Origin of the sequence: uncultured Microbulbifer sp. (assembly GCF_947498635.1) — a bacterium.
In the GTDB taxonomy this organism is placed as follows: Bacteria; Pseudomonadota; Gammaproteobacteria; order Pseudomonadales; family Cellvibrionaceae; genus Microbulbifer; species Microbulbifer echini.
Map to the genome: position 1 here is coordinate 112,253 of NZ_CANMKV010000004.1, position 43,758 is coordinate 156,010.

Annotated in this window: 38 protein-coding genes (1 of these 38 running past the window's edge); 26 read left to right on the plus strand and 12 right to left on the minus strand. The window is 51.4% G+C overall.

The genetic code is table 11. The annotated features are described in order from the left end of the window. Positions 1-162, minus strand: partial view of a pseudouridine synthase gene (locus tag Q1A69_RS03405; RefSeq protein WP_299581134.1) — the 5' portion only. Its footprint begins 459 nt before the window's first position; the window shows 162 of its 621 coding nt (coding positions 1-162); its start codon is at positions 160-162; its stop codon lies beyond the left edge, outside the window. 149 nt (positions 163-311) lie between these two features. On the opposite strand from Q1A69_RS03405, the gene icd reads away from it, so the two are divergent. Next, a complete protein-coding gene (gene icd / locus Q1A69_RS03410) occupies positions 312-1,562 on the plus strand; it encodes an NADP-dependent isocitrate dehydrogenase (protein WP_299581137.1) in 1,251 nt (416 codons plus the stop codon). Positions 1,563-1,675: 113 nt separating this feature from the next. Here the strand turns inward: icd and cspD are convergent, their stop codons facing one another. Beyond that, positions 1,676-1,984, minus strand: coding sequence for a cold shock domain-containing protein CspD (gene cspD, locus Q1A69_RS03415; RefSeq protein ID WP_299581140.1), 309 nt, complete (start codon positions 1,982-1,984; stop codon positions 1,676-1,678). 280 nt (positions 1,985-2,264) lie between these two features. On the opposite strand from cspD, the gene clpS reads away from it, so the two are divergent. Both clpS and clpA read left to right on the plus strand, forming a co-directional pair. Continuing rightward, positions 2,265-2,645, plus strand: coding sequence for an ATP-dependent Clp protease adapter ClpS (gene clpS, locus Q1A69_RS03420; protein WP_299581143.1), 381 nt, complete (start codon positions 2,265-2,267; stop codon positions 2,643-2,645). A gap of 134 nt (positions 2,646-2,779) precedes the next feature. Then, positions 2,780-5,059, plus strand: coding sequence for an ATP-dependent Clp protease ATP-binding subunit ClpA (gene clpA, locus Q1A69_RS03425; RefSeq protein ID WP_299581147.1), 2,280 nt, complete (start codon positions 2,780-2,782; stop codon positions 5,057-5,059). A gap of 92 nt (positions 5,060-5,151) precedes the next feature. Here the strand turns inward: clpA and infA are convergent, their stop codons facing one another. The 4 genes from infA to trxB form a co-directional block, all read right to left on the minus strand. Beyond that, positions 5,152-5,370, minus strand: coding sequence for a translation initiation factor IF-1 (infA, locus tag Q1A69_RS03430; RefSeq protein WP_252465869.1), 219 nt, complete (start codon positions 5,368-5,370; stop codon positions 5,152-5,154). A 126-nt stretch (positions 5,371-5,496) separates the two neighbouring features. Continuing rightward, positions 5,497-6,216, minus strand: a complete 720-nt coding sequence (locus Q1A69_RS03435) for an arginyltransferase (protein WP_299581150.1) — start codon at positions 6,214-6,216, stop codon at positions 5,497-5,499. Next, positions 6,209-6,928 (minus strand): leucyl/phenylalanyl-tRNA--protein transferase, encoded by a 720-nt coding sequence (aat, locus tag Q1A69_RS03440; protein ID WP_299581153.1) that lies wholly within the window; start codon positions 6,926-6,928, stop codon positions 6,209-6,211. The genes Q1A69_RS03435 and aat overlap by 8 nt, the downstream gene beginning before the upstream one ends. A 67-nt stretch (positions 6,929-6,995) precedes the next feature. Next, positions 6,996-7,940 carry a thioredoxin-disulfide reductase gene (trxB, locus tag Q1A69_RS03445; protein WP_299581156.1) on the minus strand — a complete coding sequence of 315 codons (945 nt, stop codon included), beginning with the start codon at positions 7,938-7,940 and terminating at the stop codon, positions 6,996-6,998. 446 nt (positions 7,941-8,386) lie between these two features. On the opposite strand from trxB, the gene Q1A69_RS03450 reads away from it, so the two are divergent. From Q1A69_RS03450 to Q1A69_RS03485, 8 genes are all read left to right on the plus strand, one after another. Next, on the plus strand, positions 8,387-9,403 hold the full coding sequence (locus Q1A69_RS03450; RefSeq protein WP_299581159.1) for a methyltransferase domain-containing protein: 1,017 nt from the start codon (positions 8,387-8,389) through the stop codon (positions 9,401-9,403). A 132-nt stretch (positions 9,404-9,535) separates the two neighbouring features. Beyond that, positions 9,536-11,878 (plus strand): DNA translocase FtsK, encoded by a 2,343-nt coding sequence (locus Q1A69_RS03455; RefSeq protein ID WP_299581162.1) that lies wholly within the window; start codon positions 9,536-9,538, stop codon positions 11,876-11,878. Positions 11,879-11,954: 76 nt separating this feature from the next. Further along, complete coding sequence (lolA, locus tag Q1A69_RS03460) at positions 11,955-12,566, plus strand: outer membrane lipoprotein chaperone LolA (RefSeq protein ID WP_299581165.1); 612 nt, start codon at positions 11,955-11,957, stop codon at positions 12,564-12,566. After that, positions 12,559-13,902: a replication-associated recombination protein A gene (locus tag Q1A69_RS03465; protein ID WP_299581168.1), complete on the plus strand. Its 1,344-nt coding sequence runs from the start codon at positions 12,559-12,561 to the stop codon at positions 13,900-13,902. The genes lolA and Q1A69_RS03465 overlap by 8 nt, the downstream gene beginning before the upstream one ends. An 18-nt stretch (positions 13,903-13,920) precedes the next feature. Beyond that, a complete protein-coding gene (crcB, locus tag Q1A69_RS03470; protein ID WP_299581170.1) occupies positions 13,921-14,295 on the plus strand; it encodes a fluoride efflux transporter CrcB in 375 nt (124 codons plus the stop codon). 52 nt (positions 14,296-14,347) lie between these two features. After that, a complete protein-coding gene (gene serS / locus Q1A69_RS03475; protein ID WP_299581172.1) occupies positions 14,348-15,631 on the plus strand; it encodes a serine--tRNA ligase in 1,284 nt (427 codons plus the stop codon). 89 nt (positions 15,632-15,720) lie between these two features. Continuing rightward, the gene (gene cysG / locus Q1A69_RS03480) at positions 15,721-17,106 is read left to right on the plus strand and encodes a siroheme synthase CysG (RefSeq protein WP_299581174.1); all 1,386 of its coding nucleotides are present in this window, start codon (positions 15,721-15,723) and stop codon (positions 17,104-17,106) included. 102 nt (positions 17,107-17,208) lie between these two features. Beyond that, on the plus strand, positions 17,209-17,472 hold the full coding sequence (locus tag Q1A69_RS03485) for a hypothetical protein (RefSeq protein WP_299581177.1): 264 nt from the start codon (positions 17,209-17,211) through the stop codon (positions 17,470-17,472). 74 nt (positions 17,473-17,546) lie between these two features. Here Q1A69_RS03485 and Q1A69_RS03490 read toward each other — a convergent pair whose 3' ends face one another. After that, positions 17,547-19,904: a penicillin acylase family protein gene (locus Q1A69_RS03490; protein WP_299581179.1), complete on the minus strand. Its 2,358-nt coding sequence runs from the start codon at positions 19,902-19,904 to the stop codon at positions 17,547-17,549. Positions 19,905-20,198: 294 nt separating this feature from the next. On the opposite strand from Q1A69_RS03490, the gene Q1A69_RS03495 reads away from it, so the two are divergent. The 4 genes from Q1A69_RS03495 to Q1A69_RS03510 all read left to right on the plus strand — a co-directional run bounded on the left by Q1A69_RS03495 (position 20,199) and on the right by Q1A69_RS03510 (position 25,707). After that, positions 20,199-22,751: a TonB-dependent receptor gene (locus Q1A69_RS03495; protein ID WP_299581181.1), complete on the plus strand. Its 2,553-nt coding sequence runs from the start codon at positions 20,199-20,201 to the stop codon at positions 22,749-22,751. A gap of 188 nt (positions 22,752-22,939) precedes the next feature. Then, complete coding sequence (gene egtB / locus Q1A69_RS03500) at positions 22,940-24,223, plus strand: ergothioneine biosynthesis protein EgtB (protein ID WP_299581183.1); 1,284 nt, start codon at positions 22,940-22,942, stop codon at positions 24,221-24,223. Between the two features lies 1 nt (position 24,224). Continuing rightward, positions 24,225-25,193: an L-histidine N(alpha)-methyltransferase gene (egtD, locus tag Q1A69_RS03505; RefSeq protein WP_299581186.1), complete on the plus strand. Its 969-nt coding sequence runs from the start codon at positions 24,225-24,227 to the stop codon at positions 25,191-25,193. A gap of 184 nt (positions 25,194-25,377) precedes the next feature. After that, entirely contained in the window at positions 25,378-25,707 is a 330-nt protein-coding gene (locus tag Q1A69_RS03510; protein ID WP_299581189.1) for a DUF411 domain-containing protein, read from the plus strand. Between the two features lie 46 nt (positions 25,708-25,753). Here Q1A69_RS03510 and Q1A69_RS03515 read toward each other — a convergent pair whose 3' ends face one another. Further along, positions 25,754-26,995, minus strand: a complete 1,242-nt coding sequence (locus Q1A69_RS03515) for an SLC13 family permease (RefSeq protein WP_299581192.1) — start codon at positions 26,993-26,995, stop codon at positions 25,754-25,756. Between the two features lie 107 nt (positions 26,996-27,102). On the opposite strand from Q1A69_RS03515, the gene Q1A69_RS03520 reads away from it, so the two are divergent. Continuing rightward, entirely contained in the window at positions 27,103-28,326 is a 1,224-nt protein-coding gene (locus Q1A69_RS03520; protein ID WP_299581195.1) for an MFS transporter, read from the plus strand. Between the two features lie 236 nt (positions 28,327-28,562). Then, entirely contained in the window at positions 28,563-29,549 is a 987-nt protein-coding gene (locus Q1A69_RS03525) for a hydrolase (RefSeq protein WP_299581198.1), read from the plus strand. Between the two features lie 63 nt (positions 29,550-29,612). Here the strand turns inward: Q1A69_RS03525 and Q1A69_RS03530 are convergent, their stop codons facing one another. Further along, positions 29,613-30,659, minus strand: coding sequence for a methyltransferase domain-containing protein (locus Q1A69_RS03530; protein ID WP_299581201.1), 1,047 nt, complete (start codon positions 30,657-30,659; stop codon positions 29,613-29,615). Positions 30,660-30,908: 249 nt separating this feature from the next. Between Q1A69_RS03530 and Q1A69_RS03535 the strand changes: the two genes are divergently transcribed. Then, positions 30,909-31,529, plus strand: a complete 621-nt coding sequence (locus tag Q1A69_RS03535) for an RNA polymerase factor sigma-70 (protein ID WP_299581204.1) — start codon at positions 30,909-30,911, stop codon at positions 31,527-31,529. A gap of 4 nt (positions 31,530-31,533) precedes the next feature. Beyond that, on the plus strand, positions 31,534-31,728 hold the full coding sequence (locus tag Q1A69_RS03540; protein WP_299581207.1) for a zf-HC2 domain-containing protein: 195 nt from the start codon (positions 31,534-31,536) through the stop codon (positions 31,726-31,728). Between the two features lie 57 nt (positions 31,729-31,785). Here the strand turns inward: Q1A69_RS03540 and Q1A69_RS03545 are convergent, their stop codons facing one another. Then, positions 31,786-32,292, minus strand: a complete 507-nt coding sequence (locus tag Q1A69_RS03545; protein WP_299581210.1) for a hypothetical protein — start codon at positions 32,290-32,292, stop codon at positions 31,786-31,788. Next, positions 32,289-33,206 carry a DUF2092 domain-containing protein gene (locus Q1A69_RS03550; RefSeq protein WP_299581213.1) on the minus strand — a complete coding sequence of 306 codons (918 nt, stop codon included), beginning with the start codon at positions 33,204-33,206 and terminating at the stop codon, positions 32,289-32,291. The genes Q1A69_RS03545 and Q1A69_RS03550 overlap by 4 nt, the downstream gene beginning before the upstream one ends. Positions 33,207-33,447: 241 nt before the next feature. On the opposite strand from Q1A69_RS03550, the gene Q1A69_RS03555 reads away from it, so the two are divergent. From Q1A69_RS03555 to Q1A69_RS03580, 7 genes are all read left to right on the plus strand, one after another. Beyond that, positions 33,448-33,861 (plus strand): hypothetical protein, encoded by a 414-nt coding sequence (locus Q1A69_RS03555; protein WP_299581216.1) that lies wholly within the window; start codon positions 33,448-33,450, stop codon positions 33,859-33,861. A gap of 69 nt (positions 33,862-33,930) precedes the next feature. Continuing rightward, positions 33,931-35,262 (plus strand): TolC family protein, encoded by a 1,332-nt coding sequence (locus Q1A69_RS03560; protein WP_299581219.1) that lies wholly within the window; start codon positions 33,931-33,933, stop codon positions 35,260-35,262. Positions 35,263-35,276: 14 nt separating this feature from the next. Beyond that, a complete protein-coding gene (locus tag Q1A69_RS03565; protein WP_299581222.1) occupies positions 35,277-36,530 on the plus strand; it encodes an efflux RND transporter periplasmic adaptor subunit in 1,254 nt (417 codons plus the stop codon). Between the two features lie 17 nt (positions 36,531-36,547). Continuing rightward, entirely contained in the window at positions 36,548-39,694 is a 3,147-nt protein-coding gene (locus Q1A69_RS03570) for a CusA/CzcA family heavy metal efflux RND transporter (RefSeq protein ID WP_299581224.1), read from the plus strand. Positions 39,695-40,246: 552 nt separating this feature from the next. Continuing rightward, positions 40,247-40,537 carry a hypothetical protein gene (locus Q1A69_RS03575; protein ID WP_299581226.1) on the plus strand — a complete coding sequence of 97 codons (291 nt, stop codon included), beginning with the start codon at positions 40,247-40,249 and terminating at the stop codon, positions 40,535-40,537. Continuing rightward, a complete protein-coding gene (locus tag Q1A69_RS20315) occupies positions 40,428-40,700 on the plus strand; it encodes a T6SS effector amidase Tae4 family protein (RefSeq protein ID WP_366525543.1) in 273 nt (90 codons plus the stop codon). Before Q1A69_RS03575 ends, Q1A69_RS20315 begins: the two co-directional genes overlap by 110 nt. After that, entirely contained in the window at positions 40,700-41,056 is a 357-nt protein-coding gene (locus Q1A69_RS03580) for a hypothetical protein (protein ID WP_299581229.1), read from the plus strand. Before Q1A69_RS20315 ends, Q1A69_RS03580 begins: the two co-directional genes overlap by 1 nt. A gap of 392 nt (positions 41,057-41,448) precedes the next feature. On the opposite strand, the gene Q1A69_RS03585 is transcribed toward Q1A69_RS03580, so the two are convergent. Further along, positions 41,449-42,756, minus strand: coding sequence for a hypothetical protein (locus Q1A69_RS03585; protein WP_299581231.1), 1,308 nt, complete (start codon positions 42,754-42,756; stop codon positions 41,449-41,451). Positions 42,757-43,758 lie beyond the last annotated feature (1,002 nt).

Here is a 43,758-nt window from a genome sequence, read left to right on the forward strand (position 1 = left end):
ATCATCGGTCAGTAACAGCAGGCCTTCAGAATCATAGTCGAGTCGGCCGGCGGCATAGAAGCCTTTGTGAGGGATATAGTCCGCCAGTGTGGCGCGCCCCTGGCCGTCTGTGAATTGGCTTAACACGCCAAAAGGTTTGTTGAGGAGAATAATCTTAGTCATAAGAAAAATTGAGTATTGTAATCCAACTACAAAAATTAGCCGATGCTGCTATAATCCCGCCGATTTTTATCCCCGCCCAATGGTCCCGGGGGAGCGGTGCAAGCAACGCTGGACCTAAAAAGTCATAGAATTTTGGGAGTTTACGCAATATGGGTCACATCCAAGTGCCGGCAGACGGCGAAAAAGTTACAGTCAATTCCGACGGTTCGCTGAATGTTCCGAATCGCCCGGTAATTCCGTTCATCGAGGGCGACGGCATCGGTGTGGACATCACCCCGGTAATGCGCAAAGTAATCGATGCGGCTGTTGAGAAGGCTTCTGCCGGCGACAAGAAAATCGAGTGGATGGAAATCTACTGCGGTGAAAAAGCAGCAGAAACCTATGCTGGCGACTGGTTCCCGGCTGAAACCCTTGAAGCGATCAAAGATTACGTTGTTAGCATCAAAGGCCCTCTGACAACTCCAGTTGGCGGCGGCTTCCGTTCCCTGAACGTAGCGCTGCGCCAAGAGCTGGACTTGTACGTGTGTCAGCGTCCGGTCCGCTGGTTTAGTGGTGTACCTTCTCCGGTTAAAGAGCCGAACAAGGTGGACATGGTGATTTTCCGTGAAAACTCCGAAGATATCTATGCCGGTATCGAGTGGAAAGCGGACAGCGATGAAGCGAAAAAAGTCATCAAGTTCCTGCAGGACGAGATGGATGTTAAGAAAATCCGTTTCCCAGAGCACTGTGGCATCGGTATTAAGCCGGTTTCTTCTGAAGGCACCAAGCGTCTCGTGCGCAAGGCTATTCAGTACGCTGTTGACCAGGATCGCGATTCCGTAACCCTGGTACACAAAGGCAACATCATGAAGTTCACCGAAGGTGCCTTCGCCGATTGGGGTTATGAGCTGGCTCGCGATGAGTTCGGTGCTCAACCTCTGGACGGTGGCCCCTGGCACAGCTTCAAGAACCCGAAGACTGGTAAAGAGATCGTTATTAAGGATGTAATTGCAGACGCTATGCTGCAGCAGGTCATTCTGCGTCCGGCAGAGTACGATGTCATTGCTACCCTAAACCTGAATGGCGACTACCTGTCTGATGCACTGGCTGCGCAGGTCGGTGGTATCGGTATCGCTCCGGGTGCGAACCTGTCTGACGACGTTGCTCTGTTCGAAGCGACTCACGGTACTGCGCCCAAGTATGCTGGTCAGGACAAGGTAAACCCTGGTTCTCTGATCCTGTCCGCCGAGATGATGTTGCGTCACCTGGGCTGGAACGAAGCTGCGGACCTGGTTATCAAAGGTGTAGAGGGTGCTATTGAAGCCAAGACGGTGACTTACGATTTTGAGCGTCTGATGGATGGTGCTGAATTGAAGTCCTGCTCTGCGTTTGGTGACGAAGTTATCAAGCACATGGCCTAAGTGGCAAATACAGGGCCGGGTCGTACGATCTGGCTCTGACCCAAAAAAGCCCTTTGCTTTGCAGCGAAGGGCTTTTTTGTTGGTGCGCTGAGATCATTTGGCTGCGCAGAGCGTTAGTCGAGTACTTCGGCCTCTTTTTCTCTGATGTTCTCAGCGTGGGCGAGGTCGGTATCAATGCTGGTATCGGCACTGTGAGCGCCAGTTTCAGCCTCTGCGGACACTGCGGCGGAAATATTTGCAGCGTGATAGCCCTTGTCACCCCTGACGATGTCAAAGGTTACTTGCTGACCGGCTTTCAGGGTTCGGTAGCCTTCCATCTGAATTGCGGAATAGTGCGCGAACAGATCCTCCCCTCCTTCATCTGCAAGAATAAACCCATATCCCTTAGCGTTGTTGAACCACTTTACGGTACCAGTAGGCATAACGAATTCCCTCTAATTGCCTGAGTGGCCGTCCGGCCACCTTACAGAGTTTTTATATTTATTTGACCTGCGGATTAGTCGACTGCAATCCTATCTGCGACTAACGGCTGTGCGCGAGCAGGCACTACCTCTTGTAGTCAACTGGTATGGGAATGTCAAGGAGCCGCTCTCGACGCTGTGATGTCCCTGTGTCGTTGGTCAAATAAGGTTACAATGGCAGGTCGTTGATGGTTGCGAGTGTCGCACTTTCTGAGCTCGATAGAACACATTGATAATTGTTATGAGTATTTTGCAGGTCATTAAACTAGGCTCCGGTAACTCTGGAGAGGACTACTACGATCATGAGGGTGCAGATGGCGAGCTCGCGCTAGAAGAGGCGCCGCCAAAGCTGAAGCGCCCCCCTATGTATAAAGTCATCATGCTGAATGATGATTACACCCCCATGGACTTTGTTGTGGAGACTCTGGAGTTATTTTTTGGGGTTAACCGGGAGCGCGCCACACAGTTGATGATGCAAGTACACATGCGGGGAAAAGCAGTGTGCGGTGTCTATACTCGGGATATAGCGGAGACAAAGGCTGCACAGGTCAATCAGTTCGCTCAGGAGAATGAACATCCACTGCTGTGTGAAATTGAGGCGGACGAGAGTAAAGACGATTGATTTTTAATAGAACCGCTTTATTAGAAGGGCCCCGTCACCTGAAGGGAGTCAGCCAGGAGATAGACGCCGGCAAAGGGTGCGCGCCTACCAGCGGAGTCGGCGGGAAATATTGGCGATTAGGGTTTGAGGTTTAAATGCTCAGCAAGGACTTAGAGGTAACGCTCAATCTGGCGTTCAAAGGTGCGCGAGCGAAACGGCACGAATTCATGACTGTGGAGCACCTGCTACTAGCGCTCCTGGATAATGAGTCAGCCGCTGACGTGTTGCATGCCTGTGGAGCCGACCTGAGTGCATTGCGCCGCGAACTATTGGAGTTTGTGGATTCCACCACGCCATTGATCCCGGAGGCCGACACCGATCGCGAGACCCAGCCCACACTCGGTTTTCAGAGGGTCCTTCAAAGGGCCGTTTTCCATGTTCAGTCCTCGGGCAAAAAAGAAGTGACCGGGGCCAATGTGCTGGTGGCTATTTTCTGTGAACAGGAAAGCCAGGCAGTTTACTATCTGAAGCAACAGAGTGTTGCGCGTATTGATGTAGTCAATTACATCACCCATGGGATTTCCCGTGTCGGATCCAGTGGCAACAATCATCATCACGGCTCTGACACCGCAGCAGAGCAAGTGGAAGAGGAGATTACGACCGGTACTGAGCCCGGAGGTTCGGACCCCTTAGAGAGCTACGCCACCAACCTGAATCAGGAGGCGATCCTCGGTCGTATCGATCCTCTAGTCGGACGTGGCCCAGAAGTAGAGCGAGTCACTCAGGTACTTGCGCGACGCCGTAAGAACAATCCTTTGCTGGTTGGTGAGTCCGGTGTTGGCAAAACTGCGATCGCTGAAGGGTTGGCCAGGCGTATAGTGGATGAAGATATCCCCGAGCCGCTGAAAGATAGCACTATATACTCCCTTGACCTCGGCTCTCTTCTCGCTGGAACCAAGTACCGCGGCGATTTTGAAAAGCGCTTTAAGGCCCTGTTGGCAGAGCTAAAAAAGCGTGAGCACGCGGTTCTGTTTATTGATGAAATTCATACGATTATTGGAGCCGGCGCAGCATCTGGTGGCGTTATGGACGCCTCCAACCTGCTCAAGCCGCTACTTTCCAGCGGCCAGCTTCGCTGCATTGGCTCCACCACTTTTACTGAGTATCGTGGCATTTTTGAGAAAGATCGCGCGCTTTCTCGTCGTTTTCAAAAAATTGATGTCAGTGAGCCCTCCGTAGAGGAGACCGTGCAGATACTGCAGGGCCTCAGGAGTTGTTTCGAAGATCACCACAAGGTTCGCTTCACAGACGCGGCCCTTGACGCAGCAGCTCAGCTTTCCAGTCGTCATATCACCGAACGTTTCCTGCCGGATAAGGCGATCGATGTGATTGATGAGGCGGGAGCCTACCAGTCTCTGCTGCCACTTGGAGAGCGTACAGAGGTGATTGGTATCGGTGAAATTGAGGCTGTGATTGCCAAGATGGCCCGAATTCCCGCCAAGAGTGTCTCCGCATCGGATAAAGAGCAGCTGGCGAGACTCGATGACAATCTCAAGATGGTTGTATTCGGCCAAGACAGAGCCATTGAGGCCCTGAGTACGGCAATTAAGCTCAGCCGTGCTGGGCTCGGTGCGGAAGAGAAGCCCATTGGCTCCTTCTTGTTCTCTGGCCCAACTGGTGTCGGCAAGACCGAGCTGTGCCGCCAGCTGGCCAAGGTCATGGGCATCGAGCTGATCCGCTTCGATATGTCCGAGTACATGGAACGACATACAGTTTCCCGGCTGATCGGTGCACCTCCGGGTTATGTTGGCTTTGATCAGGGCGGGCTTTTAACCGATGCGGTGACCAAGCATCCGCACAGTGTGGTATTACTCGATGAGATCGAGAAGGCCCACCCGGAAGTCTTTAATCTGCTTTTGCAGGTGATGGATCACGGAACCCTGACAGACAATAACGGGCGCAAGGCGGATTTCCGCAATGTGATCCTGATTATGACTACGAATGCCGGGGCTGAGCTGATGAGTCGTCGATCGATCGGCTTCTCCAGTCAGGATCACTCTTCCGATGGTATGGAGGAGATTAAAAAGATGTTTACCCCGGAGTTCCGCAACCGTCTCGACAGCATTATCCAGTTCGGCTCCCTACCGTTGGATGTGGTTAAGACTGTGGTCGATAAGTTTATCGTTGAGCTGCAGGCACAGCTGGACGATTCCCGTGTGACTCTGATCGTGGATGATGAGGCGCGCGAGTGGCTGGCGGTTCGTGGTTACGATGAGAAGATGGGGGCCCGTCCCATGTCTCGCTTGATTCGGGATAAGCTGCGCAAACCTCTAGCGGAGTCTGTTCTGTTTGGGGAGCTGGCAGAGGAGGGTGGTCGTGTCGTGGTGGTGATAGAGAATGATGAGCTGTCGATACAAACGGCGGTGCCCGCCTGAGCAGGTACGAAAGCCCACCAAAAAAGCCACCTTACGGTGGCTTTTTTGTATCCCGGCAAATTACCCCTGAAGGTATCTGCCTGGCGAGCTAATTAGCGAGCGCGGTAAGTAATGCGGCCTTTGCTCAGGTCGTAGGGGGTAAGTTCCACCTTGACCTTGTCGCCAGTGAGAATGCGAATGTAGTTTTTGCGCATTTTTCCTGAGATGTGCGCAATGACCACGTGTCCGTTTTCCAATTTTACTCGGAAAGTGGTGTTTGGCAGGGTGTCGACCACCTCACCTTCCATTTCAATATAATCGTCTTTTGCCATGCGGCAGCAACCTTCAAATAACTTGATCAGACCTTTACCCCGGAGGCAATCTTGCCTAGCCGCGGCTCGACGGGCGAGCATTTTGCACGAAAAGACTGAATAGAGCAAAGGGCGCGTGCGTTGGGGTTACAGAGACTTCAGACTCCAGCGGTTTTCTGTAAGCATTTCGATCGGCCGGAACTGACTTTTGTAAGCCATTTTATGGCACTGCTCGATCCAATAACCCAAATAGAGGTTCGGCAGGCCGAGCCGTCGGGCCCACTCAATCTGGTAGAGAATGCAGTAACTACCGAGGCTGCGCTTGTCCTCATCGGGGGCGAAGAAAGTATAGATGGCCGATAGACCCGCTGTGAGCAGGTCAGTGACCGCTACAGCGATTAACCGCCCGCGCGCGCGCAACTCAATATAGCGCGTCGCTCCCCAGGCTGGGCTCAGGAAGCTGCGGTATTGTTCACGACTTGGGGGGTACATTTCCCCATCGGCGTGGCGCTGCTCAATGTAGCGTGCGTAGAGCTCGTAATGCTCATCGGTATCTATGGACTCAATATGAAATATATCCAGGTCTTTGTTGCGCTTCCAGCAGCGGCGTTGGTTACGATCGGGCACGAATAGGCCCACTGGCACACGTGCGGGCACACAGGCTCTACATGAGGCGCACTGTGGGCGATACAGGTAGGCGCCACTGCGACGGAAGCCGAGCTCTGACAACCGGTTGTACAGGCGCTGATCTACCTCTGTCTGTGGGTCCACAAACACGGTAGTGGCCTCCCGGTCCGGCAGGTAACCGCAGGGGTGGGGCAGGGTTGCCAATAGACGGACTGAGTCGAGCTGAGAATATTTACCCATAAGTCCACAAAAGCTTCCAGGGCTGTGGAAAGGCGGGCTGTGCCAGGCCGCTTTCCAGTAAGTGTTCGAAATCCTTACGACACATTTCAATGGCTCCCAGGCTGCTCAGGTGCGGATTGCTCACCTGGCAGTCGATCAGTGTGCACCCCCACAATTCTAATTGGCGAACGAGGTGGACAAAAGCGACTTTGGAAGCATCTGTTTCTCGATGAAACATTGATTCACCAAAAAATACCTGACCGATAGAAATGCCATAAAGCCCGCCAACCAGTTTTTCATCCCGCCAAACCTCGACGGAGTGGGCATGGCCCAGGTGGTACATATCGATATAGGCTTCGGCCATTTCTTCCGTGATCCAGGTACCATCCTCCTCGGCTCTTGGCGCGCGGCAGCCTTCCACGACCCGTTCGAATGCTTGGTCAAATGTGGCGGTAAAAGTACCCCGGCGCAGTGCTTTACGCAGACTGCGGCCAATACGAAAGTCTTGGGGAATCACGACACAGCGAGGCGAGGGGCTCCACCATAGGATTGGCTGATCCTCTGAGTACCAGGGAAATATCCCGCGGCGGTATGCGGCCAGTAACCACTCTGGGGTGAGGTCGCCGCCGGCTGCCAAGAGTCCATTGGGGTCCTCAAGGGCTGATTGTGTGGATGGGAAATCGATTTGGGTGTGGTCGAGCCACATCAGGCGGCTTTGGTTATTCCGTGCCACGAACTGATACCTGTCCTGGAAGGCTGGGGAGGTCGGGTGGCCTTAAGGCCACCCGGAGGACTAGCGATTACTGGGCGTCGAGGAAGCGCTCAGCATCCAGGGCGGCCATACAACCGGTGCCAGCGGAAGTGACGGCTTGGCGGTAGATATGGTCGGAAACATCGCCCGCGGCAAAAACACCGGGAATTGAGGTCTGAGTGGCATTACCTTCGAGACCACTTTGAACGAGAATGTACCCTCCGTTCATTTCCAGCTGCCCCTCGAAGATACCGGTATTCGGCTTGTGACCGATTGCAATGAATACACCGGAAACGTCCAGTTCCTTGGTGGAATCATCCTGGGTGCTGCGAAGGCGCAGGCCGGTTACGCCATTATCATCCCCGAGAACCTCATCCAGGGCGTGGTGCCAGCAAACATTGATATTGCCGTTTTCCACTTTATCCATCAGGCGATCCTGCAGAATTTTCTCTGCGCGAAGCTCATCACGACGATGGATAAGGGTGACTTCACTGGCGATATTGGAGAGGTAAAGTGCCTCTTCAACCGCGGTGTTGCCGCCGCCAACAACAGCGACTTTCTGGTCGCGGTAGAAAAAGCCGTCACACGTCGCACAGGCACTGACACCGCGGCCCTGGAAGGCCTCTTCAGAGGGTAGGCCAAGGTATTGGGCAGAGGCGCCGGTGGCGATAATCAGCGCATCACAGGTGTAGGTTTCATTGCCTTTCAGGGTGAACGGGCGGTTTTTCAGATCAACAGATTCGATGTGATCAAAAATAATTTGAGTGTCGAAGCGTTCGGCGTGCTGTTGCATTTGAACCATCAGGTCGGGACCCTGCAAATCCGCAATACCACCTGGCCAGTTTTCTACTTCGGTCGTGGTGGTCAGCTGCCCACCTTGTTGCATACCGGTGATGACTACCGGATTCAAGTTGGCGCGGGCGGCATAGATCGCCGCTGTGTAGCCAGCGGGGCCAGAACCGAGAATGATCAGTCGATGATGGTTGTTGCTCATGAAGCTCTCTTTAAACCTGTCTGTGTACAAAGTTTATCCAGTGGACTGTGTGTCCACCTAGCCGGCCATTTTTTGATCAGCCAAAGCTATTAGATTGGGCGATATAATAGGCGATTGTGACAGCTCGACGAAATAGTTTGCCTCAATTTGTGCCATTGGAAAGTGCTATTTCGGTTGATGTGGGTCCTCTAAAGCCCATCCTTCAAATCGAATCCACATGCGAAAGGACATTAAATTCTGGTCTTAATTCCTTGTTTTTTTAGTGAAAAATACCTGGAGAAAATGTTGTTAGTTAATGTGAAGTGGGGGGCGGGGTAGTTATAAAGTAACTGTACTTAGTCAAAAGAGGGCTCGGAGGAAGTATTTCCACCCTTCAGGTAGACAATCAGATGCTGGGTGGACAACTACGGCCAATGGGCAAAGCCATGCGGCAAGGTAGAAAGATTGTGCCCTTAAATCTGGACTGTGATTTGGTCGGGCATCCCACGTTTACATTTAGCCTGAGTAAAGAGGCGCAGGTATTTGCTTCCGAAATCCTGGATGATACGTTTTCCTTGAAGTTATCCATTGATCTAGGACCGGAGGGCGGCCATTTGGCCAGTTTGCACGGTCCACCCGATCTGGTTGAGTTGTTCTCAACCCTTCAGTTGCAGGTCAGGTGCGATATTGTGGCAGATGGGTACAATGTGCTCGACCAAGACGCTTTAGATACTCCTGAGGTTTCATCGGAATCGAGAGGCAAGTTGCTTGAAGCGCTTGACCTTTGTGATGGCGATAGAGTGTTGGATTTGATGTGTGGGAGCGGCACAACCAGCCAGGTACTCCTGGAATATGCTGAGGAGAGCGCGATCGGGATCTCTCTCAGCATGTGCGATACCCACTATTCTCAGCTGCGCCGAATAGATCCAAAAGTGCGTGAGGGAGCTGTCGATATTACGCTGGGGGATGCCAGGGCACTGCCTTATGAGACGGAATCTTTTGATGTGGTGCTACTCAAAATGGGATTGCATGAAGTCCCCCAATTAGATCAACCACTGGTAATGAGGGAAGTTTTTCGCATCTTGAAAAAGGGTGGGCGCTTTATTATTTGGCAATTGCTGCCAACCACCGGTGTTTGGCAGGATGTTTTTACAGATATTGTACGAAAAACCAGCATGTTGGCTCGCTGTGAATCCCAAGCCTTCAATCGCTACTTCCCTAGAGATGATCAATTAACCTGGCTTTTTAAAAATGCGGGATTCGCGGAATACGAGCAAATTTTTAAAGTTGATTTTTCCTATAGTACCCGGGCTAGACTGGATGCTGAATTGGCGGGAGATTCCAGCAAGCTGGAAATATTGAATAACTTTGCTCGCGACAGGGCGCCTCAAGAGGTGCGCGACTCGGCACTCTGGCGGGATACTGGCGAGGATATTTTGCTGAAAGTCCCGGCCTGTATTTATCGCACATACAAACCGTTGTAAATCAAAGATAATTGGGCTGGCGATAAGAGCTTACTCTGGTAGCCGCCCTCTTTGAACGTGGAATGGTAACGGGTGTGGGGCAAGCAATTGCCGGAGTAATAAAGTAATAACAAAGTATATTGAGGTAAGCCATTGAAGGCCGAGAGCGCAACCGAAGAAAACTCTGAGAAGAGCGGTGCATTGCCGGGTTCACTCGTCGCCCGCCTGGTTCGCGAGGGAGCATTAATCAGTCTGCTCGCGGGCGCACTGCTGCTGGGGATCAGCTTGTTAAGTTACGATTCCCAAGACCCCGGTTGGTCTCATACCGGGCAGGCTGGGCAGATTCATAATGCTATTGGTCCGGCTGGGGCCTGGCTCGCTGATGTCTGTTTATCCTTGCTGGGCTGGATGGCTTATCTGTTCCCTGTGCTGATCGGCTTACGCGCTTATAGGGTCTTGCGCGATCGCAATGCGCGCTTTCATGCCCCCCTGTTTGCGCTCAGAGTTTTTGGTCTGATACTGCTGTTGATCAGTGGTGCTGCCATAGCAACTCTGTGCTTTTCACCTGCAGACAATCCCCTGCCTTTTACCAATGGTGGAATTATTGGAGGCGCTCTATCGGGTGCCCTTGAGGGTAGCCTTGGTTATGTGGGGGCAACGATTTTACTCTTGGCAATTTTTGCCATTGGTACCACGGTGTTCACCGGCCTTTCCTGGCTTAAGCTGGCGGAGTCCATCGGTCGTAATGTGCTGGGTATGCTCGCTTGGCTGGGGAGTTACTACCAGCAATGGCGTCGGAAACGCACTGAGCAACGGGTCGCACGGGAGGCCATAGTTGTGCGCAAAGCTGCTGTCGAGGAAGAAAAGCAGCGCACAGCGAAGCGAATCCCACCGAAGATTGAAGCGACGGCGCCGAAGCCAAAGCAGAGCCCCCGTGTAGCCAAGGAGAAGCAAGGTGAGCTGTTCAAGGCTGGGGAGGTTACCGGAACTCTGCCGCCTTTGGGGTTGCTCGACCCCTCCGACCAGAATAAAAAACCGGGCTTCTCACGAGAATCCCTCGAGGCGCTCTCACGTTTGTTAGAGTTGAAGCTCAAGGACTTTGGTGTGGTGGCCGAGGTTGTGTCGGTACTGCCGGGCCCAGTGGTAACCCGTTTTGAAATCCAGCCGGCACCGGGGGTCAAGGTCAGCAAGATTTCTAACCTGGCTAAAGATCTGGCTAGGTCCCTGGCGGTAATCAGTGTGCGGGTGGTGGAAGTGATACCGGGAAAATCGGTGGTGGGGATCGAGATTCCCAATGAAAACCGCCAGATGGTGCGCCTCAGTGAAGTACTTTCCGCGGACGTTTATGAAAATGCCAAATCACCGCTGACCCTAGCGCTCGGACACGATATCTCCGGGCAACCGATAGTGGCAGACCTTGCCAAGATGCCCCACTTGTTGGTTGCCGGTACCACAGGCTCGGGTAAGTCGGTAGGTATCAACGTTATGTTGCTCAGCCTACTGTATAAGTCGACCCCCGATGAGGTTCGCCTGATCTTGGTTGACCCAAAAATGTTGGAGTTGTCGGTGTATGAGGGGGTTCCCCATCTGCTCACCCCGGTGATTACCGATATGAATGATGCCGCCAATGGTTTGCGCTGGTGTGTGGGTGAGATGGAACGGCGCTACAAATTAATGGCGACCATGGGGGTGCGCAACCTGGCGGGCTTTAACCGCAAGGTGAAAGAGGCCGAAGAGGCCGGTGAGCCGATTCTCGATCCTCTCTGGGAGGCAGATCCTGCATCCAGTGTTCCACAGGAGGAGCAGACCGCGCCCGCGCTGAAGCCCCTGCCAGCAATCGTTGTTGTTATCGATGAATTTGCTGACATGATGATGATTGTCGGCAAAAAGGTTGAGCAGTTGATTGCCCGTATTGCACAGAAAGCCCGCGCTGCAGGAATTCATTTGCTACTGGCTACTCAGCGGCCCTCGGTGGATGTGATTACCGGCCTGATCAAAGCGAACGTGCCCACCCGGATCGGTTTTCAGGTTTCTTCCAAAGTGGATTCACGCACAATTTTGGATCAGGGTGGAGCCGAGCAGTTACTCGGCCACGGCGATATGCTTTATCTGCCCCCAGGTAGCGGTGTGCCTGTGCGGGTCCACGGCGCCTTTGTGGATGATCATGAGGTACACAAGGTAGTTGCAGACTGGTCGCGTCGAGGTAAGCCCGATTTTATCGATGGAATTATCGATGACAGCAACAACAGCATTCCGGTACCTGGCCTGCAGTCGGAAGGTGGTGAAGAAGATGATCCAGAGTCAGATGCTCTCTATGATGAAGCTGTCGCCTTTGTCACCAAGTCGCGCAAGGCCTCTATTTCTTCCGTACAGCGCCAGCTTCGCATCGGCTACAATCGCGCCGCGCGCATGATCGATACCATGGAGGCTGCCGGAGTTGTTTCGCCTGCAGGGCATAATGGCAATCGTGAAGTGCTGGCTCCGCCCCCCGCTTAAGGGGGAGTCGCAGTTAAGCTAAGGTTCACTTGCCGGTGGCTAATCTTTAAGGAAATCAACACACTGGAAATCAATGATGAAGAACATTCTACGCAGTTTCCTGGCAGCTTTTACGGTTGTGGCCAGTGCAGCTTGGGCTGATGCCACCGATGATCTCGGCAAATTACTGCATCCGCTGGCCTCTCTTTCCGGCGATTTTCAGCAGACCTTGATTGATGAACGCGGCAAGGTGTCGCAAAAAAGTAATGGCAGTTTTTCCGTGCAACGTCCGGGTAAGTTGCGCTGGAAAACGGGTGAGCCCTACGCTCAGCTCTTAGTCACTAACAACAAAACCCTGTGGCTCTATGACCCAGACCTTGAGCAAGTCACTGTGCGGCCGGTGGATGCACGCATGAAGGAGACTCCAGCACTATTGCTCGGTGGCAAGGTTGAGGAGATCCGCAATTCTTTCAGTGTGGTTTTCAAAGAGGGCGCGTACCAGCTGACTCCGAAAAACCCTAAGGCGCCCTTCAAGGCTATGGAAATTCGCTTTGCCAAAGATGGTCTGCCTGCAAAAATGTTGGTGCGTGACAGCATGGGGCAAACTACTGAGATTAAATTTAGTAGTGTGAAAGCAAATCCTAAATTCTCCGCCTCTATCTTCAATTTCAAGCCGCCAGCTGGTACAGATATAATCAAAGATGAGTGATCTGTTTCAATCCCCACAAAGACACCAACCTCTGGCCGCGAGGATGCGGCCCGATTCTCTGGCCCATTATGTGGGCCAGTCGCATTTATTGGGGAAGGGTAAACCTCTGCGCGAGGCGGTTGAGCGCGGTCAACTGCATTCGATGGTCCTGTGGGGGCCTCCGGGGGTTGGTAAAACGACATTTGCCCGGCTGCTCGCACAAGAGTGTGATGCGCGCTTCACCACGCTCTCCGCTGTTCTGGCCGGGGTGAAAGATATACGCCAAGCTGTGGCTGAGGCCGAGCAACACCGAATACAATCCGGTCGCAATACCATCCTTTTCGTGGATGAAGTTCATCGCTTCAACAAGGCGCAACAGGATGCCTTTCTCCCTTATGTTGAAGAGGGTACGGTGACCTTTGTTGGCGCCACTACCGAAAACCCGGCTTTCGAGTTAAATAATGCGCTGCTGTCCCGCTGCCGGGTGTATTTACTGCGCAGTATTCCTGAGACGGATTTATTCGGTTTGTTGCAATATGCCTTGCGGACCGACGATCAATTGCTGGCGCGGGATGTCAGCGTTCCCGAGGATGTATTAAGCAAGATTGCACGCGCTGCCGATGGAGATGCGCGCAGCGCTTTAAATCTGCTGGAGGTGGCTTGTGATCTCGCCAGGGAGGAGGGCGCCAGGTTGGTTGTGGACGAAGAGGTTCTCAGCGAGGTTCTCAGTGCTGATGTACGCCGGTTCGATAAGGGGGGTGACTACTTCTACGACCAGATCTCGGCCATGCACAAATCTGTACGAGGCTCCGATCCCGATGCTGCACTCTATTGGTTTGTGCGCATGCTCGATGGTGGCTGTGATCCCTTGTATGTTGCCCGCCGGGTGGTGCGTATGGCCAGTGAAGATATTGGTAATGCCGACCCGCGCGCGCTGCAGTTGGCTTTAAGTGCCTGGGATGTGCAGCAGCGCCTTGGCAGCCCCGAAGGAGAACTGGCAATCGCCCAAGCTATCACCTACCTGGCAGTCGCCGCCAAGAGTAACGCGGTTTATAGTGCCTATAAACGCGCGGTGGCTGACGTGCGACGGGAGCCCAGCTACGAAGTGCCGATTCATTTGCGTAATGCGCCCACCAAACTGGCGAAAAGCCTGTCGCACGGCGCTGAGTACCGCTACGCCCACGATGAGCCCGATGCTTTTGCTGCGGGGGAAAACTATTTCCCCGAAGAAATTGCCGATCGGCAGTATTACCAGCCAGTTGGTCGAGGGCTGGAGTTAAAAATTTCGGAGAAATTGCAGGCGCTGCGCCGCCTTAACAGTGAAAGCCCTCACCAACGCTATAAAAACAAACCCTAGGACAGAGGGGCAGAAAGAATGCAGTGGTTGGCCATCGCCATAGGTGGTGCCTTGGGGGCAATCCTTCGTCACCTGATAACCATTTGGTGCTACCCGGTGTTTAACGGCAAGTTCCCGCTGGGTACATTGCTGGTGAATGTGTTGGGGTCATTTCTGATCGGCATTGCTTATATATTGATTACTCATAGAGCAATGCTAGGGGAGGAATGGCGCCTACTATTAATGACAGGCATGTTTGGAGCGCTGACCACCTTTTCTACTTTCTCCCTAGAGAGCCTGATACTGTGGCACAATGGCCAGCCTTTGTTGGCCCTTGTCTATATTGTCAGCAGCCTTATTTGCTGCCTTGCGGCCACCGGAGCTGCAGTCGCATTTGCGACGCGTTATTTTTAACCAATATTCTAAATTTTGTTGTAGGAGCCTGATTACAGGCGAACTGGAAACGATGCTCGATCCCAAACTGATTCGCACGGATATGGACCAGGTGGCCGCGGCCCTGAAAAAGCGCGGTGTAGAACTGGATACTGCCAAATTGGAAACCCTCGAGGAGCGCCGTAAAGAGCTGCAGGTGCGCACCGAGAGTTTGCAAAACGAGCGCAATAGCAAATCGAAAAATATCGGTCGAGCCAAAGCCGCCGGTGAAGATATTGCGCCTCTGCTGAAAGAAGTGGAGTCCCTCGGTGGTGAATTACAAAACGCCAAGCAGGCGCTGTCTGAATTGCAGGAAGAGCTGGATTCGATTCTGTCAGCGATTCCCAACCTACCGGACACCTCTGTACCGGAAGGCAAAAGTGAAGATGACAATGTAGAAGTGCGTCGCTGGGGCCAGCCGCGCTCTTTTGATTTTGATATCAAGGACCATGTGGATCTGGGTTCTCACCTCGGTGGTCTCGATTTCGAAATGGCAGTAAAGCTTACCGGTTCGCGCTTTGCTGTGATGACCGGTGAGGTGGCGCGCCTGCATCGCGCGCTTGCCCAGTTTATGCTCGATACCCATATAGAAGAGCACGGTTACAAAGAGACCAATGTGCCGGTGATTGTGAATAGCGATTCACTCTATGGCACTTCTCAGTTGCCGAAGTTTGAGGAAGATCTCTTCAAGCTAAGTGATGAGCGCGATTTCTACTTGATACCCACCGCGGAAGTGCCGCTTACCAATATGTATCGCGACCATATTGTTGAGGCTGGAGAGAGCCTGCCACACAAACTGGTGGCGCACACGACTTGCTTTCGTTCCGAGGCGGGTTCTCACGGTCGCGATACCCGCGGCATGATTCGCCAGCACCAATTTGAGAAAGTGGAGTTGGTATGGGTAACGCGCCCGGATCAATCTGAGGAAGCCCTTGAGACTCTGACGCAAAATGCGGAAACCATTTTGCAGAAACTGAACCTGCCCTACCGCACGGTAGTGTTGTGTGGTGGTGATATCGGTTTTGCTGCACGCAAGACTTACGATATAGAGGTCTGGATTCCATCCCAAGATAAGTACCGGGAAATCTCCTCATGCTCTCTGGTGGGGGATTTTCAGGCGCGCCGTATGAAAGCCCGTTGGCGCAACCCGGACACCGGTAAGCCGGAGTTGGTGCATACCCTCAATGGCTCCGGCCTCGCCGTGGGCCGTACCCTGATCGCGGTGTTGGAAAACTATCAGCGTGAGGATGGCAGCATCGAGATACCAGAGGTGCTGCGCCCTTATATGCGCGGTCAGGAAGTCATCTCTGCTTCCTAAGGGCTTTGTTTCAAAGGGCGGACTTATTGTTCGCCCTTTTTTCTTTGTAGGGTGGCAGTTTATCCACCTGCTTGTTTATGGATTTAGACGTGCGCTACCTTCCTCTCGCTTTTGATGTTAAAGACCGCCCCTGTCTAATCATTGGCGGCGGCTCTATAGCCACTCGTAAGGCTCGTCTTTTACAAAAAGCGCGTGCTCGAATAGTGGTGGTATCACCGGATATCACTGAGGAATTGCACCAGATGGTGATTGATTCCAGCGGTGAGTGGCACCGGGCAACTTACTCTGCCGAATATCTGGACCTGGCAGATCTGGTGATAGCCGCAACGAATAGCGTTGCAGTGAATGGCAGTGTATCCACTGATGCCCGGGAGCGTCGCCTCCCGGTAAATGCCGTGGACGCTCCGGAGTTATGTACTTTTACTTTTCCTGCGATTGTTGAGCGTGGAGATCTCTCCATCGGTATCAGCAGTGGGGGAGCGGCACCGGTTCTGGCGCGGCGCATTCGCGCTCAGCTTGAGGCGCTGCTCTCGCCAGGGCTGGCATCTCTGGTAGATCTCGCGGCGCGGATGCGCTCGAAGGTGAAAGCGTCATTGCCCGAGGCGAGGCGCAAAAATTTTTGGGAGTGGGTTTTTGCCGGACCCGTTGCCCGCCGGGCCGAAGCGGGTCAGCTGGAGAATGCGGAGAAGGAAATTTTGGCTGCCTTGCAGGACTGGCAGGGGAGTCCCAATCCGATTGGAGAGGTCTATCTGGTTGGCGGCGGTCCGGGAGATCCCGACCTACTGACTTTCCGTGCATTGCGGCTGATGCAGCAGGCAGATGTTGTGCTCTACGACCGTTTGGTGTCTCCAGAGGTTTTGGATCTGGTACGGCGCGATGCGGAGCGCATCTATGTCGGTAAAAGAAAGGCATTCCACGCTGTACCCCAGGACGGTATCAATCAACTGCTGGTAGACCTCGCCCTGCAGGGAAAGAAAGTGTTGCGGCTGAAAGGTGGTGACCCTTTCATCTTTGGCCGGGGTGGCGAAGAGATCGATAAGCTCGCCGATGCTTCAATTCCTTTCCAGGTGGTGCCGGGTATTACAGCGGCGGCTGGTTGCGCCAGCTATGCGGGGATTCCACTGACCCACCGGGACCACGCTCAGTCGGTGCGGTTTATTACTGGCCATTTAAAAGAGGGCAGCCTCGACCTACCGTGGGGAGAGTTGGCCTCCGGGAGCCAGACATTGGTCTTCTATATGGGCTTGACCGGCTTAGAGAAAATTTGTGCAGAATTGGTGCGTCATGGTTTGCCAGTGGGAACACCGGCAGCACTGATAGAGAAGGGTACCACCCAGGCGCAGAGGGTAATTATCGGTGATCTTAATACGTTGCCTTCACTTGCCGAGGAGAAAGCCGTGCGTGCACCCACCCTCACAATCATCGGTGGTGTTGTCAGCTTGCATGAAAAACTGAATTGGTACCAGGCGGGCTAGGGTAATTCAGTGGGTCTTGAGGAGTGGCCGCAATTTCTGATACCGCCCCTCTCGACCGGCAGAATCTATACTGAAGAGGTCTTTCCGTCAGGTGTCTGTGCCATGCTACTGGCGATTGTCTGCTTTTATTGCACTAATTTTGTGCGATTTTTTCTCCCCCAGCAGCAGGAGCTTCCGCTGTTAGGCCATTTGGATTGTGATACGCGCCGCTATAGTTACCAGTATCGCCAAAAGAAAGATCTGGTGCGCTGGCTCTGGATTGGCGCCTCACTGCTCATGCTGTGTTTTCCTCTTTTACCGTTTGTGCTCGGGCTCACTTTTTTTACCGCCTTTCTGTCCTTCGCAATACTCGATGAAACCGCTTGATGCTGGATTCCCAGTTACTAAAGCGGTATGAGGGCGTGCTGAATGATGGAAGCATCAAGCTGGGAAGCCGGCAATTATTGAAGTGTGAGTTGGTAGTGGCTTTCGCCCTCCATCAAGGGGGAAGGTTTCCCCTCTACCCAGTTTAGATGGCCGCTGTCAAAAAATGAGGATAGCGGGTGGCTGCTTTGGCCGGTCGCCATATGAAAAATCCCTCGATCCTCTCGTCCAGGGGAGACCACCATTCTTTCGGAGGCGCCGTGGGTGGGTGACTGGAATCTCGGCATATGGGTGTCCCCCGACAATTGGTCGCGGGGCATGGCGGTAAACCAGTTTATGGCAGAAAATGCCCTCGCCAGTGGGTGTTGAATGGATGCGGTGTTTTGTTGGCCCCAGGTCTGCTGTTTCAGAGGGTGTCCATCAGCCGACATTTGATCCAGTACTTGATTGAGTGCGGCCAGTTTGAGAGCGGTCCAGGATTCAAAGTCAGGATTCAGCAGGTGTTGTGGTTCTTCTTGAGCGAGTGTCCAGATCGGATACTCAAATTGGCGTTTTAACTGGCCAAAGGAAAAGCGCGGTTGGGATTTCCGCATATAGGTAAGGATTGGGGCGGTACTCAGTGTCATAAACTGCAAGCGGTAGTTGCGGACGATACGATATCCAACGGAGTCTGCACTGGCTCGCCCCCCCCAGTTGCGCACCTGATGATAAACCTCTGTGTAGCCCTCCCGGTCTTGCAGGAATTCCGAGAGGTGTTGTTGCCAGCGCTGTAGGAAGATGGCCCTATCGTCCAGCTGGATATCGAGCAGGTCCTGTTCATCAAATTCCTCGCCCGCGAGCAAGCTATCGCGAATTTGCTGTTGCCGGGCCCCAAGGGCATAACCGTGATCGCCTATTGTCTTTAGCCAGTCGCCATTGACTGTGCGGGCATTGGCACTCCAAAGCCGATGGGAGCTTGGATTGTCAATTCGTGGTTGCTCTTCAGCGGAGAGGTAACCGTCCCAGTAGGCTTTACCTTCGGCCCAGCTAACCGAACGACTGCCATCGAAACCAACACGCCTGGGGATAGCTCCGGCAATTGTCCAGCCGATATTGCCTTTCCGGTCACCCACAACAAAATTCTGGTGTGGGATGCCGATTTGAGGACCCAGGTCCAAAGCCTGGCTGGTTGTCGTGACAGACTCCATGCGCAATAAATTCATATTACCACCGGGCATATCGTGTGCGACCCAGCGATAAACCAGGGGAGTCCCGCGGTGATTTGTGCCGATAACAGGTCCCCAGATGGTTTTTTCCACCACGACAAGTTCGTCGGGGGCGCCCTTTACCTTAATAGTTTCCTGTTCGATGGCTAAATCTCTCCAGCCGTCAGGGGTGAGATATTGCGTACCATTTTGGTTCAGTTCCAGGGGGATGAGGTCGCCCCAATCTCCCCCAGTATTGGTAAACCCCCAAGCGATCGCACCATTGCTTCCCGCCACAATGATCGGACCGCCCGGCAAGGTGACACCGCGAATGTGTCTATCGGTGTTGGGTATGTTCCAGCCTGCACGAAACCAGATATTGGGTACACTCAGCCCCAGATGCATGTCATTGGCGATGATCGCTCCGCCATGCTCTGTTAGTGCTCCACCGACAGCCCAATTATTACTTCCGTAAACTTTGTCGTCGCTTTCCATTGTCTGGTAGACAATTGGATCAGCTTTACCGAGCAGGGAAGAGATTGGTGTTTCGGGGAGTGGGCCGGCGGGTTCTGATTTACCTATCAGGGGAGCATCCCAACTACCTCCAGCAGGAAAATAGAAGGTGTAGAGATCTTGCGGCAATAATTCAGCGACGGCAGTGTCGCGCCGCTCAAATTTTCCCTCTTCACTTTGTAAGGTTAAATACATACTAAAGGTTGTCAGTAGGCTGTCGGCGGCATTCCAAGGCCTGGGCTCCTGTCCTAAAAGCAAGTACTCCCATGGCCGGGTGCCCAATTCAAGCAGGCCAAAATTAACTCCGCGTACATAGTGCTCCAATAGTTGGCGCTGTGCCTCGGGCATGGCATTAATATTTCTTTCTGCCCGTTTGCGGAATTGATGGCGGCGTACTTTTTTATCTTTTCTCAACGCGGCTGGGCCAACTAATTCGGCCAGTTCGCCAGCAGAGCTGCGCCTCAACAAGTCCATCTGGAAGAACCGCTCTTGGGCGTGTAAAAAACCCAGAGCGAAGGCTGAACTATTGCGATCAGTGGACTGAATCATTACAACACCCTGGTCATCGCGGTGGATAACCGCGGGCTGAATGATTTTTCCGGTATCTAGATGCCCTTCCAGGATTGGTAAACTTTGCCTCCACCAAAGCCAGATTGTAAGGAAGGTAAGTGCGGCGAATGCTACTACTACGAGTAGTAAGCGCAAGATTCGACTATTCAAGTAAGACGGGCGCGCCATAATTTTTCCTGTGGGCTGGTTATTTTAATAAACGCCAGATAAATCGGTCTCCGCTGTTACAGCGGTTAAGCAAGTTACTGGAGAACACAGGTTGGTAACTTTTCGTGACGGTAATGAATATACATTTTCGCCTATTAACCTGTCTTTTTACGCAATCCTTCACAAAACTGACTAGTCAAAAGAAAAAGGTCATAACGGGGTTTTAAATCCAAAAATGCAACCGTAAGATGGCGTGGAATAACAAAAAGAATAAACCAAAACATCACGCTGTATAACAATAAACGCGAGGACGCGATGATGCACGATGTTGGTAGCACTCCAAAAAACCGTCAATTTAACCTATCCATCCTCTCTGGGACCATTGCCTTCCTTACTGCGGTAAGCGGTGGTTTACACGCCGCGGAAATCGAGGAGGTTGTCGTTACGGCACAAAAACGCGCGGAAAATCTGCAGGAAGTTCCTATCGCGATCTCTGCATTTTCGGGTGAAAATATAAAAGAGTCTGGTGTCAAAAATCTGACGGATTTGGGGAGATATACGCCAGGTGTCGAAATGCATAACGATACCGCCTTGCAACCAACGTATAGTATTCGTGGTATTCAGACAAACGATTGGACAGTGGGATCAGATCCGGCGGTTGCCGTCTATGTGGATGGCGTGTATACCGGCCGCGGAGCTGGTGCCGAAATTCCGCTGACCGATATTGAGAGGGTTGAGATTCTCAAAGGACCACAGGGAACTTTGTTTGGGCGAAATGCAACGGGCGGTGCGATTCATATTATTACGAGCAAGCCCCAGGCTGATAACTCCATAGAATTGAATCTTACCGCTGGTAACTATGGGCGCCAGTCCTCCGACCTGCTTTTTAATCGCCAGCTGAACGATAATTTGTTTGCGCGTTTTTCAGCCTCGACCAATCGCCGCGATCCCTTTGCAGATAATTTAGCCGGTGGATTCTCGGCGGGAGACCAGGATACCAAAACCTACCGTGCGTCGGTCCTGTGGGAACCTTCAGATGATACCGAGGTGCTGTGGCGAGCGGACTATGGCGTAATGGATCAAGGGAGTGCCTTGCGCACAACCATAGTGCCAAGTTTAAAAGTGGGGACCGATGTATTTGGTGACTATGCCCTGGACACCCCAACAATTGAAGACAGGGATGCCTTTGGAACGTCCCTAACAGTCAGCAAAGATTTCGATAGCTTTACCTTCACCTCCATCACTGCCTACCGTAAATTTGATGCGCACTTGCAGCAGGATGAGGATGGCACTGCCAATCCGGACCATATGTTTGGGTCGGCGAATACCGACGATCAGAGCCAGTTTTCGCAGGAGTTTCGTCTTAACGGGGCTACCGATAATATCAAGTGGACTCTGGGGGCTTCCTATTCCCAAGAGGAGCTGGATCATACCACCTACGCCTATTTCACGACGGGCTCTATTGAATCCTTCGCTATTTATGAAGGGGTTAAAGCACTTTATCCAGAGCTCACTCAGACGGAGCAGGAAGATCTGGCCGTTATCAATCGCCAGCTCTTACAGTCGCTCGGTCAGGAAGGTATTGCTAGTGCGACTTTTGTTTATGACTTGATGTTGCAGAGAGGGCAGGTGGATGAGTTACTTCTAGCCCTTGGGGCACCGGACTATGTTTCTGGCAGCATGCTCAATCCGGAGGATGTCGTAGCGCAGATGATGGCAGGTTTCCAGCCCTGGATAGCCTCCGACGCGCCTTGGAATGAGAGTGTGCGCAACACGGGAGATTACCGCTCCACGGCTATCTACGGCGATATGACTTGGAGCATTTCCGATAAAATGGATCTGACGGTCGGGGCTCGCTACACCTACGATAAGAAAGATTTCACTATCCAGACCGCCTATGGCAATAGTATTCCCTTGTCATTGTCGGGTGGGGAAGTCGGGCTCGTCGATGGAGACGGCAACGCGGTCGGTACAATGACCCTGCCGCCAATTGACCTGGGTTCAGAGCTTTTTGGTATTGCCTTTTATAACAATGGTCAAACACAGCTGAACTCTAAGTTAAGTGATAGCTGGAGCGATATTTCTGGGCGTATTGTGTTGGATTATCGCTGGACGGAAGAGATGATGACCTATATCTCTCTGGCTGATGGTTTTAAAGCCGGTGGATTTAACAGTCTCAATTTTGGTCCGGGTGTCGAGTCCTCCTTCGACCAGGAGGATGTGGTCAACCTGGAAGTGGGCCTCAAGAGTAATCTGTTCGATAACCGCGTGCGCCTGAATGCATCTGTTTACGCCTATGAGTATAAAAACCTTCAGGAACTGGATCTGGTGGGGGTTCCCATCCCCAGCTACAACCTGAGAAACGCTGATGCTGAAGGCACTGGCGCAGAGGTGGAAGTTCAGTGGGCCGCGACAGATAGCCTGTTTATTGCTGGAAATTACTCCTATTTGGATACCGAATTCACGGACTACCAGATTATTGAGGTAATCGGGGAGACTGAAGCGGATTCTAAGGTTGGCCAAGCAAGGGTTTCTACCCCTGAGAGTAAGTTCAATTTGATGGCGGAGTACACCGTCGATTTAGCTTCTGGTGGTGAATTTATTTTCCGTGGGGATTATAACTGGACGGATGAGCGCATCGGTTCAATCACCGATAGAACCCGTATAGTCGATGATTATCAGTTATTTAATTTGCGTGCCGCTTGGAACAGCGCCTCAGATAATTATTCTATGGCGCTCTGGGTTCAGAATCTGACCGATGAAGAGGTTGCTGGAGGCTATGGCGGTACGGGTGCGGCTATCGGTGCTAGTCCGGCGTGGCGCTTTATGCCGAGAATGTACGGTGCCGATTTCACTGCGCGATTTTAATTCATTATACATGTCAGCATGATGAGAGTGTGGGCCGGTTTACCGGCCCTTTTTTTTGCGTGGAGTCTCCTCTCAGAAATAAACTGGCGGGAATAGGCTCGTATAGGTCGGCAAGGTCTTAGGAATACGCCTAAAACTGCGTATGATGATTTTAATAGAACTGAATTCCATCGTATTCGATTATTGATATGACAATATTTGCAGCCGAGGTATCTCTGGATGAGGTACGGCAACAGGTTCTTACAGCTTATCTAAGAGTGCGGGGGGAGACAGAGCATCTTGCTGCGCCGTTATCTGCTGAGGATATGCAACTACAGTCGATGCCAGATGCCAGTCCTGCAAAGTGGCATCTGGCGCACACCAGTTGGTTTTTTGAAACCTTTATTCTTGCTAACTTCCAGCCTAAATATCAGCTCTTTGATCCAGTTTTTCACCATCTCTTTAATTCTTATTACAATAGTCTGGGAACCCCCTATTCCCGACCACAGCGAGGCCTAATCTCCCGTCCGGGTATAGAGCGTGTCTACGCCTATAGGCAGTTTGTTGATACTGCGATGGAACGGTTGCTTCGTGAGCACGCCCTTTCACCAGCCCTCAATGCGTTGATCGATCTCGGGCTCAATCATGAACAGCAGCACCAGGAATTGTTGCTTACGGATATAAAGCACGCACTCTCATTGAACCCAATGGCGCCCTCTTACAGCGATAGCCTACCAGAGGACGAGGTCGATAATATCGATAGGTTACGCTGGCTAGAAATTCCTGGTGGCTTTTATGGTATCGGTAGTGATGGGGAAGACTTCTTTTTTGATAATGAAGGGCCTGTCCATCAGCAGTCTCTACCTGGTTTTTCTATAGCCTCGCGTTTAGTCAGTAATGATGAATACCTAGCGTTTATTGAAGACGGAGGTTATCAAAAACACAGGTTATGGCTGTCTGATGGCTGGTCACTGGTACAACAGCACAGGCAAAGTCACCCTATGTATTGGCGGGAGACAGCGGACGGTTGGCAGCAATATACTTTGCATGGTTTACAGCCTATTAATCTGCTCGAACCTGTTCATCACTTATCTTTTTATGAGGCGGATGCCTTTGCAACCTGGGCCGGTAAGAGACTGCCTACAGAGTTTGAATGGGAGGCGGCTGCCTGCCATCTGCGTCAGTTGAATCAATTTGCCAGTGCTAACCTGCTTGAAAAGCGCTATTTGAAGCCTTTGCCTGCCCAAAACGGTCAGACTCAGTTTCTGGGCGACCTTTGGGAGTGGACCTCTAGTGCCTATTTGCCGTACCACGGTTATAAGGCGCACAAGGATGCGGTTGGTGAATACAACGGTAAATTCATGTGTAATCAGAAGGTCTTGCGTGGAGGCTCTTTTGCAACACCGGCAGACCATATCCGAATCAGCTATAGGAATTTCTTTTACCCACATCAAGCGTGGCAATTTACCGGTATCCGCTTAGCAGGAGACTAATGTGAAAGCAGCCTTATCGTCCGTTCCAGAAAATCAGCACCAGAATAGTGAGTTTCTTCGCGATGTGCTGAAGGGCTTGGGGGGTAAAAGGAAGACACTGCCCTGCAAGTATCTGTACGACGAACTTGGATCACGGCTTTTCGAAGAGATTTGTGTGGCTAAAGATTACTACCTTACGCGCACAGAAGCTGAGATATTCTCGTCCTCTCTCAGTGAAATAGCACGTGAGATTGGTCCTGGAGCTTTGTTAGTCGAACCGGGAGCGGGCAACTGTGAAAAAGTAGAGCCTTTACTCGCTGCCCTGGAGTCTCCAAGAGGCTACTGCCCAATAGATATTTCGCCTGAAATTTTACAGGGTGCGGAATTGAGGATTAAAAAGGGGTTGCCTGATCTGCAGGTGTGGAGTGAAGTAGGTGACTTTACTCAATCAATGGTTTGGGACAAATTAACGTATATTCCTTCACGTAAACGTGTTGTATTTTTCCCGGGATCGACGATAGGTAACTTTGAGCCCTTGGAGGCAGAGGGCTTATTGGAATCATTTGTATCCAACTTGAGCTCTGGCGATGGGCTACTTATAGGAACTGACCTGGTGAAGGATTCGGTGGTTCTGGAGCGCGCTTATAATGATAGCGATCATGTTACCGAAAAGTTTAATTTGAATATTTTGCACAGGATCAATTGTGAGTTGGAGGCAAATTTTGATTTGTCGTTGTTTGCTCACCGCTCGTTTTATCATTCTTTACGTCATCGTGTCGAAATGCACCTAGTGTGTCTTAAAAGTCATAGTGTTTCGATAGCCGGAACAAGAGTAGATTTCTTGGAGGGCGAGACTATCCACACTGAAAACAGCCATAAATACTCGGTCGATGGTTTTAACAGGTTGTTGTTACGCAGTGGGTTTGAACCGGTTTGCCGATGGTTGGATTCAGCAGAAACCTATGCGATGCATTATGCTCAAGCTATCTAGGCTCTATAGGGTATGGTTAAAAATAATCATACCAGTTTTGTTTTTCACTTTTTTTCCTGTTGGGGCCATATCGGAAGAAAGTGCCGATAGTTCCGCTCCCCTCGTTGTTTACAAACATCCACTTTGCTTTTGTTGTAAAAAATGGGTTGCTCACCTAAGGGAGAGTCATTTCAAGACCGCCTCGGTGTTCAAAATAGATATGCAGGCAGTGAAGCGCAAGTGGGGTATACCCCGGGGGATGGAGGGATGCCACACGGCGGTATGGAAAAATCGCTATGTGTTTGAAGGCCATGTACCGGCTTCGTACGTTCAGGGTTTTCTCGCTTCCCCTCCAGAGGGAGGGGTGGGGTTGATAGTAACAGGGATGCCAGTGGGAAGCCCTGGCATGGAGGATAGAGATAAGTTCGAACCGTACAATATTTACCTGTTGCTTCAAGGCGGTGACTATCGTTTATATGCTCGTATTGAAAGTCTGGACGATACTGGTATTACTTATTCTTCGAAAACCCTGTAGTTCAAGCAGTGCCTATCTTAGATGGTGGTATGCCTCTTCTTGTTCACTAAGAGGCATACCAGGTAATCCAAAAATAACTCACTAATACGCTAATAATGCTTACTGGTAGCATCAAAAAGAAGAACTGCCAGAAGTTAAAAGGTTTGACACCAAACTTTTCTGCCTGCTGCAACACAATGACATTACTCGCGGCACTGATGATAAAAAGATTGCCTGCAACAGTCGATATCGCAGAAAGCATCATGAGTGTTTGAGTATCACGTTCCTGCAACAAGTTAAGGTATATCTCAACGACTGGCACATTGGAAAATAGTTGGCTGGCGAAGAAGCTTACAAAGGCGACGGTTTCGGGTTCCGCCAGATCAATGTTACTCACCTTTAGGAAATGTTGTAGAGAACCAGATTGCAGTAATGATCCGGTTACCACAAACATGGAAATAAAAAAGAATAGGGTGGGCCAGTCTACTTCCCTTAGTATGCGTCTGCGTTCATGGCTTGCGATATAGATGGGTAGGCAGGCCGCTAAACCAATTTGTCCGATGGTAGGGTGATATATCCCATCTACATTGTGCAATATGCTCGCAAGAAAAATAAAAATTAGGAGTAGAGCCGCTGATAAAAGCGCAGGCCATTTTTGGGTAAGGGCTTTTTCTCCTTGGTAATCCTTCGTGGCCTCATAGTTGATGATGTCACTGGTTTTGAAAAAGCGCTTTAACCATATCATGGATAAAAACATGGTGATCAAAGCGGGAATAAAAATCCACTGGCCGAAAACAACAAACATGTTTTCGACGTTTCCGGCATTGGCGATCAGTATGTTTTGCGGATTGCCTACCGGGGAAATCATGCTGCCAATAGTCACCGTTGCACATAGGGTGATCAGTAGAGGAATCAAGCCCCATTTCATGTTTTTCGCAAGTACGATTGCAATCGGTACACCAATAACAGCGGCTGCATCATTGGTCAGAATGGCGGCACATACTGCCATAACGAGAATATAGCTTGTCAACACTAAACCAGGACTTTTGACCGAAAGAATACGCTGGCTGATTTGTGCAGATATTCCCGTATCGTATAGGGCGGAGGCTATTGAGAAGACAGAGAACAAGTAAAGTATCAGATCCCAGTCTATGGCGAAGAAGGCATCTTTTAGGCTGATTTGACGCATGAATAGCAGGGCAATCGCCCCCAGAGTCATGATATGCCATATACGTATTGTCGAAGGTAGCCACTGGCGTGCGGCAATCAATATGAAAATAATTGCCGACACAATCAGGCTGATTGACATGGGAGCAACCTCGGATTTGATCCCTGGCAACTGCTACTCTGAAAATCAATACTCGGTTCTTCTGCTAAGTGCAAGGGCGCCTATCCTACTCAAAACAAGACTTCTTTATGAGTTTAAACAAACCTCTTCTCTTTACGAACTTCTTCGCGGGAGATGTGGTTGCTGGTCTCGGTCCCTACCTGGCGATTTACCTATTGTCGGCCATGCATTGGAAGACCGGAGATATCGGGCTTGTATTGGCGATTGGCGGTATAACAACTGTTTTACTGCAAACACCCGCCGGGGCTTTTATTGACAGTACCCGTTTTAAGCGGGTACTGATCGCCGCTTGCGGCGTAATTATTGCTGTAGTCTCCATTGCCATTGTCGCGTTGACCACTCATAAGCCTATTATCTACGGCTCTCAGGTTCTAATGGGGGCAGCAATTGCTTTTGTCGCGCCCTCTATTGCCGCAATCACCCTCGGGGTCTGTAGTGACAAAAACTTTACGCTACAGACCAGCGCCAATCAGGCCGCGAATCATGCCGGCAATGTTTTTGCCGCGGCGATTGCCGGTATAGTCGCCCTGACGATTGCGGCGGAGGGCGTTTTCTGGTTGATGGCCATCATGGGCGTGTTGATGGCTATTTCCGTTGGTTTTATCCCCGCCAATTCAATTGATCATATGCGTGCTCGAGGTGGTGAAAAACGCGACGTTTCGGGAAAAAAGGAACCGGCTGGTTTTTCAGTGCTACTGACAGATAAGCGCCTGATCGCATTGGCTGTGAGCGTCTTTCTATTTCACTTTGGCAATGCGGCCATGTTGCCATTGGTCAGCCAGAAGTTGTCGATCAACTCGAATGTGAATCAAGCGATTGCGTTTACTTCCGCCTGCATCATTGCCGCGCAATTTTGGATGATGCTGATGTCGTTCATGTGTGCGGCTAAAGCGGATGCCTGGGGGCGTAAAATCATTTTTATGATTGGTTTCTGCATAAATCCGATTCGTGCAATCTTATTTATGTCTACTGATAATCCTTTCTTTCTGGTGGCTATTCAGTCCCTGGATGGCGTGGCCAATGGCATCTTTGGAGTAATTATCATCTTAATGTGTGCGGACCTGACCAAAGGCACAGGGCGCTTTAACGTAACTCTGGGGGCGATGGCGGCATTGGTGGGGATTGGATCAGCTTGCAGTAACTTTTCGGCGGAATATATTGCGCAGTTTTTTGGGTACGGTGCGGCTTTTCTGTCGCTAGCGGGTATTGCTACGATTGCTGCGACATTCTTCCTGATTTTTGTTCCCGAAACGATGCGCAAACCTCCGAGTGAGGCCGGCAACCCCGGATAGCCTCCCTATCGCTATGCGCCACTGGCGCAAATCCTAACACCCTGTGAAGTTCGTTATATACTGAAAGTATTCGAGTAAATCTGGGAGGCTAATGCCCCCACCGGTGTTACTCGAAGGCCGCTCTGTCTGGTTGGTAATACGTGTTTGTTGGTGGAAAATTTCCGGCCACACAACCGGCAATCATTCTCCTGGGGAGAGCGTTGAGGAAGGTTCAATGTATTAGCGGGATCCGGAGTATGACTGATAAGTTTACCCCCGCCACAGGCCTTGGAAATTGCCATCTTCAAACTGTCTTCGGTCGGGTGCATCGCCCAGTACCCTGGATAGCAACCAAGTGCCGCTGGTACGAAACGCCAGACGGAGACTGCCTTGCACTACTCACCCCGCGCCCACTAGTCGATGACCCGGAATTACCCCTGGTGTTGATTCTTCACGGTCTGGGAGGCTCTGTGGCCTCGGCCTATGTTCAGGGTATGATGGAATCTCTGCTTTCACGCCGCTATCAGGTTGCCGTGATGCACTTCCGCGGTTGTGGGGGCGTCCCCAATCGGCTGCCAAGGGCATACCACAGTGGTGACAGCGATGATCCGCGCTGGATGGTCGAGCAACTGAGGGGGGAGCTGCCCGCAACTCCGATTATGGTAGTGGGCTACTCTCTGGGTGGGAATGTGCTGCTCAAAATGCTGGGAGAGGATGGGACATGCAGCCCGATAACCGCTGCTGTAGCCGTGTCTTCACCGATGGATCTTCACGCCTGCAGTCGTAGAATCAATACTGGATTGTCCAAACTCTATCAGCGCCACCTGCTGAGTTGCCTGCGTCATACGCTAAAGCAAAAAGCTGAGAACCCCTGTATTGCGGCGGCATTACCCAACGTGAACGATGCCACCAACTTTAATAACTTCCGCCATTTTGATAACACCTTCACTGCGCCTTTGCACGGCTTTCGGGATGCCGATGATTATTACAGCAAGGCATCAAGTAAGCATCTTCTCAAGGAGGTTGGGGTACCGACGATGATCATCAATTCCATTGACGACCCTTTTGTGTGTCCATCCGCGATCCCGGAAAAAAGGGAGGTGAGCTCGATGGTACAACTGGAAATCACCCTGCAAGGTGGGCATGTAGGCTTCGTGGGTGGCTCTTTGTGGCACCCGAGCTACTGGCTAGAGCATAGAGTGCCAACTTTTTTCGACTCTGCCATTCGGCGGGACAGAGCCTAGAGCCTCTTAGAACCTAGAGAAGATGGGGGAGCGCCGATAGGTGCGGCGCTGGCAAATGGTGGTTTAGCAGCATGAGCTTTCGGCATTACTACTAAGGTTTGCCCCCTGGGAGAAAGGTATTTCGCGGCCACATCCGGGAAATAAGCCGTAGTGCTGTGAGAAGTCTCCAATAAAGTCGAAGTGTGGGGCCATTCGGGTCTCGGCCAGCATTTTCCAGGTGTTACCACACACCGGGAATACGCGCCCTGTCTCAATCCGGTGATGTCCATCTAAGTTAAATGCATTGGGCTGATCGGGAATACTGCCCTTATAGACCACGGCCTGGTCGTAATCCTCACAATCTCTTTCCAGTCCCGCGAGCTTAAACAGGCGATAGGTGGCTGAATAGAAGTGCACACGCCCACAACGTGCCGAAAGGATAGGGTTGGTGACTTCCAAGGGGCGACTTTCTACCAGGCGGCTATCGCGGAAGCCGTTGGAGTGCGCGAGCTCGAGGAAGTCATTCCAATAGAGTGCGCCACCTAGACACTCACCAATGAGCTCCGGATCTGTGCGTACGGTATCGGGTACGCGCCGGTCGGCATAGACATCGGAGAAGTAAAATTCCCCGCCTTCCTTGAGTAATCGATGTAAGCCGCGAAGTACCGCGCCTTTGTCGGTAGATAGGTTTACAACACAATTGGACACAATCACATCAAAGCTGCCCGCTTGTAGTCCCAGCTCTTCAAGCCGCTCAATGTAGCCGTGCAAAAAGGTGACGTTGTCATACCCAAACTTATCTGCATGGTAGTCTCGATGCTGCTCGGCAACCTTTAGCTGCTCATCGGTCATGTCCACTCCCACCACTTCGCCGCTGGGGCCCACCAACTGGGAGAGCAGGTAGACATCACGCCCTGAGCCACAACCCAGATCCAGCACTCGGCAACCTTCTAGCAGAGGAGGGCACACAAGACCACAACCGTAATAGCGAGACAGGACTTCAGGATGAATGGCGGCTAATAATGGTTTCAACCAGATCGGCACTGCACTGGAATCGCAGCAAGCATCAGTTTGCAGGTCTGATGTGCTTTTCAGTTGGCGTCCGTAATAGTCCTGAACAATATCGTGCATGGGGGTTCTACCTTTCGCAGAGTGATTTTCCTATCGGGCGCAGGGCGCCATTGCGTCGCTATCTTTTACCTGTCCTTTCACTTTGTAACAAGTGCGGGGTTTCTGCGACCAAGAAGTTACAGTGACAGTATTAGTGTTCAGTAAGGGGGTAAAGTTGCCTTTTGGTGCCAAGGTGGGTTGGCTGTTAGATAATCTCTCTTTTTTAGTTAATATCGCCGGTTTCCGCTTCGATTTTAAGAGGGACCGTAATTGAGCGATTACCTTGCCCCCAGTGCTTCGCTTGAGCCAAGTGCAGAGGATTCTTTGCAGAATCCACAGTTTCTTGTGGACTTGCGGGAGCAGATGCTTCGTTTCGCCAGTCTGCAATTGCAGGACGTCCAGCTAGCTGAAGATGCAGTACAGGAGGCTCTTGTGGGGGCTCTGAAGAATTCTCGCAGCTTTAAAGGTCGATCAGCGCTGAAAACTTGGGTATTTGCTATTTTGAAGAACAAAATTGCCGATATCCTGCGACAGCGGCAGCGCTTTGTGGATGCGGATCAACTCGTTCGCGGTGATCGTGAGGAGTGCGATCACGATGAGTTGTTTGATCAAACGGGTCACTGGAGAAAGGATGAGCGTCCCAAGAAGTGGGCAGATCCAGAGTCGGCAATTCACGACAAGCACTTCTGGAGAATTTTCGACGCCTGCCTCAATCACCTACCTTCCCGTCAGGCGCAAATATTTATGATGCGGGAGTTTATTGAGCTGGAAAGTCACGAGATTTGTGCCGCGGCGGAAGTCTCTGTGAGCAACTTGAATGTGACACTCCATCGGGCGCGGCTGCGGCTGCGCGAGTGTTTGGAAGATAACTGGTTTGGCGTGGAGGGTTGAGTCTATGAAATCTTGCCGGGGAGCAACGCGGCTGATGTCGGAGTCCCAGGAGCGCAACCTGCTCTTCAGTGAGCAGGCCAGCCTTAAGCTGCATTTGGCAATGTGCGCTCCATGTCGGAATTTCGGTAGGCAGCTCCATGCCCTTCGTCGTATCAGTAAATCCTATGCAGGGGGTGGCCCTGAGAAAACAGGGGAATAGATTCCTCTCTTCCGCCAGGGGATCCTATGCGATCGTTTACCACTTTAGGGAGACGGCTTAACGCCGCGGAGGCGGTACATGCCGATAGGCGATATGCCCAGCGACAAAGTGGGGTTGATACCAGTAAGTTCCACAACGTTCATAGGTCACATTGCCGATGCTTACCCTGACGCAGCTCGGTGGCAGAGTGTATAGCCACCCCCCCACACCTACCGCGGTAACTCCCCAATAGGCAGGGCCGGGGTATGGCCAGTGCCGGGGGCGCCAGGGTGGGGGATAAGGCGGATGGCGGTGGTGTCCGGGACGAACAGGGTGAAAAGGGGGATGATTGGGGAATCGCCGTTCAAAGTCTCCCCGTTCAAATTCGCCGTGGAAGCGTCCACCAGGCATTGGACGAGCGGCATGGAAATGCCCGCCAACATTGAAATGAGCGCCGCCTCCTCCAAAGTGTCCTCGCGCCTGCACCTCGGAACTGAAAATGCTGCAGAGTAGAGTTCCCGAGAGGATCAGTGGCGCGGCCCATAAGGACAAGGCTCGGGCCTTGGGGTACTTAACACGAATCATTGCGAGGCCTCCTTCTTGTTCGGCTCGGCCTTTTTAAATGGGATCTGCTTAAGCTTCTCGGTATTCGCGATGAATTTCTTCGCCGCTTCGGGCTTGGCCTTCATCCACTTAAGCGTCGCGAGGAAGCGCGGCTTGGCCGGGTCGCGAGTATTTACTGTAGAGATACGCAGAGGTAGAGGCTGGTCGCCAACTTTGATCCAGATTTCCCAGTCCAGGTTTTCCGAGCGGAAGGCCCAGTGTTTGGTGCGCTGCCCATTGATCATTGGCGAATTGACCAAAAAACCCTCTTTGATCCCAGCCCAGGCGTCCGGTTTGCGACCCCATTCGAGTAAATCCGCAAAAGGCACTTCAATGCCATACTCCTTCGCAGCTTTACTGAGTACCTGGGCTGTCGGCTCTGTAGCCTGCATTTCCGCAAAGTAACCATTGCGCGGAGCGATCATGGTGAACTTATTGCCGGCGTGAAGGAATCTTCGTGTGATCGAATCAGTGGTCAGATCAACGCGCAACTGATTGGGTGGCATGGCCATATAGGTGACCTTGCCGCCAATTAATAGCTTCTGTTCATTCTCCAGAACTACATCGGCAAAGATCCTGGCTTTAAACATCAGCATTTTCATGCTCGCCAGATATTCCCCCATCTTTTTCAGAGCCTCCATGGCTTTGGGGTCAATAGCCTCTCCATTTTCCGCGATTCCAGCCAGAGCCGGAGGCATCTGACCCTGCCCTGTTGTGCCATCGGTGGGGGCGGGTTGGTTCTGTGGTGGACCGCCTGAACCGCCTTGCTGGCCCTGAGTGGGTGGATTATCCGGGGGTGTGGGTGCGGGCTGTGCGAAAGCAGCGGGAATCAGTGCCATTGACACCGCGAGAAGCAGTGCCCTGGTATGGTAGCCAAGTGGGTGAGGGGCAAGCATAGACCGATACCTCCCAGTACAAAATCAAATTAGTGGCATCAAAATCAGTGTAGAGGAGTTAAAGGCGATCTTGGTTGAGGTTGGTATTGAACAGCCTGGCTTTCGGGTGACTGTTAATTCACCTTTTCGACTATGTTCGTGTTTAGCCCCGTAGAGTCATGTGCAGCTGTGGGTTTCTATTTGAGCTATGCTGTCATGTTTGTTAGAGTCAAAAACAAGATTTTGTGGTCCCGCTGTTCTTATGAACCTACTCAGACTGTCCTTTTTATTGATTGCGCTGCTGGTCTTCCAGACTGCAGGTGCTTTCTATGACAGCCACGAAGAACTACAGGATGTTACCAGCCATCTCGAGCCCCACCATCTGGATTGGTCCGGTAGCAGTGGCGAGCTCAATCCTACCGATGTCGAAGCCACGTCCTCAACGGACGAAGTTATCCAGGAATCGCCCGTTGCTGGGGAGCCCGGTGCGCATGCACCACTGCTAGATTTTTGTAATCATTGCTGCCATTGTCATGGCAGTACCGCTGCCGGCTTGTTAGGGCAGTCCTTCCAGCCTCTTCTCTGGGGCAGTATTTCTTATCGCGAAGTGATTAGCGCGGCTGTACCCAGCGGTTACTTTTCTCCCCTGTTGCGCCCACCGATAACCCAAGTCTGATTTCTCAGTTTTGCGAATGGGCCCTTAAAAGCTCGCGCGCGCCGAAAGAGATAGGATTTGGAGAACCTCATGGATTTGTTTCGCACGCTCATTGCGAGTGTGATTCGTTGCCGTGCCTTGTGGCCGTTGTTGGCGGCGGTTTTGTGTTTACCTGCGCAATCGGTATTTGCGCAGAAGGGGGACTTGCTGACACTACCGGATGCGATTGGGCTGACGCTCGCGCAAAATCCGGAACTCGCAGTATTTCCATTGCAGAAGAGAGGGCTGGACGGTGCCGGGCAGACTGCCGCACTGAAACCCGCGTTGGAATTGGGTGTTGAAACCGAATACAAGCATTTCAATGAAAGTAACTCGGATAATGCCCCAGATCCTGAAGACGATGCCGATAACGAGTTTGAGCTAACCGTGACACTGTCTTCAGTGATCGAGTTGGGGAGCAAACGAATGGCACGTGTTGATGTGGTGAACGCACAGCGAGACTTGTTAATCGCCGATGAACAGGCCAAGGCGTTAGACCTCTTGGCCGAAGTTATTCGCCGCTACACCCAGGTACTTGCCGCTCAGGAGTTGGTGGTCTTAGCCAAAGAGAAAGTCTCCCTCGCTCGGGAGACCCTGAGTGCGGTGAGTACGCGGGTCAGCGCCGCAGCGAGCCCCGTTTCTGAGCGTTTGCGTGCAGAATCAGCCCTGGCGAAAGCCTTGTTGGCTGAGGAGGGTGACCAGAGCATGTTGGTGTACTACAAGCTCGCACTATCAGCTCTATGGGGGCAGCCTGCCCAGGATTATCTGGTGGATTCCAGCGAGCTCTACCGCTTCGAGCCGGGTGCAAGCTTCGATGTACTGTATGTGCAATCCCAGGAAAACCCTGCGATAGCACGCTTTGCTTCCGAAGAGCGTCTGCAGGCCTCGCAGTTGCGTCTCACACAGGCAAATTCGAGGCCAGATGTTGGCTGGTATGCCGGTCTTCGTGTGAATCCAGCTGTCAATGAAACCGCTGTTCTGGCGGGTTTTAACGTCCCTTTATTTGGTGCCAAACGCAATCGCGGAGCTTTCATAACGGCAATGACCGAATTGGATGAAGTCGTGCTGCGTCGTGAGGCGGCTTTGCTGCAACTCTACCCGCAACTCTACCTGGCGGTGACCAGTCGCGAGCAGGCACTTGGTACAGTTTCCACTTTGCAAGACGCCGTAATCCCTAAACTTCGCCAGGCCTTAAACGAAGTAGACCGCGCCTACCGTCGCGGTCGGGATTCCTACGTAGACCTAATCTCCGCACGCGAGGAACTCCTCGATGCAAAGCGCGCCCGGATCGAAGCGGCTCGATCCGTACTTCTTTTCGGTGCGGAGATTGAACAGCTGACCGCCAGTCCCTTGGGGTCCGCTGGCGTTGATAGCAGTAAATAATTTTGGATTGAGATATGAGCAGATCAACAAAAGCGCTTCGGCTGGCGATATTGTCACTGTCCCTGCTGCTTACAGGGGTATGGCTGGCACCACAAAGTCACGCCAGTGGTGACCACGGCAAAAGCCATGGTGGGCAGGATGAGCATGAAGAGGAAAAGGGCCCCAATGGTGGCCGTTTATTGGAAGAGGGCGATCTTGCCGTGGAGCTGCTTATTTATGAAAGCGGCGTGCAGCCGGAATTCCGTGCCTGGATTACCCACGATGGGAAGTCTCTCGACAATGCCCGCCTCTCGGTTGAGCTAGAGAGACTCGGCGGCAAAGTGGATCAGATCCCATTTTCCTGGGCGTCCAGCACCGGGTATTACCGCGGCGAAGGCATCGTGGGGGAGCCTCACTCTTTCGAGGTGACGGTTTCAGTTTTTCATAATGGCGAGCGTACCAAGTGGCAGTATGAATCCCATGAAGGCCGGGTGCAGATCACAGAGCAGATGGCAGAGAAGGCCGGTATTAAAACTGCCGTAGCTGGTCCTGGCACCATTACAGAAAGTGTGACTTTGTACGGCAAAACTGCGATCGATCATCGCAGTATCAGCCATGTGCGAGCGCGCTATCCGGGAACCGTCGTCACTATCGAAAAAGCCCTTGGTGACTTGGTAGAGAAGGGGGAAAAGCTTGCAACGATCGAATCCAATGACAGCTTGCAAACTTATCCTTTGATTGCGCCTATTAGTGGTCAGATCATCGATAAGCAGACCAGTCGCGGTGAGTTCAGCGGTGAACGTGTGCTGTTTACTATCGCCAACTACAACCAATTGTGGGCCGAGCTACAGGTATTTCCGACACGTCGCGGCCAGATCAATCGGGGCCAAAAGGTTTCCATTATTGCCGGCAACCGTACTTTTGATTCCACCATCACCAGCCTCGCTCCCGGTGGTAACGGTCAACCCTTCGCCATTGCGAGAGCCGCCATCGAAAACCCCAATGACCTTTGGACTACGGATCTGATGGTTCAGGGCCAGGTGGTGACCAATGAAAAGCCTGCGCCTTTAGTCGTGGAGAATCGCGCGTTGCAACCTTTCCGCGACTGGACGGTGGTATTTATCCAAGTGGGGGAAACCTACGAGATTCGTCCGCTGAAATTGGGGCGCAGTGATGGCAGGGTTACCGAAGTGCTGAGCGGGCTCAATGTGGGCGATCGCTATGTCACCGAGAACAGCTACCTGATTAAAGCGGATATCGAAAAATCCGGCGCTGCGCACAGCCACTAACTAAGAGAGGCCAGAAGATGATTGAAAACATCCTGCGTTTCTCTATTGAGCGGCGTTACTTCGTGCTGTCCCTGATTTTTATCTTGGTGGGGCTGGGGGTTTGGAGTTACCAGAAACTCCCTATCGATGCGGTCCCCGATATCACCAATGTTCAGGTGCAGATTAATACCGAGGCTCCCGGCTATTCGCCTTTGGAGGCGGAGCAGCGGATTACTTACCCGGTAGAGGCCGCGCTCGCCGGCTTGCCAAATCTGGAATATACCCGCTCGCTTTCCCGCTACGGGCTATCCCAGGTAACAGTGGTGTTTAAGGAGGGCACGGATCTCTATTTTGCGCGCAACTTAATTAACAGTCGCCTCGGTACTATTAAGAGTAATTTACCCCCGGAGCTGGAACCCGAAATGGGGCCTATCGCTACCGGGCTCGGTGAGATTTTCATGTACACCGTAGAGGCACTGCCCGGCGCTACCCAGCCCAACGGGCAGCCCTACGATGCCACCGCCTTGCGGGAAATCCAGGACTGGATCATCAAACCGCAATTGTCTCTGGTGCCTGGCGTTACGGAAGTGAACACCATCGGCGGTTACAACAAGCAGTATCACGTTACCCCCGATCCCCGTCAGATGCTCAACTTCGGTGTATCGATGGAAGATATCGTTGAGGCCTTGCGCCGCAACAACGAAAGTCGCGGTGCCGGTTATCTGGAAAATAACGGTCGCCAACTGCTGGTACGCTCCCCAGGGCAGCTGCAAGATATCGCCGAAATCGAAGATGTGGTCATTACCAGTCGCGCCGGAGTGCCGGTAAAGATTTCCGATGTGGCGGACGTGGCTATCGGTAAAGAGCTGCGCACCGGTGCCGCCACCCGTGATGGCGAAGAAACGGTACTGGGTACGGCCATGATGTTGGTGGGGGAGAACTCCCGCGAGGTCGCTCGCAATGTGGCGGAAGCCCTGGAGCGGGTGAAAACTACGGTGCCGAAAGGTATTAAGGTGGAAGCCGTTTACGATCGCACCACCTTGGTAGATAAAGCCATCGCCACCGTGCAGAAAAACCTCGTCGAAGGCGCGCTACTGGTTATCGTTGTACTGTTCTTGTTGCTAGGGAATATGCGCGCGGCCTTTATTACCGCCGCAGTGATCCCACTTTCCATGCTCGCCACCATTTTCGGCATGGTGCAAACTGGTGTCTCCGCTAACCTGATGAGTCTCGGTGCCCTCGATTTTGGACTGATCGTCGATGGGGCGGTGATTATTGTGGAGAACGCCATTCGCCGGCTCGCCGAAGCGCAGCACCGAAATGGAGGTAAGTTGCCTCTACAGGAACGTTTAGAGCTGGTCTTCCATGCCACCAATGAAGTCATTCGCCCGAGCCTGTTCGGTGTGCTGATTATTACGGTGGTGTATATCCCGCTGTTCACGCTTACCGGTGTGGAAGGCAAGATGTTCCACCCCATGGCGGCGACGGTAGTGATGGCCTTGCTGGCTGCGCTGGTGCTTTCACTGACCGTGGTCCCGGCAGCGGTTGCTGTTTTCCTCACTGGCAAAGTTAGTGAGAAAGAAAACAAGGTGATCGTTGCCACCAAATCCCTGTACAAGCCACTGTTGATCGCCGCCATGAAAGTGCGTTGGCTGGTGCTTTGTGGCGCTATGGCGCTGGTAATGTTTTGTAGCTGGCTTGCCACCACGCTCGGTTCGGAATTTATTCCCCAGCTCAATGAGGGGGATATCGCACTGCATGCCTTGCGCATTCCCGGTACCGGCTTGGAGCAGTCGGTGCAAATGCAGCGTTTGCTGGAGCAGCGTATTAAAGAGTTTCCTCAGGTCGATAAGGTATTCGCAAAGATTGGTACCCCGGAAGTGGCCACCGATCCAATGCCGCCAAATGTGGCCGATAATTTTGTGACGCTGAAACCCAGAGACCAATGGCCCAACCCGAAACTGCCCCAGGAGCGGCTGGTAGCGGACATCGAAGAGGCCGTGCGCCTCTTGCCGGGTAATAACTACGAGTTTACCCAGCCGATCCAAATGCGTTTTAACGAACTGATTTCCGGTGTGCGTGCCGACTTGGGTATCAAAGTGTTCGGCGATGATCTGGACCAATTGGTCGCATCTTCAAATGAGATCCTCGGTGTACTGAATGGGATTGAAGGCGTTGCTGATGCGCGTGTAGAACAGGTGGAAGGCTTACCGGTTCTCTCTGTGGTGCCCAAACGCATCGCACTCGCCCGCTACGGTATCGATCTACAAACTCTGCAGGATTTGGTATCTACCGCTATTGGGGGTGAAGAGGCTGGCCTGATTTACGAAGGCGACCGTCGTTTCCAGCTGGTGGTTCGTTTGCCGGAAAGTTTGCGCCGCGATTATGAAAACCTTGGCGATTTACCTGTACCCTTGCCCGCAGGCAGCGCATTGGGCAGCTATGTGCCCCTGTCTGAAGTCGCCAGCCTGGAAATGACCCCGGCTCCCAACCAGATCAGCCGCGAAAACGGCAAGCGCCGTGTGGTGGTCACAGCCAATGTGCGCGATCGCGATCTGGGTTCCTTTGTGGAAGAGGCGAGGGCGCGTATCGAGCAGCAAGTAGCCCTGCCTGCCGGTTATTGGTTGGTCTACGGTGGCACTTTTGAACAGTTAGAGTCCGCCAGCACCCGCCTTTCCATCGTGGTTCCGCTCACATTGCTGGTAATCCTCGGCCTATTGGTAATGGCCTTCGGCTCATTCAAGGATGCTTTGATAATCTTCACTGGCGTCCCCCTGGCGCTAACTGGGGGTGTTCTGGCCCTGTGGTTGCGCGGTATGCCCTTATCAATCTCCGCCGGAGTAGGTTTTATCGCGCTCTCCGGTGTAGCGGTGCTCAATGGCCTGGTAATGCTCTCCTTCATCCGTCAATTGCGCGAGCAGGGCGGCGAGTTGCTGACCTCCATTATCGACGGCGCCATGATCCGGCTACGCCCGGTACTGATGACGGCACTGGTGGCCAGCCTTGGATTTGTGCCCATGGCCTTGAATGTGGGTACCGGAGCCGAAGTGCAAAGGCCACTGGCTACGGTAGTCATTGGGGGGATTATTTCTTCTACGCTCTTAACCCTGTTTGTATTGCCGCTGTTGTATCGGATTGTGCATGAGAAGGAGCGGGCAGATAAAGGCCGTACAAGTCTGACTTGATCCCCCTACGACCGCCTACTTCGCCCCTCTGCCTGGGACGGAGTAGGCAGAGCTTGAAGTCAATTTCTAATAATTTCTTTCACTATTTAGCCTCTCCCATCGTTGAATTATTTTCTGCTCCAAAGAGCGAGGTTACCGATGATTTGGGGACGGGGACTGAGAGCTACACCTCACATTGCTTAAGGCCGTCATACGAGCCCGGAGAGACTATTTAGAGTTGGTTATTGGTACTTTGATATCAAAACCGAATGTTCCATCGGGGCTAGGTTTTGCTAGATTTGGATTAGTCAGATGGCGCATTAATAACCGTTATCACAGATCCAGACATAGTGTGTTTGTGATGTCTAGAGAGTAACCAGGAGTAATCGGTGGCTAGTGCTAAACCTCTAAACAGGTTGGGGTCAGTCTCTGTAATTGGCCCAGGACTAACTGAGGTTGTAGAACATCTTAAGTAGCTGACTCATATTTTATGGAACGCCTTGCGGGGAGATACTTGGAAGTGGAATGTAGCGCTCATTGGAATTCTATTTGAAAGCGAATTAAGGATAAATGGTGAAAAACAACCAGAATGAACTGCTTTGCTGCAAAACATTCCTAACAAGTCCGCAGGGGAAAGTTTTTACTGAAATAGCGGGCAAGGTTAAGCTGAAGACCAGAATATCAAAGGCATTTAACTATTCTGGAGAAATGCACCAGATTCCCATTTATAAGGCGCAAGATGGCAACGGAAATGATGTGGTCCAGGTATCGTCTGGAGAGAAAATTTTGGTATCTATACAGGGTCAAGATCCTTGCCAAATATCTTCGAGAAGTTTATGGCTCGCCAAGATTAATACCTACTGACACTTATAAGACAGAGCTGGCGGGCAAGGAAGGGATAATAGTCTTTGAAGTCTCCGGCTGGACTGATGTAACCGGGCATGCAGACTTATGGAATGGCAGTGCTTGTGTCGGGTCGGATTATGGTGATAGGGCGAGCCAAATAATGTTTTGGGAGACCTTCTGATGCGAAAGGTTGGGTTGCTTTTTCTGATTTTTTTTTTTGCACTTGTTTCCTGTGCACCACCACCACCAACGAGCAGCACTAGTGAGGACACTCAAGAAATGTTGTATCAGTATGCTCAGGCAAACTGTTTATTTTGGTATTTCAAGGAGAAAGGCTATGACACTGATGAGATACGATCTATAGCCGGAGGAATTGTTGAGCACAGTGATGTTTCAGCAGATAAGTTCCAGGAAATTTCATTGTTCATTAAAAATTACTCTCCAAATTTGAAGTCCAAGAATAATATTAATGTGTCTTTAAGCAAGTGTTTTAATTTAAAGAAAAGTGAGGGGTTGAAAAATATTATCGATAAGTAAGTTTCTGGTAGCCATCTCTGGATGGCGCCTCGCTGAACCTCAGTACGTTGGTGGATATAATGGGATCTTTTCATTTTTATCACAGAACTTAACCATACTAAGGTTGAAATATGGGTTTTTGATGCAAAAATCCAACTTGGATGCGTGTGTCTATTTAATTACATGAAGATAACTTTGAAAGTTCAAGATGATTGCCTTGCAGATCGATGATAAAGAGTAAGGTATGGCGGTGATTGATCATTATCGAATAAATTGCGATGTCGATCACAGAAAAGTTTGCCAATTTATTGCTCTAGTTTCATCCCGATGGCTCCGGGAATCGATTTGCCCTGACCACAACACAAAGAGTGTATGTGCGTCCTCTTTGTTATGCTCGTATTATATCCGGTGGGTTAATAACTTATATGAAGATCGCTGCTCTCGGATAAATCTCTTAGTGTCTCCATATATTTTTTTACATATTTCAAAGCACTTTCTTTGCTAACAAGCGGCTCACAATACCCAAAAACAAAAACGCCCTCTCCATTTATTGTGCAGGTCACTAACATTATGGGGTGTGCGCCATGTGTTTGAACCGTCATAACTACACCAAAGTCGAAGAAAGTCAATGGGCCAGTATATTCCATTATCTCTCCTACATTGGATACACAAATCCCAGAGGGGAAGTATTTTTTTGCATTGCAAAAATCTTTAGCCATATTTTCGATCTCCACGAGGTTGTAATCGGGCTTAAGTGGAGGCTCAAAAAAACGTCCATTCCTCAGTTGCAAGTAGACTTTTCTTTGAATTAAATGCGCGAGACTTAGCAAGTTGAGACTGGTGTCATCCGGTGATAAGGATAAGGTTAATGTGGTTGTACACTCTCCTATAACATTCGGATCTATCTGGCGTTTACACAAATATTGTGCATTTATAGGTAGCATTAATTCTACTCTGGAATGAAAGCCTGGAAGCGATCGGGCAGCGATAATAGCGATAGCATTATAGATTGAGGTAATTTGAACATTCTCACGTTTTGAAAGTAAGTGTAAATGGTCACAAGATTTTTTGGGGAGGCGCCGGTAAATAGAGCAGCCCCGTCGAAGGGAAGCATTTGCCGCCTGTTCTACTGGCCATTTTGGGAAAGCATAATTGTCGTTACTAATTGTCAACTGTGGTTTTTTAAGATGTTTTATTGAGCTAACATATTCCACCACCGATTTTTGCATTGTCGAAGCAGAAGACTCATATCCTGAATCCCCTCTCAAGTACCTATCCAAATCTCGGATTAAGAGTAATGCTGAGCGTCCATCAATGGCGGCGTGGCTTACCATAAAGGCAATCCACTTTACATTTCCATGTTTATGGACATAAACCGTAAAGCGATAACTATATTTATCCAGCTCAAGAATTTTACCCCCTAAGTGATTGAACTCCTCTTGATAATTTAAAGGCAAGGCATCGCGCTTTATCTCAAAAGGAATATCTTGGAATCCTACGTCACAGAACCAATAGGTATGATGATTCTTTTCTACCCGGGAACGCAGCATAGGGTGCAGGTTATGTAGGTATTCCATCCCCTTCATTAATTCTTCAATATCCAGAGACTTACATACTCTAAAGAAGACAACGAGTTGTACTGCCCCCTTTGACTTCTCGGTCAGCTCAACAAAGAGCGCTTCCTGAGCCCCTAGCTTACGAAAAGGTATTGCTTTTTTCATTACAGGCGCATCCCAACAGGGAGGTAGTTGCCTATTAGTATAGAAGGAGAAAGCACTCCACTTATATAGCACCTATAACAACCGATTCTGGATAACCACAGGACCTGTCCAGAACCCATAGCTATATACACCAAAAATATTGAGACAGCAGTGATCACACAATTAAATACTGTACAAGTATGCTCATCCTGTATGCCAATGCCTTTACCTCATAGTACTCGATTCTACAAAGACACAATGCTCTATTACCACTGCATTTCCCGCTGCGTTTGATGGGCATTTTTGTGTGGTAAGGGTATCGAATCTGGGCATCGTCGCGAGTGGACTTGAGCCAAGGATGCATAATCTGGCTTCAATCTTTGCTCTTGATATTGCGGCCTATGCAGTAATGAGCAATCATTACTGCATCGTACTTTATATCGACAAAGAAAAAGCGCTGAGTTGGCCTGATACCGAGGTCATACTCCGTTGACAGAAACCACTCAAAACCTCCAATTTGGCCCTAGGCTCTCTTCAAAGGGGGTTGCTCGATCACTTTGAAACCAGAAAGCTAAAGGAAGTGGTCGCTCTATGGTGAGAGTGCTTGAGGGGTCTTAGCTGGTTTATGCCCTGTTTAAACGAATCTATCACCTGTCAGGCCAATGCCGAAGACAATTGTTCGGGTCGATTCTGGGAAGGCCGTTTCAAATCCCTGGCTCTTCTTGATGAAATAGCCCTCGCTGTCTGCATGGACTGCCTCCATCTTAATCCTACCCGTGCCAATATGGCAGAAGATCCTGATCACACCTCAATTCAATAGTGTATTTATGCAACAATCTTAGGTAAGCAGCCGAAGAATTACTACCACTTGTAGGCGGAGAGCGGCTGAATATGCCTAAAGGGTTGCTCTTTCAGTTGGATCACTATCTGGGACTAGTGGATTGGAGCCTAGATTGCCAACATAAGTGACACACGTTTACCCACCAAAAATTCCAGTGGGCTCAAGTAATTTAACACCTTCCT

Coding starts and splice junctions, on each gene's coding strand:
- Q1A69_RS03550 (WP_299581213.1), bottom strand. CDS start 33,206: ATGCTTGCCCCTCACCCACTTGGCTACCATACCAGGGCACTGCTTCTC.
- Q1A69_RS03465 (WP_299581168.1), top strand. CDS start 12,559: ATGAGTGATCTGTTTCAATCCCCACAAAGACACCAACCTCTGGCCGCG.
- Q1A69_RS03565 (WP_299581222.1), top strand. CDS start 35,277: ATGAGCAGATCAACAAAAGCGCTTCGGCTGGCGATATTGTCACTGTCC.
- Q1A69_RS03530 (WP_299581201.1), bottom strand. CDS start 30,659: ATGCACGATATTGTTCAGGACTATTACGGACGCCAACTGAAAAGCACA.
- icd (WP_299581137.1), top strand. CDS start 312: ATGGGTCACATCCAAGTGCCGGCAGACGGCGAAAAAGTTACAGTCAAT.
- Q1A69_RS03560 (WP_299581219.1), top strand. CDS start 33,931: ATGGATTTGTTTCGCACGCTCATTGCGAGTGTGATTCGTTGCCGTGCC.
- Q1A69_RS03580 (WP_299581229.1), top strand. CDS start 40,700: ATGCGAAAGGTTGGGTTGCTTTTTCTGATTTTTTTTTTTGCACTTGTT.
- Q1A69_RS20315 (WP_366525543.1), top strand. CDS start 40,428: ATGTGGTCCAGGTATCGTCTGGAGAGAAAATTTTGGTATCTATACAGG.
- Q1A69_RS03495 (WP_299581181.1), top strand. CDS start 20,199: ATGATGCACGATGTTGGTAGCACTCCAAAAAACCGTCAATTTAACCTA.
- Q1A69_RS03585 (WP_299581231.1), bottom strand. CDS start 42,756: ATGAAAAAAGCAATACCTTTTCGTAAGCTAGGGGCTCAGGAAGCGCTC.
- Q1A69_RS03515 (WP_299581192.1), bottom strand. CDS start 26,995: ATGTCAATCAGCCTGATTGTGTCGGCAATTATTTTCATATTGATTGCC.
- serS (WP_299581172.1), top strand. CDS start 14,348: ATGCTCGATCCCAAACTGATTCGCACGGATATGGACCAGGTGGCCGCG.
- trxB (WP_299581156.1), bottom strand. CDS start 7,940: ATGAGCAACAACCATCATCGACTGATCATTCTCGGTTCTGGCCCCGCT.
- clpS (WP_299581143.1), top strand. CDS start 2,265: ATGAGTATTTTGCAGGTCATTAAACTAGGCTCCGGTAACTCTGGAGAG.
- Q1A69_RS03525 (WP_299581198.1), top strand. CDS start 28,563: ATGACTGATAAGTTTACCCCCGCCACAGGCCTTGGAAATTGCCATCTT.
- egtB (WP_299581183.1), top strand. CDS start 22,940: ATGACAATATTTGCAGCCGAGGTATCTCTGGATGAGGTACGGCAACAG.
- Q1A69_RS03570 (WP_299581224.1), top strand. CDS start 36,548: ATGATTGAAAACATCCTGCGTTTCTCTATTGAGCGGCGTTACTTCGTG.
- Q1A69_RS03435 (WP_299581150.1), bottom strand. CDS start 6,216: ATGGGTAAATATTCTCAGCTCGACTCAGTCCGTCTATTGGCAACCCTG.
- lolA (WP_299581165.1), top strand. CDS start 11,955: ATGAAGAACATTCTACGCAGTTTCCTGGCAGCTTTTACGGTTGTGGCC.
- Q1A69_RS03485 (WP_299581177.1), top strand. CDS start 17,209: ATGCTACTGGCGATTGTCTGCTTTTATTGCACTAATTTTGTGCGATTT.
- Q1A69_RS03555 (WP_299581216.1), top strand. CDS start 33,448: ATGAACCTACTCAGACTGTCCTTTTTATTGATTGCGCTGCTGGTCTTC.
- Q1A69_RS03545 (WP_299581210.1), bottom strand. CDS start 32,292: ATGATTCGTGTTAAGTACCCCAAGGCCCGAGCCTTGTCCTTATGGGCC.
- infA (WP_252465869.1), bottom strand. CDS start 5,370: ATGGCAAAAGACGATTATATTGAAATGGAAGGTGAGGTGGTCGACACC.
- Q1A69_RS03490 (WP_299581179.1), bottom strand. CDS start 19,904: ATGGCGCGCCCGTCTTACTTGAATAGTCGAATCTTGCGCTTACTACTC.
- crcB (WP_299581170.1), top strand. CDS start 13,921: ATGCAGTGGTTGGCCATCGCCATAGGTGGTGCCTTGGGGGCAATCCTT.
- Q1A69_RS03540 (WP_299581207.1), top strand. CDS start 31,534: ATGAAATCTTGCCGGGGAGCAACGCGGCTGATGTCGGAGTCCCAGGAG.
- clpA (WP_299581147.1), top strand. CDS start 2,780: ATGCTCAGCAAGGACTTAGAGGTAACGCTCAATCTGGCGTTCAAAGGT.
- Q1A69_RS03520 (WP_299581195.1), top strand. CDS start 27,103: ATGAGTTTAAACAAACCTCTTCTCTTTACGAACTTCTTCGCGGGAGAT.
- cspD (WP_299581140.1), bottom strand. CDS start 1,984: ATGCCTACTGGTACCGTAAAGTGGTTCAACAACGCTAAGGGATATGGG.